The following is a 57671-nucleotide window of genomic DNA, read 5'->3' as shown; positions in this document are numbered from 1 at the left end:
CAGATGGATGGCGTAGGGCGGATCGCTATCCAGGCGAAAGATCCCCTGAAATTGCCCGGGCTCGCGTTGCACATCGAGCCTGTCGAGCAGCTCGTTGCACAGGTATTTGTCAGGTATGGGCGGTGGTGCAGCGCTCTCGGTCGGCGGCAACCAAGATGTTTCCAGCGGCGGCGCAATCACGTCTGGCTCGACCGCAACCTCGCTTTCCTGCGGTTCGACCAGCGGATCCGGCACCTCCACTGCTGCAGCCGGCTCGTTCAGTCCGGCCATTTCTACGGCCTCCACTGCATCCACCTCGACACCCACCTCTAGCATCGGGCCGGTGCCTTTGAGAAATGGAATGTTGAACAGTGCATCAATGCCGCTCAACACGGCACCCAGCACGCCGGCCTTGCGTTCGCTGGAGGTTTTGCCGTTGACCGCCTGATCGATGTTCAGCCCCATGCTGGCAATGCTGGCGCCAATCACCGGCAGCGCGAGCGGCCAGCCGACGGCGGCCATCGGGCCAAATACCTTGAGGCCGGCGCTCAAGTAACCGATCCACAGTTTTTTGCGCAGATCGCCATTGGACGTCAGCGTCAGGCTGGCTTCGGCAAACATGGCGCTGCGGGTCGAATCGCGCAGCCAACTGAAGGCATCGCCGCTGATTACGGCGTTGGTTTTATTGATCAGATGATGATCGGAGTGTCCCCACGTGCTGACCAACCGATTCATCAGATCGGTGATGTTCGTCGTCATGTGCTGACGGTCGGCGAGTGCAAAGTGACTGAAGAAAGCCTGGCGCCGGGGCTCCAGGTTCATCTGCTCAAGCACCCACCCATGCATGTCCGCCGCGGTTTCCTGTACGACGAACGCCACCGTTTCACCCGGCAGATAGACCATCTCCCGGCCTGTGGTACTGACGATGCGCAGAAGGTTGGTCGCCATATGCCCGTCGATATCGAAGGCGCGCACGCCACTGTCTGGTGTGTGGGTTGATTGCAGCGTGGCCAGCGTCACTGGCCAGGTAACAGGCCCCATAACGGCGCTGACGATCCACTGGAAATCCGTGCCGCTCAATTGCTCGAGTTCGAGTGCCTGCACGGCACGGCTGAGGAAGTTGCACCTGGCCAACGTGCGGAAATCATCCGTGTGGGTGTTCCAGAACGTAGTCAGTGTGTCGTTGTAGCGCGAGCTGAAATCGATGTCCCAGAAGGCGTTGAGCACTTCGTTGCCATGCAGGCGAACTTCATTGCTGTGGTCGAAATCTTCGGTCTCGGGCCCGTCCGAATAGAACCCAGCGTAAAGATCCAGCAGGTCGGCGTTGTCGACGTCGGTGGCGCGAAAGCGATGGATCACCAGTTGTGTGAGGGTCATCGATTCGTAGGGTTTTTCGCGGATATGTTCCCAGCCGGTAAACGACTGGCCGCTGCTCTGGGCTGCTCTGAATCGATGGAAGTAAACCCGGTCCGGATCGGTGTCTGGCAGGCCTTTGAGCTCAAGCAGCTCGCGGGCGACTTGATAGGCCGCGTCGTGCAGGCTGGGGCAGGTTTGCACGACCGTCGCGGCGATGAGCTTGAGGGCGGCGTTGTCCGCTGCGTTCGGCAGAGGATGTGTTTCGGGGGCGTTCATGCTTTCTCCATCCTTGAGAAACGAAAGCCGAGCATGGCTGATTCGCCCCGGGAGAGTGCACTACATGGATACCGCACATCGGCGGTCGAAACGTGCCGGGGTCAGCGCCGGGCTACGTCGGAGAAGTAGAACTTGTCGAGGGTGTGGCGCGATTCGGTGTACTCGAACTGCCGGCCGTCCTGCAGAAATGTCTGGTTGCTGACCACGATCACATGGCTCTGCCCGTCGAGGTCCAGGTGCAGCAGGTCATCCTTGCTGCGTGGCACGGCTTCGATGGTGCGTTGGGCATAGGCGATCTGCAGCAGCAGGGTTTGTTCGATGTAGGCGTAGATCGACTGCTCGGCGATGTCGCGAGACAGGTCGGGAATCACCGCGGTGACGAAGTGGTTGATGTCGAGAATCACCCGTTTGCCGTCGATTCGTCGCACGCGTTTGACGCGGGTGATCAGGCTGCCGGGCTCGGCATTAATGTGTTCGAGCAGGGTGCCTTCGAGCGGTATCTGGGCCAACTCGACGACTTCGGTGCTGACGTCATTGCCCAGCCGTGGATAGGTTTCCTGAAAACTGACGATGCCGCCGAGCTGGAATTCGATCGGGTTGGTCGAAAGAACGAACGTGCCTTTGCCATGAATCTTCTGCGCAAAACCACGCTCCTGAAGTAGCTCGATCGCCTTGCGCACGGTGCCCCGGCTGGCTTGATAGCTGTCCATCAGTTCGGTTTCGGACGGCAGTCGCGCGCCGCGTTCGAGGCGTTCAGTGGTGATACTGGCCAGCAGATCGCTATAGATCTGGTTGTATTTGCTCATGGATAGGCTCTGTGCCGGCTGTGCTCAAAGCCTCGAACCTTAAGGGCAGGGTAGGGCTTTGTCCATGTGGTGGATGGAAATCGCCTTAGGTTCGGGTAGGAAAATTCGCTGACGGTCTGGCGGCAATAGGCAAAAACAAACTCGTACAGACGAGTTATTGCATTAACTCGTCTGTACGAGTATTTTTTCGCTTCGGCATGCTGCCAATAACAACAATCCACAGTGGAAGAACAAGCATGAGCCACGACTATCCGAAGATCGCCAGCGAGCTGCTGCAAAGCCTCGGCGGCAGTGAAAATCTCGAACAGGCCGCCCATTGCGTCACGCGCTTGCGCCTGGCCCTGAAGAATCCCGGCCTGGTCGACAGCGCCACGCTCAACCAGATCGATCTGGTCAAAGGCTCGTTCTTCACCGGCGGTCTGTATCAGGTAGTGATCGGTCCGGGCGAGGTGGAAAAGGTCTACGCCGAACTGCGTCGCCAGACCGGTCTCGCCGCGTCGACCATCGCCGACGTCAAACAGAAAAGCGCCGAAAAGATCAACGCCATGCAGCGCCTGGTGCGGGTGTTTTCCGATGTGTTCATGCCCATCCTGCCGGCGCTGATCATTGCCGGCCTGCTGATGGGCATCAACAATCTGCTCGGTGCCAAGGGCATGTTCATCGAGGGCCAGACCCTGCTGGACGCCTACCCGAAACTCGACGGGCTCTGGAGCCTGATCAATCTGATGGCCAACACCTCCTTTGTGTTTCTGCCGGCACTGGTGGGCTGGTCGGCGGCCAAGCGTTTTGGCGGCAGCGAAATCCTTGGCATCGTGCTCGGCCTGATGCTGGTTCACCCGGATCTGCTCAACGCCTGGAACTACGGCAAGGCCGTGGCCGGGCTGGACGGGCAACACATGCCGTACTTCGACATCCTCGGCCTGTTTCAGGTGGAGAAAGTCGGTTATCAGGGGCAGATCCTGCCGATATTGCTGGCCGCGTACGTGATGAGCGTCATCGAGAAATGGCTGCGGGCGCGTGTGCCCAATGCGGTGCAATTGCTGGTGGTGCCGATCACCACCATCGTTGTCACGGGTGTGCTGGCACTGGCGGTGATCGGCCCGGTGACCCGTCATGTCGGCATCCTGATCACCGAAGGCGTGGTCATGCTGTTTGATCTGGCGCCGATGGTCGGCGGGGCGATTTTCGGACTGCTCTATGCACCGCTGGTGATCACCGGCATGCATCACATGTTTCTCGCGGTCGACCTGCAGTTGATCTCGACCCAGGGCGGCACATTCATCTGGCCGATGATTGTCATGTCCAACCTCGCCCAGGGCAGTGCAGCGCTTGCAGTGTTCTACATGACGCGCAATGCGCGGGACAAAAGCATGGCGTCGACTTCGGCGATTTCCGCGTATTTCGGTATCACCGAGCCTGCGATGTTCGGGGTCAACCTGCGCTACAAATTTCCGTTCTACGCCGCACTGGCCGGTTCGGCACTGGGCTGCATCTTCCTGTCGCTGAACAAGATCCAGGCTTCGGCGATCGGGGTTGGTGGCCTGCCCGGTTTCATCTCGATCATTCCGCAGTTCATTCCGATGTTCGTGATCGGAATGCTGATTGCCATGGTTGTGCCGTTTGTTCTGACCTGTGCGCTGAGCATGAAGATTGTCCGTCCCGGCTACCGGGTTGCCTGATTCCAGACCTGCAAAGGGCTACATATTCAAGAGGGAGATGCGCCATGCAAGACTGGCAGCGTTCGGTGATCTACCAGATCTACCCGAAGAGTTTTCACAGCCATGCCGGCAACCCGACCGGTGATCTGCTCGGGGTAGTAGCCAAGCTCGACTATCTGCAATGGCTGGGTGTCGATTGCCTGTGGATCACGCCGTTCCTGCGCTCGCCGCAACGTGACAACGGCTACGACATCAGCGATTACTACGCGATCGACCCGAGTTACGGCTGCATGGCCGACTGCGAACTGCTGATCGCCGAAGCCGGCAAGCGCGGGATCAAGCTGATGCTCGACATCGTGGTCAACCACACCTCGATCGAACACGTCTGGTTCCAGCAGGCGCGCAGCAGTCTCGACAATCCATATCGCGACTTCTATATCTGGCGCGATCAGCCGAACAACTGGGAATCCAAGTTCGGCGGCTCGGCCTGGGAGTATGAAGCCCAGACCGGGCAATATTACCTGCACCTGTTTGACCACACTCAGGCCGATCTGAATTGGGACAACCCCAAGGTGCGCGCCGAAGTGTTCAAGATGATGCGCTTCTGGCGTGACAAGGGAGTGGGTGGGTTCCGTCTCGATGTGATCAATCTGATCTCCAAGCCTGCAGACTTTCCCGAGGACAACAGTGACGGTCGACGCTTTTACACCGATGGCCCGAACGTCCATGAGTACTTGCAGCAGATGCACCGCGAAGTCTTCGCCGGGCATGACCTGATCAACGTCGGCGAAATGTCATCCACCAGCCTCGAACACTGCATTCGCTACTCGAATCCGCAGTCGCAAGAGCTGTCGATGACCTTCAACTTCCATCACCTGAAAGTCGATTATCCGAACCTGCAAAAGTGGGTACGCGCCGATTTCGATTTCCTCCAGCTCAAGCGGATTCTCTCCGACTGGCAGACCGGCATGCAGGCCGGAGGTGGCTGGAATGCGCTGTTCTGGTGTAACCACGATCAGCCGCGGGTGGTCTCGCGTTTTGGCCATGACGGCGAATATCGGGAGCTCTCGGCGAAGATGCTCGGCACTGCCCTGCACTTTTTACAGGGCACACCGTTCGTGTATCAGGGCGAAGAGCTGGGGATGACCAATCCGGGGTTTGAACACATTGATCAGTACCGCGATGTCGAAACCCTGAACATCTTCCGTCTCAAGCGAGAAGCGGGTAACAGCGACGCCGATAACATGGCGGCGATCATGCAGAAGTCCCGCGACAACGGACGTACGCCAATGCAGTGGAACGCTGAAGCGAACGCCGGCTTCAGCAGCGTTGAACCGTGGATCGGGGTGCCGGCGAATGCCGCGCAGATCAACGTCGATAACCAGCTCGACGATCCCGCATCGGTACTGCATCACTACCGTCGGCTGATCGCTTTGCGGCGCACCGAGACGTTGATGTCAGACGGCGTTTATCGGCAACTGCTGCCGGAGCACAAGCAAGTCTGGGCTTACCTGCGCGAAGGCACGGGCGAGCGCCTGCTGGTGGTGAACAATTTCTACGGCACCCCGTGCGAAGTCGAACTGCCCATGGAGATCGACGAGGCATTGAACCAGCGCTTGCTGATCAGCAATTACCCGGACTGTCCGCGACGCAATCGACAGGTGAGTTTGCGACCTTATGAGTCGTTCGTGCTGCACCTGATCGATCCCTGATTCCTAACAGGAAAACCAGCGTTTCAAAAAACACGCAGAGCCCTGCGCGGGGGAGTTTTGCGCCGAATTCATGCAAACACACAATAAAAATAATGGGGTGGCTTATGAAAACAACAATAAATCGCAGCCTTGCAGTGGCAGGTATATGCCTCGCATTACCACAGTCATCACATGCGCTGGAGTTCGGTGGCTACTTGCGCAGTGGTGTTGGCAATTCGCTCAAGGGCGGTGGCCAATCGTGTTTCCAGTTGCCAGGGGCGCAAACCAAATATCGCTTGGGCAACGAGTGCGAGCAGTACGGCGAGCTTGAATTGCGCCAGGATCTGTACACCCTCGACGACGGCTCGGTACTCAGCGTCGACGGCATGGCCTCGCTGTACAACCGCTATAACCGCCGCCCGACGTTCAACGAAGACAACGGTTCGATTCGCCTGCCGCAGGCCTACGCCCAGTGGTCGGCGATGCCCGCGCTCAATGGCGGCTCACTCTGGGCCGGCCGCCGTTACTACAAACGTAACGACATCCATATTTCCGATTTCTACTACTGGAACCAGAGCGCCACCGGTGGCGGGATCGAAGACGTGCTGATCGGCGATCTGAAATACAGCTACGCGTTCTCGCGCAAGGACAACCTCTACCAGAAGGATTACATCAACCGGCACGACTTCAACGTCGCCGGTTTCAATACCAACCCCGGTGGTGAACTTGAGTTCGGCCTCAGCTACATCGATAAGCCCGACAGCCGCGATGCTCACCGTGGCTGGGCGATCACCACGCAACATGTGCAAAGGGATTTTCTTGGCGGCAAGAACAAACTGGCCCTGCAATATGGCGAAGGGCCGGGCACCGGGCTGGGTTACACCGGTAACGTCAAACTCGACGACAGCAACAAGAGTTACCGGATCGTGGAGTTCTTCGACTGGCAGGTGACGCCGCGTTTCGGCGGGCAAGTCGAGGCGGTGTATCAGAAGGACATTCGCCCGGACGGGGCTGACCAGAACTGGATTTCCCTGGGTGTGCGCCCGACCTATGCGCTCACCGAGCAGTTCAAACTGGTCACCGAACTGGGCCACGATCAAGTCGAAGCCCCGGGAGGGACGCGCAAGCTGAGCAAGTTCACTTTCGCCCCGACCTGGTCACCCAAGGGTCCGGAATTCTGGGCGCGCCCCGAGGTGCGGCTGTATTACACCTATGCCACCTGGAACGAGGCGGCCAAACGTGCGGCCAACGAACTGGCCAAAGGCTCGGCACTGTCTGATACCGGCGCCTTCGGCACTGCGCGCCACGGTGCGAACGTCGGATTGCAGGTCGAATACTGGTGGAAATAAGCGATGCTGGTGGGGCGTCGCGCTCCACGGGCACTTCAGAGAACAAAACCGCAGGTGACGTCATGGCCACATCCCAACAATTGCAACTGCTGGCGCCTCTGTCCGGCGTGCTGATACCGCTGGATCAAGTGCCTGATCCGGTGTTTTCCAGGCGCGTGATCGGCGACGGTCTGTGCATCGATCCGACTTCGTCAACGCTGTGCGCGCCGCTGGCCGGGGTGGTCAGCAACGTGCAGGCCAGTGGGCATGCCATCAGTATCACCGCCGACACGGGCGTTCAGGTATTGATGCACATCGGTCTTGATACGGTGAACCTGGGGGGGCAGGGATTCACCCGGCAGGTCGAGGAAGGCCAGCGGGTTGAAGTCGGGCAGGCGCTGATCGAGTTCGATGCCGATTACGTCGCCCTGCACGCTCGCAGCCTGATGACCCTGATGCTGGTGGTCAGCGGTGAGCCATTCAGTTGGTGCGTCTCGCCAAGCGGTCTGGTCGAAACCGGCCAGGCACTGCTGAGCCTCGCCAGTGCCACGGCGAGCAGCGAGGAACCTTTGATTGCAGAGGGCCAAAGGCTGTTCTCGCAATCGCTGAAACTGCCTAACCCGAATGGCCTGCATGCGCGTCCGGCGGCGGTGTTCGCGCAAGCGGCCAAGGCTTTTTCAGCAAAGATTTATCTGCACAAACAGCAATCTGAAGCCAACGCCAAGTCATTGGTGGCGATCATGGCGTTGCAGACCGCTTTCGGTGACAGCGTGCAGGTCAGTGCGCTGGGCGACGATGCTGAAGACGCGGTCAATACGCTCACCCGATTATTGGCCGAAGGCTGCGGCGAAGCGGTGACGACAGTGATTGCTGTGGCGCCAGTCGAGCGCGCCGAGGCAGAGGCCCTGACGGTTTTGCGTGGGGTCTGTGCGTCACCCGGTTCGGCATTGGGCACGGCGGTGCAGATCACTGAGCCGACGCTCGAGGTGAAAGAGTTCGGCGCTGGCGCACACATCGAACGCGAAACTCTGGCTAACGCGTTGATCGAGGCCGATATGGCCTTGCAGCATCTGCGCGACATCGCCATCAGTGAAGCTCAGGCGGAAATTTTCAAGGCGCATCAGGAACTGCTCGAAGATCCGAGCCTGCTGGATCAGGCTCAGGCGTTGATCGTTGAGGGTAAAAGCGCGGCGTTTGCCTGGCGTGCGGCTACCGAGTCGACAGCGACACTGTTCCAGCAACTGGGCAGTGCGTTGCTGGCCGAGAGGGCGGCGGATCTGGCTGACGTGGGCGTACGTGTGCTGAAACTGATCCTCGGGGTTCGCGAGCGGGCGCTGGAACTGCCCGCCGGGACGATTCTGATCGCCGATCAACTGACGCCGTCGCAGACCGCCGGCCTCGACCCCGAAAAAGTGCTGGGTTTCGCCACGGTCGGTGGCGGTGCGACCAGTCACGTTGCGATTCTGGCCCGAGCCTGTGGTTTGCCGGCGATCTGCGGGATGCCTGGGCAAATGCTCGCGCTGGCCAATGGCGCCCAGGTATTGCTCGACGCCGACCGGGGCGAGTTGCACTTGCATCCGGATCCGGAGGCGATCAGCCAGTGGCAAGCCAGGCACGAGCAGCAACGCCAGCGCCATCAACACGAGCAGGCGCAGGCGACGCAAGCAGCCTGCACCCGCGACGGGCATCACATCGAAGTCACGGCCAACGTTGCCTCGCTGAGCGAAACCGAACGGGCGATGGCCGTGGGCAGCGCAGGCGTGGGGCTTTTGCGTTCGGAGTTTCTTTATCTGGATCGCAATCATGCGCCCACCCGTGATGAACAGGTGTCGACCTACAGCGCCATCGCCCGGGCGGTGGGGCCGTCGCACAATCTGGTGGTGCGTACGCTGGATGTCGGTGGCGACAAACCGCTGGCTTACGTGCCGATGGACAGCGAAACCAATCCGTTCCTCGGGCTGCGCGGAATTCGCCTGTGTCTGGCGCGGCCGGACCTGTTGCGTGAGCAGTTCCGCGCGATCCTCGGCAGTGCCGGCCTGACGCGTCTGCACATCATGTTGCCGATGGTCACTCAACTGGCGGAATTGCGTCTGGCCCGACAGATGCTGGAGGAGGAAGCGCTAGCGCTGAATCTGGGTCAACTGCCGAAACTGGGGATCATGATCGAAGTGCCGGCGGCGGCATTGATGGCCGACGTGTTTGCCCCGCACGTGGACTTCTTCTCGATCGGCACCAACGATCTGACCCAATACACCCTGGCCATGGATCGCGATCATCCGCGTCTGGCCAGTCAGGCGGACAGCTTTCATCCATCGGTACTGCGCCTGATTGCGCTGACCGTGAACGCCGCGCACGCCCATGGTAAATGGGTCGGTGTCTGTGGGGCGATGGCCTCCGAACGTCTGGCGGTGCCGCTGTTGCTGGGGCTGGGCGTGGACGAGTTGTCGGTGAGTGTGCCGCAGATTCCGGCGATCAAAGCGGCGGTACGCGAGGTGGATCTGCTCGACTGCAAGGCCATTGCCGAGCAGGTGCAGGGCCTGGAAAGCGCTGAAGAAGTGCGTGAGGCGCTGCGCCTGTATCAAGAAGCGACCGTCGATACCTTACCGGCTCTGGAGAACTGAACATGTTCGATAAATTGCAGCAGGCATTCTGGAAAGCCCTGACCCCGGATCTGGTGGTGGATGCACCGCCCGCGCAGGCCGAGCCTGCCGATGGATTGAGTGCCGAGATCGTCGCCGCGCTGGGTGGTGCGGATAACCTCAAATCGCAGCAACCGGTCGCGTTGACCCGCGTGCGCGTGGCGTTGGGCGATGTGTCGCTGATGGATCGCCAGGCGCTCAGCGAGGCCGGTGTCGCGGGCGTCATGCCCCTGGAGGGCGGGGTGGTGCACCTGATTACCGGCCTGCAAAGCTGAGCGCGGAGGGGATGTGCGGCCTCAGGTCACCCTTACTGTTTCTCAACCGCAGGTGTATCGTATTCGCCTTTTACGGGCCTTCAGGGTCTGTCGCTGATACGTGAGGTAGTTGAGTTCATGTCCTTTACCCGTCGCCAAATCCTCGGTGGCCTGGCCGGTCTTGTTGTCGTTGGCGTTGGAGTGGGGGGCGCGTCGCGTTACTGGCTGGGCAAGATGGCCGACGCCGAGGCGGGTCACGACTACGAGCTGATCGCCGCGCCACTGGACGTGGAACTGGTGCCCGGGCATAAGACCGAGGCGTGGGCGTTCGGCCCGTCGGCGCCAGGTACTGAATTGCGCGTGCGTCAGGGTGAATGGCTGCGGGTGCGGTTCATCAACCATCTGCCGGTCGCGACCACCATCCACTGGCACGGCATTCGCCTGCCGCTGGAAATGGACGGCGTGCCGTACGTCTCGCAACTGCCAGTGCTGCCGGGCGAATACTTCGACTACAAATTCCGCGTGCCGGACGCCGGCAGCTACTGGTATCACCCGCACGTCAGCAGCAGCGAAGAACTCGGTCGCGGACTGGTCGGGCCGCTGATCATCGAAGAGCGCGAGCCGACCGGTTTCAAGTATGAAAAGACCCTGAGCCTGAAAAACTGGCACATCGATGACGAAGGCAACTTCGTCGAATTCAGCATTCCGCGTGAAGCTGCGCGTGGCGGCACGGCGGGGCGTCTGTCGACCATCAACGGCGTACCGTTGCCAGTGATCGAATTGCCGGCCGGGCAGATCACCCGCGTGCGCCTGCTCAATCTCGATAACACCCTGACGTATCGCATCAACATTCCTGGCGTTGAGGCGAAGATCTACGCGCTGGATGGCAACCCGGTCGAACCTCGCCCGCTGGGCAAGGAATATTGGCTTGGCCCGGGCATGCGCATTTGTCTGGCGATCAAGGCGCCGGCCGAGGGTGAAGAACTCTCGCTGCGCAACGGCCCGGTCCGACTGGGTACCTTGCGTTCGGTGGCCAACACCGATGCGCCGACGGACTGGCCGAAAGCGCTGCCCGCCAATCCGGTGGCCGAGCCGGACCTGGCCAATGCCGAGAAACTCAACTTCAATTTCGAATGGGTCGGTTCGGTGTCGGTCAACGTCGACAACGGCAAGCCGCCAAGTCTGTGGCAGATCAACGGCAAGGCCTGGGACATCACCGACAAGACTTGTGCCGACCGGCCGATCGCCAGCCTGAAACTGGGTCAGAGCTATATTTTCGAACTGAAAAACATGACCCAGTATCAGCATCCGATCCACCTGCATGGCATGAGCTTCAAGGTGATTGCGTCGAACCGGCACAAGATCATTCCGTACTTCACCGACACCTATCTGCTGGGCAAGAACGAGCGCGCACAAGTGGCGCTGGTGGCGGATAACCCGGGGGTGTGGATGTTCCACTGTCATGTGATTGATCACATGGAAACCGGCCTGATGGCCGCCATCGAGGTGAAGTGATGCGCCAGATTCGCCCCGCGGCGATCATCGACCGCAGCCGTGATCGCGATTTCATGCGCGAAGCCCTGGCCCTTGCGGCGCAAGGCGCAGCCCTCGGCGAAGTGCCGGTCGGCGCGGTGCTGGTGCAGGATGGCGAGATCATCGGTCGCGGCTTCAATTGCCCGATCAGCGCCAGCGACCCCAGCGCCCACGCGGAAATGGTCGCGATCCGCGCCGCCGCGCAAGCCGTGAACAACTATCGCCTGCCGGGTAGCACGCTGTATGTGACGCTGGAACCGTGCAGCATGTGCGCCGGTTTGATCGTGCATTCGCGGGTGGCGCGGGTGGTGTATGGCGCCCTGGAGCCGAAGGCCGGGATCGTGCAGAGCCAGGGACAGTTTTTTACCCAGGGCTTTTTGAATCATCGGGTGTTGTATGAGGGCGGGGTGTTGGCGGAGGAGTGCGGGGCGGTGTTGACCGAGTTCTTCCGCGCTCGTCGCGCTAAACCCGCTATCTAAAAGACAACACAAAACCCTGTGGGAGCTGGCTTGCCAGCGATAGCATTGGTTCAGCCAACATCAATGTTTGATGTGCCGACGCCATCGCTGGCAAGCCAGCTCCCACAGGTTTGTTTGGTGGTTGTAAAAATTACTTCTTCGCGACAATCACCGCCCGCATCGGCGCCGGCAGCCCTTCGATCGTCTTGCTGTGATCTTCCGGATCAAGGAAGTCGCTCAGCGACTGATACTTCATCCACTCGGTACCACGTTGTTCCTCGACCGTCGTTGTGCTGACATCGACGCAACGAATATCGGTAAACCCGGCACGCCGCAACCACAGTTCCAGCGCCGGCACCGAGGGCAGGAACCACACGTTACGCATCTGCGCATAACGATCTTCCGGCACCAGCACTTGATGCTTGTCGCCCTCGACCACCAGCGTTTCCAGCACCAGTTCGCCGCCCTTGACCAGGCAATCCTTCAGCGCCAATAAATGCTCGATCGGCGAGCGACGGTGATAGAACACGCCCATGGAAAACACCGTGTCGAATCCTTCGAGGTTCGACGGCAGGTCTTCGAACGGGAACGGCAGATGCCAGGCGTTCGGCTCGGACAGATAACGCTGCACCGCCTGGAACTGGCAGAAGAACAGCCAGTTCGGATCGACACCGATCACACTGTCCGCGCCGGCACCGAGCATGCGCCACATGTAGTAGCCGTTGCCGCAACCGACATCGAGGATGCGCTTGCCCTGCAGGTCCAGATGCGGTGCAACCCGCGACCATTTCCAGTCGGAACGCCATTCGGTGTCGACGTGCACGCCAAACAGATCGAACGGCCCTTTGCGCCATGGCGACAGGCCCATCAGCGCGGTGCGCATTTGCGCACGGGTTTCATCGTCGCAATCGGTGTCGAGCTTCAAGCCGTTGAGCAGATCGATTTCACTCGGCTGGATCTTCGGCAAGGCATCCAGCGCACTTTGCCAGCGCTCCAGGTCGCCGTGACCTTTCTCCATTTTCTTGTCGAGTTGCGCTTGCAGGGTGTTGGCCCAGTCGGCCAGCGGGGTGCCAGCCAGGCGGCGGGCGAGGGGGGACAGATCAATCATGGCAAGGCAATCAACGAGGCAAAGTTAAGACACTGGAACCACGGCACGACTTTCGAGAACCCGGCGGCCAACAGGCGTTCGCGGTGTTCTTCGAGGCTGTCGGGCTTCATGACGTTTTCGATGGCACTGCGCTTCTGGGCGATTTCCAGTTCGCTGTAGCCGTTGGCGCGTTTGAACGCGACATGCAGGTCGGTGAGCAACTCATGTTCTTCGGCATCGTTGAAGCGCAGCTTCTCCGAGAGAATCAAGGCGCCGCCGGGCAGCAACGATTGGCGGATGCGCGAGAGCAACGCGGTGCGTTGATCCGGGGCGATGAATTGCAGCGTGAAGTTCAGTGCCACCACCGACGCGGGTTTGAAGTCCAGCGCGAGGATATCGCCCTCGATCACTTCAACCGGCAGTAACTCCTGGAACATTGAATCCTGACCGTTGAGGTACTCGCGGCAACGCTCGACCATCGCCGCCGAGTTGTCCACCGCGATCACCCGGCAGCCGTCAGTGCGCACATGGCGACGCAATGCCTGAGTCACCGCACCCAGCGACGAGCCGAGATCGTAGAGCACGCTGTTTGGCTGGGCGAACTGCGCCGCGAGCACGCCAAGGTTCTCGACGATGGTCGGGTAACCCGGCACCGAGCGCTTGATCATGTCCGGGAACACCCGCACCACGTCTTCGTTGAAGGCGAAGTCAGGCACCTTGTCCAGGGGCTGGGCGAAAATGCGATCGGGTTCTTTGCTCACGGCGGTGTCCGGCGGTGTCGGTGGAAAAGGCCGGCATTTTAGCCAAACTGGCGCGGGGATGCTTGGGTTGTCCGACGTGGCGAGGGGATTTATCCCCGATGGGCTGCGCAGCAGCCCCAAAACCTGTGCCTGCGGTCTGTCTGACACACCTGATTGACCGGTTTCGGGGCCGCTGCGCAGCCCATCGGGGATGAATCCCCTCACCACAGGGTTAGCGTTTAGTCTGGGAAAAGGCAGAGGCCGCAATGCCCCACTGTCCCAGCCAGTAGCTGAGGATGATGACGTACGGCGCAGCCTGGAACGGCGACACAAAACGATCGATACCGATCACGCTGTCCGAGAACACAAACGCCAGCGCACCGCCAGCCGCCAGCAGCGCCGAGCGCTTGGGGACGTCAGTGCCAAGACGGGCAAGGGCGCGCCAGAGCATGGCGCTTATAGCTGTGCCGTAGACAATCACTGGCACCAGCAATGGCCCAAGCCCGTTGGAAATCAGAATGCCCAACAGCGCCGCGCCGACCACGACTGCGAGCACCAGCGGCAACAGCGCCAGACGTTTGCAGTCACTCAGATAGGCCTTCAGATACGCCAGATGCGCAACCAGAAACGCACCCAGGCCAAACACGAACAAATCCCCCGGCCACGCCAGCAGCACATCGCCGAGCAGAGAGAAAATCAGACCCAGGCTGATCCAGCGCCGATAGTCGCTGGGCGGCGCATCATGCAGCCAGCCGAGCAACGCCAGCACCGGCAGCGGTTTGACCAACAGGCAGAGCAGCGCTGCATGTGTGCTTACACCGTAGAGAAACGTCACCGCGCCCATCAGCGCCAGAATCAGCCAACCCACGATCAGTTCACCGAAATCGCGCAGTCAAAGGTTTCCACCGGCAACACCTCGGGTGCCCACGGTTGTTGCGAGGTCAGGCGCAGACGTCCGGTGCCGGGGGCGAAGGCCTGGAAGCGCCAGGTCGAAAGCCCGGCAGCGCCAACCACGCCGGCATCTTCGGGATTGCTGTAAACCTCAGGGCTGAGCGCGCGCAACACGCCACCGGCCGAGTCCTGAATGGCCCAGCGATAACCCGTGGTCGGGTTGCTCGGCAGCATGATGATGAGGTTCTGCCCCGTGGTGAGCCGCACCGGGCATTCGCTTTGTTTTTCCACGGTCACGTTGTGTTTCGGCTGCGTGGCGCAAGCGGCCAGCAAGGCAAGGGCGAGGGGGAGAAACAGGCGAGTGGGGGACATAAGGTCAGCGGCTCCAGCGTTGGCGACGAACGGCGAGCATAACTGAAGATGAGACAAAGTGTGACGGTCGGGGCTGGCGTCGTCAGTCCGGGCCCCATCGCTGGCAAGCCAGCTCCCACAGGTTTCTCGGTTGAACACAGGATTTGTGATCACCAACGAACATTGTGGGAGCTGGCTTGCCAGCGATAGCGGTATATCAGGCACGACATGATTGTCAGAAGAGCACCTTTGCCACATCCGCAAACCGCTTGGATTCAGGTCCATAAGGTGAACGGGCGACTAACTCACAGTTAGATCGAAGCTGCCGAGAATGTCGACCTTTTCTATTACGTATTGGGCGACAACATGGAATGACATTTTGTAGTGTTTTTTAGTCTCATCGAAATCAAAAGTAAATGTCCCATCTTCTGCCTCATAGAATTTTTGTTTTTCACCCTGCTTGTCGAGATAGCCAAATTGGGCGAGTTTAAAACCGCTCACGTCTTTTTTTACAATTATGTAAATCCCTCGATAGTTTTTAAGCGGATGGGGATCACCTTCTGTGCCGTAAAAATGGAAATGGTCACTCCCTTCGGAGACGGTAAATCGGGTGGCCGCGAAGTCAGGCTGCTTTTCAATCTTGGCTGTAAATGTACCGGTGATGGTATTTGTTACGACAGTTTTAGCGGTCATCGTGAATGATTCCATGAAGGGGTGGAGTTTTATGGTCAGCTAATTGTGTAAGCGACGAAACTGTAATAGTTGACAGGTTGTAAGAATGATTTGGAATTAAGGGCGAGTGATATAGAACGTGATCGTATTAAATATCCGAATAGCTGCAAAGCCCTTCCATTCTAGAAAATACCTACGCCACATCCGCAACCCGTTTGGCGAAATGCACGGTAATGCCGTCCTTAAAGAAGTTCGGTAGTTCCTCGAATCATTACCCAATCAAAAAACCGAAAGTGCCGCTAGCGCTGATCTCTTCACCTACCTTGTTATTGAACCTGGCACTGAATGAACCTGAGTAAACGGTCTTTTGAGTATTTACAAAAATATTCAAATCACCCGAGTGAGCGAAGTAAGTGAAATATTGATGCGTTGAGTGTTGCTGCGGGACATATTCGGTAAAGGCTATTTCGAGACCGGCAGCCAGCGGGTAGATTCCAGTTTCTATCTTGACGGGAAAGTAAAAATCAAACGACCGATCTTCCGGGGTGTATTTTTCACCGGCCTTGAAAATAGCCATGATTTCCCGGGTGCCAGCGCTGGCGAAAATTTCTGTCGCCTCAAACTCATCATCGTTGACGTGTGCATTCAGGTATTCAGTCGCGGAATTCTTGCGAAAGACCAAGCCTATTGCGGGCACAGAGTGAAACGGTTTTCTACCTTCATGAATACTCAAGATACGAACTCCTTTTGCGCGGTAATGGGTTAACGCCACAGCGGTTAACCTATCGGCAAGTTCATGGAGAGGGAACTGTAAGAGTTGACAGGTAGGCTAGATTTTTTGGTTATAAGATTTTGCGAAAACGAAACTAATCAAGCGAAAAATGGCCAGCGAAGGAGCGCTGGCCATTTTAACTACTCTCGTATTAGTTGCTCAGAACAACACCTTCGCCACATCCGCAAAACGCTTGGCGAAATGCACGGTAATGCCTTCCTTCAGATAATCCGGCAGTTCCTCGAAGTTACCCCGATTCGGCTCCGGCAAAATCAGCTCGAAAATCTTCTGTCTTCTTGCCGCAATCACCTTCTCGCGCACCCCGCCAATCGGCAGTACATGCCCGGTCAGCGTCAGTTCGCCGGTCATCGCCACACCTTTTTTCGGCGCCTGATTACGGGCGAGGGAGAGCAGGGCGCTGGCCATGGTCACGCCGGCGCTTGGGCCGTCTTTTGGTGTGGCACCTTCCGGCACGTGCAGGTGGACGAAGGCTTCGTCGAAGAACTTCGGATCGCCGCCAAACGACTTCAGGTGCGAGCTGACGTAGCTGTAAGCGATCTCCGCCGACTCCTTCATTACGTCACCCAGTTGCCCGGTAAGTTTGAAACCGCGATTGAGTGTGTGAATTCGCGTGGCTTCGATCGGCAGGGTCGCGCCGCCCATGCTGGTCCAGGCCAGGCCGGTAATCACGCCGGTACCGGACAACACTTGCTCGTTGCGGAACACCGGATGACCCAGTGAGGCCTCAAGATCTTTCGGCCCGAGTTTGATCACCGCTTTCGGATCGTCGATCAGCTTCATCACCGCTTTGCGCACCAGTTTGCCCATTTGCTTTTCGAGCTGACGCACGCCGGCTTCACGGGCGTAACCGTCGATCAAGGCTTTGAGCGCGCTGTCGCTGATGCTCAGGCTGCCTTTCGACACGCCAGCCTTCTCCAGCAGTTTTGGCCACAGGTGACGCTTGGCGATGGCGACTTTTTCTTCGGTGATGTAGCCCGACAGGCGAATCACTTCCATCCGGTCGAGCAACGGGCCGGGGATCGAATCGAGGGTGTTGGCCGTGCAGACGAACAGCACTTTCGACAGGTCCATGCGCAGGTCTAGGTAGTGATCGAGGAATTCGACGTTCTGCTCAGGATCGAGGGTTTCCAAAAGCGCCGAGGCCGGGTCGCCCTGGTAGCTCTGGCCCATTTTGTCGATCTCGTCGAGCATGATCACCGGGTTCATCACTTCGACGTCTTTCAACGCCTGCACCAGTTTGCCCGGCTGCGCGCCGATGTAGGTGCGGCGGTGGCCCTTGATCTCGGCTTCGTCGCGCATACCGCCGAGGCTGAAGCGGTAGAACGGCCTGCCGAGAGACTCGGCGATGGATTTGCCGACGCTGGTTTTACCCACGCCCGGTGGGCCGACCAGCAACACGATGGAGCCGCTGATCTCACCTTTATAGGCACCGACGGCGAGGAATTCGAGGATGCGGTCCTTGATGTCGTCGAGGCCGGCGTGGTGTTTGTCGAGCACCTTGCGCGCGTGCTTGAGGTCGAGTTTGTCCTTGCCATACACACCCCACGGCACCGAAGTCGCCCAGTCGAGGTAGTTGCGGGTGACCGCGTATTCCGGCGAACCGGTTTCAAGGATCGACAGTTTGTGCATTTCTTCTTCGAGGCGCTTCTGCACCTGCGCCGGCAGGACTTTGCCTTCCAGGCGTTGTTCGAACTGTTCGAGGTCGGCGCTGCGGTCGTCCTTGGTCAGGCCAAGTTCCTGCTGGATGACTTTCAGCTGTTCCTTGAGGAAGAACTCGCGCTGATGCTCGCCGATCTTGCGGTTAACTTCCGCCGAGATCTCTTTTTGCAGGCGCGCGACTTCGACTTCCTTGCGCAGCATCGGCAGAACTTTTTCCATGCGCTTGAGCATCGGCACGCAGTCGAGCACTTCTTGCAGCTCGGGGCCGGTGGCGGAGGTCAGGGCGGCGGCGAAGTCAGTCAGCGGCGATGGGTCGTTGGGGCTGAAGCGGTTGAGGTAGTTCTTCAGCTCTTCGCTGTACAGCGGGTTGAGCGGCAGCAGTTCCTTGATCGCGTTGATCAGCGCCATGCCGTAGGCCTTGACCTCGTCGGTCGGCTCGGTGGGCTGGTGCGGGTATTCGACTTCGACCAGGTACGGCGGGCGATGGTGTTTCAGCCAGGTTTTGATGCGTACGCGGCTAAGGCCTTGGGCGACGAACTGCAGTTTGCCGTTTTCGCGGCTGGCGTGGTGGACTTTGACCAGGGTGCCGTATTGCGGCAGGGCGTCGGTGTTGAAGTGGCGCGGGTCTTCCTGGGGGGTGTCCATGAAGAACAGGGCCAGGGAGTGGTGATCGGATTTGCTGACCAGTTCGAGGGTTTCGGCCCAGGGTTCTTCGTTGACGATGACCGGCAGGACCTGGGCCGGGAAGAACGGGCGGTTGTGGATCGGGATGATGTAGACCTTGTCCGGCAGGTTCTGGCCGGGCAGGGCGAGGCCTTTGCCGGAGGAGGTGTGTTCGATGTGTTCGGCTTCGGTTTCGGTGTAGTCGTCTGGGTTTTCCGGGAATTCTTGCTGGTCGCTCATGGGGCACCTGCGCAATGGAGTATGGGTCTTAGATGGGGCAGGCTGGTGGTGGTTTCAATGGTGGGGGTGTGTTTCTGTTTGTATGTTCAGGGTTTTGACAGGGTTCGCGCTTTGGGCTTGGCGGCCTTTGGGCCGACCATGTTCTTGGGGTTGGGGTGTATATCCGTTTTTTGAGTGATGGCGGCTTAGGGTTCCGCCCTTACGGCGGGTCACTTTTTCCAGACGCCGAAAAAGTAACCAAAAAGGCTTGCTCCTGCGTGCGGCCCGCTCGCTGGGGCTCGGGGTTCCTTCGCTGCGGGATTGATCCGGGGGGCATCGCCTCCGGTTTGCTTCGCTGCACCTCCTCTCGATGTGTTTGGCTGCGCCAAACGGTCGCTACGCTCCCCCCCGGATCAACCCCTCCACTCAGCCTTCCGACGTCGCCCGTGGATCAAGATCAAGAGCTGCAGCCGAGCTAACGCTCATCCTGTTGAGTGGGGCGGCATGCGCCGCGTGCGGGGGTGTTCTCAATTTCTTGTGGGAGCTGGCTTGCCAGCGATGGCGGCCTGATTGCTAAACAAGTCCTGGAGCCGTGGGTTTAGGTCTGCTGGCTTCCGCCCGTTTTCTGACTGGATGCGTTTAAATCTTGCTGACGGACGCGATCCGTCACTCTTCAATATGTTCGAGGTCCGAGACGTCGATATTACCTACCACTTGATGTCGGCGATTGGTATCGAAATCCGTAAAGGTAAAATTGAACGAGGCCTTGAAGGTTCCTTCGTTTATATCGAATTCTGATATTTCAAGATGACCGGCGCCTTTATCACTGTTGTAGCCTTTGGTGTGTCCACCTTCTGTATACGAGAAGGAGGGCGGAACAGGAAGATTGTTTGGGTGGAATTCATACCGGCCTTGTTTGATGTTCGCTGAAAAATTGAGCTGTATGCAAAAGGAAACGGTAGAGGAGTGCGGGTAAGTTGCATATAACGCAACCTCTTTTCCATTAGTGGTAAATATAGTGGGTTGCCCTTCGAAGTTGCTGATGATGTAGTTGTTGTTAATCGCAGCAGTCAGATCGCCAGTTCCCGGTTTCCTTGCACTGTTCAATTGCAAGTCGTTAATTGACATGTTTTTGTCCTTCATTGAGTGAGATGAGCCAGTTAGTGTCCGTTTGGCCGGGCAGAAAATGCAGGATTGACCCGACTACAAATCTGATCCGTATGTCAGACAGGCCACGTCAGTTCCTGCAGCAAAAAGAACCCGCTACCCGTGAGTTCACGCGTTTCTTCACCGTGGAGTGCCTTCCCGGATAGTTTGAATCCATCGAGCGAGTATCGGTAAAGGTTGGAGTTGAGTTGGGTCACCGCAATGGCCGAAACGGATGTCAGGTCATACTGATAAACCTGAATACCGCGTTCGGTAACGACGCTTTCAGAGTAGCCAGAGATATTCGGGGTCAGCAGCTTGCGAAGTGAGATCGAGACAGTTCTTTTGCTCGACAAAGTCCAGTTTTCTTGAAAAGAAAAATCGTACCCACCCAACGGGTTGAAAGACACAGAGGTGGCTGTTGTCGTGTAACTGGCCAGATTGACCGGCGTACCGCCAATGGTGCCTTTTACTTCAATCGTGAGAGAGCCATTTGCGAAGACTGCTGGCGATGCCTTTGGATTTGTCATGGGTGCTTCCTTTCAGTGATTCAGTTGGAGAAGGAAGTCTGAAAGAAAGGGTAAAAACAGTGAACTGTCATATCTGACAGTTTTTTATACCCTTTTGCGATGGTTGTTCTTGAGAGGGGTTATATAGGGGCATGATGATCAAGCCTGGGCATGCCTGCTCGCGAAATCGCTGTGTCAGGCACCATAACTGCTGGATGGGCTGACGCCTTCGCGAGCAGGCTCGCTCCCACTAGGGGTTAGATGTGTGCTGGGGGCTGGGGAATTTCATGGTTGTCCAGCACGCGGTTTACCGCCAGTTCGGCCAACATGATGATCTGCTGGATCGCCATGATCGTCCGCCGCTGCGGCAGGTCGATGTAGGCGGCGATGTCGCTGGTCATGAGGCTGGCTTGGGCCAGTGATTCGCAGGCGTGGACCAGCAGGCTTTCGCTGTCCTGATCGGGCGCGATCTGGAACATGGTGCTGGGTTTGTGGAAGCGCAGGGTCAGGGCGTTGGGTTTAAGGTAGTGGTCGAGGGCGCGTTCGGCGGCTTCGTGGAATTTCTTCGAATCGGGGGATTCGTAGGGCGAGGTGTCGTTGTTTTCGGGCGGATTGGGTGTTGGCTTTTTCATGGTGAATACTCAGTTGGTGAAAGTGGAGCTGCCTTCGATTGCCGCGACGCAATCTGAGGTGGCAGCTGTACGCGGGTTCGCGGACCGATAACTGAGAAATCGGCATACCTCCAAGAAGGTATCCCGCGCACAGCCGCCATGACACAGACAAACAGCACCGAGGTGCCGTCAGGTTGGCGATTATGCATCAGTTATCGGGCCGCGACGCCCGTTCGCTGAATTTGCAGCGACCCCCCGAGCCTATCCACCCGACTTCCGACGCACAACCGACACAACTTGTCGGAAATCTCCGCGCAATCCCCAGTATCTGTAGGACAAGCACAATTCCTACAACACGGTATTGCTCGCGGTCGTGCTGGCACAGCAGGCCGAGTTGCAGCCAACACAAATCGTGACTGATACCGACGCCTACGGTGATGGGGTGTTCGGGGTGTTCCGTCTGCTCGTTTATCACTTCTATTCACGTCTGGCCGATGTTGGCGGTACCAGGTTCTGGCACACACGTCCGGACGCGGTTTACGGCAAGCTCAACGGACTTGCCCGCCAGACGGTCAAGTTCGAACTGATCACTGAGCGGCCAGTGCGTAATCCAGACGCTGGCTATGAGGTTGACCAAGACACAGTTTTGAAAAAAAACTTTATGGGTATTGATTCAGTGGGAGTTCAATTTCTTGAAAACAACCACTTAACTTTTCGCTTAACCGGCAGTGAAAATGAATGCATGAGTATGCAAGAAAACGCAATCCAGCCAATAAATGGGTGTTCTGCAATTATTTCTGGTCTATGCCCTAAAAGCAGAAAGTCATTGTTTTCAATGATGTCTATATAAGGCACAACAAAGAGGCCATTGAATATCAGGCAGAATAAAAACTTAATACTATTTAAGTTATTTCCCGAGAGGCGTATTTTTAAAAGGTACGCGAAAAAAATACCGCAAACAGCCAAGATCGGAAAAATGCACACAATCATTTCGTGCACTTATTGCCAATAGAATCTTGGGTTGAACAACCCGCCGAAATCAATCCTTGAGCCTTACCGGTGATGGTCATGTAACCATGGTTAGCCATAAGTGACACTCCTTGTAGTCAGTGGAACATCCTATTACAAGGGTTTCAGGTGCGCTGTAGGGCGTTTCTGAAAAGCCATACGAAATATTCTGAGCCCGGAATCGACGGCAACTCCGGGAGAATGTCTCGTAAGTTTGCAGGTAGGTCGGGAAACCAGGTGAGGCGAGATTGATCTGGCGTGCCATTACCACCACTGCCCACCGCTATCGCTGGCAAGGCGAATTGTCGCACCGCAGCACCCACAGGTTTCTCCATTGGATTCAAAGTTGGCGTGCACAAAAAAGGCGATGCCCCTTTCGGGACATCGCCTTCATTTTTACCGCCGCTAAATCTTATTCCGGCAGTTTGTACGCAATCACATAGTCACCCATCTTGGTGCCCAGCGAGCCGTGACCGCCGACAACCAGCAGCACGTATTGCTTGCCGTCCTTGCCGGTGTAGGTCATCGGGGTCGCTTGGCCACCTGCTGGCAGACGCGATTTCCACAACTCTTTACCAGAGTTCACGTCGTACGCGCGCAGGTACTGGTCGAGGGTGCCGCTGAGGAAGCCGACGCCGCCTGCAGTCACCATCGAGCCGCCCATGCTTGGCACGCCCAGGGTGAAGCCGATCGGGATTGGCGAGCTGTCGCGGCTGGTGCCGTTTTTGCGTTTCCACACTACTTTGCTGGTAGTCAGGTCGATACCGGCGACGTAGCCCCAGGCCGGGGCCTGGCACGGTACACCGAAGGGCGACATGAACGGGTGCATGATCACCGCGTATGGCGCGCCGGTGTTCGGTTGCACGCCAGCGGTTTCGCTTTCGCGTTTGCTGCCGGCGGCGACTTGCTCGCGTGGCACCATTTTCGAAACGAAGGCCATGTAGTTCGGGCTGGTGAACAGCATCTGGCGAACCGGGTCGACCGAGACGCCGCCCCAGTTGAACACGCCGACGTTACCCGGGTAGATCAGGCTGCCCTGTTCCGAAGGAGGGGTGTACTGGCCTTCGTAACGCAGTTCCTTGAACTGGATGCGGCACAGCATCTGGTCGAACGGGCTCGCGCCCCACATGGCTTTTTCGGTCAGTTCCGGGGCCAGCAGGTTGAGGTCCGAACGGGCCTGGGTCGGTGCGGTGTGGTCGCCTTTCACGGCGCCTTGCGGGACCGGGATTTCCTTGATCGGGATGATCGGCGTGCCGTCACGACGGTCGAGGACGTACAGGCTGCCCTGTTTGGTCGGGGCGATCAGCGCCGGTTTCACGCCGTCGGCGGTTTTCATGTCGAGCAGGGTTGGCTGGCTGCCAACGTCCATATCCCACAGGTCGTGGTGGGTGAACTGGTAGTTCCAGCGCACTTTACCGGTGGCCAGGTCCAGGGCTACAACACCGGCGCTGAATTTCTCGGCGCCCGGGGTGCGGTCAGCGCCCCACTGGTCTGGCGTCTGGTTGCCCAGTGGCAGGTAAACCATGCCGAGTTTTTCGTCGACGCTGGCCAGCGACCACATGTTGGCCGAGTTGCGGCTGTAGGTTTCGCCCGGTGCCAAAGGCTCGGTGGCGTCTGGCTTGTCGCTGTCCCAGTTCCACACGAGATGGCCGTCGCGCACGTCGTAGGCGCGGATCACGCCCGATGGCTCGTTGGTCGATTCGTTGTCGGTAACGTGACCGCCCATGATCACCAGATCACGGGTAATCGCCGCTGGCGAGGTGGAGTAGTAACCACCGGCAGTGAACGGGCCGATGCCTTGGGTCAGGTCGACCACACCGTTTTTGCCGAAGCCTTCGCAGATCTTGCCGGTGTCGGCGTTCAGAGCGATCAGACGGGCATCAGCGGTTGGCAGGTACAGACGGCGCGGGCAAGCCTGAGCAACGGCTTTGCCGGCTTCCGAAATCACCGCCGAGGCAGCGTTTTCAGTTTTGGCGTACGCAGCTTCGTCGTAGTACGACACGCCACGGCAGGTCATGTGCGCGAAGCCTTTGAAGCCGACCGGGCTCTTGATCTGCGGGTCGAAGCGCCACAGTTCTTTGCCGGTGTCCGGGTCCAGGGCCAGCACTTTGCTGTGCGCGGTGCAGGCGTAGATCATGCCGTTGGCTTTGAGCGGGGTGTTTTCGTTGGTCAGTTCGACCGGGTCATCGGCAGTCGGCAGGTCGCCGGTCTGGATGCGCCAGGCTTCTTGCAGCTTGCCGACGTTGGCCGGGGTGATCTGCTTCAGCGGCGAGTAGCGGTCACCGAACTCGGTGCGGCCATAGGCCTGCCAGTCGCCATCCGGCATGGCTGGCGCGGTGCTGGTGGTGTCCGCAGTGTCGCGGCCCAGCTCGCCGAAGGTTTCGCCCGGGTGGGTGAACAGGCTGGCCAGTGCGGTGAGGCCGGCCAGGATCACGGCCACGGTCAAACCGCCGGTGCCCATTGGCGCAGGGCCTGCGAGCAGCAGCGGACGACGGAACCACGGCAGCAACATCACGAAGCCGAGGACGAACCACAGGGCCAGACGTGGCACCAGTTGCCACCAGTCCAGACCGACTTCCCACAGCGCCCAAACGGTGCTGGCGAACAGGACGATGGCGTACAGGCCCAGCGCCGCGCGACGGCGCATCAGCATCAGAATGCCGCTCAGCGCGATGCCGATACCGGCCAGCAGGTAGTACAGCGAGCCGCCGAGCATGCTCAGCTTGACCCCTCCGGCCAGCATGGCCAGGCCCATCAATAGAAGCAGAATGCCGAGCAGGCTCGGTAGCAGACGGCCCCGACTCGAAGCACTTTCGGTGCTCATAGTGTGATTCTCCGTGACGTTTATGTAGTCCCGCGCTGTAGTCACTTTAGATGACGATTTGGCACAGGCATGGTTCAGATAAAAACTTGTGTAGCTAACGAATTTTCTTCGATCCCTGTGGGAGCTGCGGTGCGACGATTCGACTTGCCAGCGATGGCGGCGTGTCAGCCGACGAAGATGTCGACTGTGAAATCGCATCGCTGGCAAGCCAGCTCCCACAGGTTTTTGTGGTGTCGGTTAGAACGAGGACTGGATCTTCAGTCCTGCGATCAGGGCGTCGTCGACCTTGTCCACGCCACCGGGGTGGCGGATGTATTGCAGGTTCGGGCGCACGGTCAGCCAGTTCGTCACGTGCACGCCGTAATACAGTTCGGCGCTGTATTCGGTGTCTTGTGGCGGCAGGAACGAGGGATCGTCGTAGTCGTAAACGGCGTTGGCGCGGTTGCTCGCTTCGGCGTTTTTGCGGAAGGCCGGGTTGACGTGCACGCGGGCCAGGGCGAAACCGATGTCATCCTTGGCGCGAGCGTCGAACGGGCCTTTGTAGGTGATGCCGGCCTGCACGTAGTTGTCGATGGCGTTGGTTTTCTTGTCGTGCATCGTGCCGTTGGCGAATACGCTCAGGCCGCGCGAGTGGTCGCTGGCGACGCTGGTGATTTGCTGCTGAATGCCCAGCCACACGCCGTGTTTGCTTGACGCGCTGCGATAGGCTTCACCGCTCAACGCTGCCGGTTGGCCATTGTTGTCTTTATAGACGTCGCTGGCCTTGGCGTTGCTGTAGTAATAGCCGGCGCGGTATTCGCCCGGCAGGCCGTTGAGCTTCGGCGTCCACACCAGTTCGATTGGCAGGATTGCGCCTTGGGTGCCGCTGCCGCTGAGTTTGAAACCGTTGCCGCGATCAAGGTTCGACGGGTTCTGCTCATACGCGCCGACCTGGGCGTACAACTCCGGCGTCAGATGGTATTTGACGCGCATCGCCCACTGGCTGACCGGCCAGTTGTACCAGATGCCGCCGACCCAGTTGCCGACCTGCGAGCCGCAGAACGCCAGGTTCTGGAAGTCGCACGGGAAGCTGTTGAAGTCTTCGCCTTCGCCGAAGCGGCCGACCTTGATGTCGAGTTTCTGATCGAAGAATTTCTGCTGGTACCACATCTGCGTCAAGCGCGTGGTCTGGCCACGGCCCCAGACTTCCTGGGCCGAGGTGAAACCGCCGACGCGTGGATCGTTGATGCGGTCGTTGCTGATGTTGTTGCCGCTGCGTTTGGTAATGGTCAGTTGAAACTCGGCATCGTCCCAGCCGAGGATCTTTTGCAGGTCCAGGTGCGTACCGAGGCCGAACTGATCGCTGTAGCGCGCGGTGCGATCGTGGTCATAGCCACCGTGCAGGTTGCTGCCCATTTCGCCGGTGTAATCGAGTTTGAAGTCGTAGCCTTTTTCCGAGAGTTGGGTGCGCGTGCCGTTCCAGTCACCGAGCATGTACGGTGATTCACTGTCGAACGCGGGAGCCGCTTGAACGCAGGTGGCGAGACCCAGAACGGTGCAGCCGCCAAGGGTGCGCAGGGTCGAGATAGCGCTGTCTCGGGAGAAGGAAAAATCAGGCATGGAGAAGTCTTTTTTGGGTGTTTTCGGGGTGCGGACCGAGCGCTTCAAAATGTCGCAGGCAGTGAAGCGTTTCAGCCGAAGGGCGGCAGGATAATGATCTGTAACAAAAAGACAAAGGGGTTTTGCTGACATGCAGCCTTTCGGATTCGGTAACAGTGCGGCAAACGGGCGCATTGTCGGGCCGCGCGCAGGCTGCGATCTTCTCGGGTTGGCCTACATTTAAAGGAAGGCCTTCCACCCGACCACCCCCTCGGCTAAGGTGCGCGGCTTCTGCATTTTCACTTCGCCCAAAGGCCAGGCATGAACGAACAATCCCCCGATCCGTTGCACGGCGTGACCCTCGAACAGATCCTCACCGCGCTGGTGGCCCACTACGAATGGTCGGGGCTGGCCGAACGCATCGACATCCGTTGCTTCAAGAGCGATCCGAGCATCAAGTCGAGCCTGACGTTTTTGCGTAAAACCCCGTGGGCGCGGGAGAAGGTCGAACGTCTGTACGTGAAATTGATGCGCACCAAGCGCCCGGTCTGAAATGGACGCCGTGTGGCGCCGACGCCTGATCACTTGCGCAGCCGTACTGGGCTGGGCGGGGTTGGGTATTCAGCTTTACCTGATCTTCTTTGCGCGCTTGAGTGTTGGCGCCAGCCTGTTGGTCGGGGTGGTGAGCTTCTTCAGTTACTTCACGATTCTGACGAATACGCTGGTGGCGACGGTGTTGACCTGTGCCGTGACGGAGCGTGAATCCGCCGCCCGGCGCTGGTTTTTACAGCCGTGGGTGAGCAGTGGCATTGCCGTGAGCATTGTGGTGGTCGGCCTCGCCTACAGCATTTTGTTGCGGCACTTGTGGCATCCCCAAGGTTGGCAATTTATCGCCGATGAACTGCTGCACGATGTGATGCCGTTGCTGTTTCTGGGCTATTGGTGGTTTTGCGTGCCGAAAGGCACTTTGCGCCTGGGCCATCTGCCGTTGTGGCTGACTTATCCGTTGGTGTATTTCATCTATGCCTTGCTGCGCGGGCATTTGCTCGGCGCGTATGCGTATCCGTTCATTGATGTGGCGGTGCTCGGTTATCCGCAGGTGTTGATCAATGCCGGGGGGATATTGGTGGGGTTTGTGCTGATTGCGCTGGCGCTGATCGGCCTCGACCGATTGCGCGGATCGCAGTCCTGAATGCATGCAAACCTGTGGCGAGGGGATTTATCCCCGATGGGGCGCGGAGCGGCCCTGAAACCTGCCTCCGCAGATTACCTGGCTCACCGTGGTGCAGGTTCTGGGGCCGCTGCGCAGCCCATCGGGGATAAATCCCCTCGCCACAATTGAGTTCACCCCTCAAGTGGAGGGTGAATAGCAAAAAGTCACTCCTCTTCGGAAGTGCCCTCGGCGCGCCAGTAGCCGACGGCTTTGACAAGCTTTTCATCGAGCCCATGCTCATCCAGCAGCACCCGGCGAATCTGCCGTGAAACCTTGGTCTCGGTCGCCACCCACGCATACAGATTGCCTTTCGGTACCTGCAACTGCTTCACGGTGGTCAGCAGGTTGTCCTTGCCGCCCTCACGCAAGACCCAGATCACATTGACCTGCGCCGCGCTCTCCAGCACTTGTTGCTCGCGCCCGTTTTCCACTTCGATCACCACCAGCGCCTTGCGATTGGCGGCCAGGCCTTCGAGGCGGCGGGCGATGGCGGGGAGGGCGGTTTCGTCACCGATCAGCAGGTAGCTGTCGAAGATGTCCGGCACGATCATCGAACCGCGCGGCCCGCCGATGTGCAGGAATTGCCCGGGTTTGGCCTGTTCCGCCCAAGTCGAGGCAGGGCCGTCGCCGTGGAGGACGAAGTCGATGTCCAGTTCAAGCTTTTCGAGGTCGTAGCGACGCGGGGTGTAGTCGCGCATTTCGGGCATCGGGCCGTCGTTCTTGCCGCCGAGTACCATGGTTTCCAGGGCGGCGGTTTGTTCAGCGTTCTGCGGGAACAGCAATTTCACATGATCATCGGTGCCGAGGCTGATAAACCCGGCCAGCTCCGGCCCACCGAGGGTGATGCGACGCATGCGCGGGGTCAGGTCGACCACGCGCAGCACTTCGAGGCGACGGCGTTTGATTTCGTGCATCACGCGGTGAATGGTTTGGCTATCGACTGCGGTCATTCGGCTTTCTCCGGGGCAGGTTGAACGGCGGGGCCGTCGACGATGGCTTTGGCGGTGTCGTTGAGCAGGTCACGCACGCGCAGGATTTCTTCCGGGCTCCAGCGCCCGTGGTGCAGTTGCAGGGCATGGCGCAAGTTGTGCACCGCCTCGTGGATTTCCGGCGGCCGGTCATGGCCGCGCAACGAACGCTTGCTGACGTCGATGCGCATGCGCACGCCATCGAGGGCCACGGCCTGTTCACTCAAGGACAAACGGCCTGCTTCGGTGACGCTGTAGCGTTTTTTGCCGCCCTCGGCGTCGCCGCTGATCAGTTCGCTTTCTTCCAGGAAGGTCAGGGTCGGATAAATCACGCCGGGGCTCGGGCTGTACGCGCCATCGAACATGCCTTCGATCTGGCGGATCAGGTCGTAGCCGTGGCACGGCTGTTCGGCGACCAGTGCCAGCAGTAGCAATTTCAGGTCACCGGGGGCGAATACTCGCGGGCCACGGCCGCCGCGCTCACGCCCGGGGCGCTTCTCGAAGCCGTCGCGGCCATCACCGTGTTCGCGGTGGGGGGAATGATGGTCTCTCATTTCTGTCTTCTCTCGTCATGTTTAGATACAACTTAAGATATATCTTAAGGCTGGCGCAAGAGGTTTTTTCCCCATCCTCAGGGCCGCTGACGAGCGGCGACCTCCTGAGAAAATGCAACAGGTCAATTTTCGCGAAGGTGTCTTGATGGATAACCTTAAAGTTAAAGTCATCACTCTATTTAATCGAGCAAGTATTCTAAAGTTTTAACTAAGTACTGCTATGTCTGGGCCAGGTTGCTGTATGGTTTTTTAACTGAATCTGTATGTAGGGCATAACTTACAGTCACTGTTTTGAATATCGTTTTTTTGTTCTTTTTTCTTGCGGGTCATGAGGTTGTTTAACTACGAGGTTATCGGAAGTTACTTGCTTACTTTCCAGAGACAACAGTCGATGATGCCCCGGCATTGAAAGTTCAAGTTGACCTGGCTCAACTCCCCTGAGGGTTTTCCTGAACTTTCAATTCTTCCTTCTCATCAAGAAAACAAGGTACTGAACGATGTTCAAGAAAATCGCAATCGCTGCTCCGTTGGCTCTTCTGGCACTGGGTTCCTCGGGAGCGTTCGCCGCTGGTGAAGCCGCTCACTCCATCAACATCGTCGCCCATGTGCCGACCAACGGCTTTTACGTGGTGCCGACCGATCCTGAACTGGTCAACAAGGATCAGGACATGAGCTTCCAGCCGGGCAGCGGCAAGATGCGTGAAGTCAACGGCTTCTTCGATGTGCGCAACAACAACGGTTCGGTTCATGCCAGCCTCGACAGCGCACCAAAACTCATTTCGGGTTCAAACAGCATCGACCTGAAAGTCGAGATCAATAACAAGACCCTGACCTTGACCCCACAGGAAGTTGTCGGTGAGGAGGAGTCGAACGTCAACTTCCGTGCGCCGCTGAAGATCAGCGTTATCGGTTCGACTTTCAACCCGGGTGATTACACCGGCGTTGTCGCCATGACGTTCGACGCTGTTCCGCCGGTCGGCACGCCTTGATCGGCTGATCAGGCATTACGCGCCCATTGTTCAACGGGCGCTGCCCGCCGGGACAGGCAGCTACTGCCTGGCTCGGCGGACTTCCATTGTTCGTAATCAGAGTAAGAGTTCATGTTCCCGATGACACCCATCGCGGCTGCGCTTGCGCTGTTGTTTTGTGCCAGCGCAGCCGTGGCTTCCAACTCCGCCGGCACCACGCCGCGAAGTCTGTTGGCCCAGGCCAAAGGCCTGCCGGCGGATTTCGAGGAGCATTTCTTTGATGTGCCTCTGGCGGTTCGGGTCGAGCTCGATCATCAGCCTCTGGGCGAGGCGCTGGTGGTGTTGTCCCGCGATGATCGCATCACCCTGCTCGAGTTCACCGACACCAGCGAAAACCGCTTCGGCCCCGCCGAACGGGAAAAGTGGGCGGCCTATCTGAAGCCGGGTGTGGCCTTGGGCAACTGCACCGGTTCCTGCCCGGATCAAGTGCTGGCGGTGCACTACAACCTGGAAAACTCACAGGTGTCGATCCTCACCGAAAACGCCGAACGCGACGTTGAAGCCAAGCGTTACTACGAACAGCCCGAAGGCGGCAGCAACGGCTTGATGGTGCGCAATCAGCTCAACCTCAACGGCGGTCAGGATCAGGACCTGGGTGGCCGTTTCGGCCTCGAAGCCAGCAGCAGTCTGGGTAACTGGAGTCAGACGCTCAACCTGCAACTGTCACGTCTCGGTGGCCCGGACGACAAGCTTTACCACGCGGTACATGAATTGCACACCCAGCGCGAACTGCAAGGCAGTTTTTTCCGCCTGGGCTATTTCACCCCCAATTCCGAAGGTCTGACCCGCCAGCCGCGCACGTTCGGCACCAGCCCCGACACGGCGGTCGGCGTGATGTACGGCAGTTCCGACAGCCTCGCGATCAATAACCCCAAGCCCAGCGTGTACCCGATCTACGTCACCGCCAATCGGCAGGGCTCGGTGGAGATTTACCGCGATGGCCTGTTGATCAACACCCAATCGGTGCCCGCCGGTCTGCAGACCCTCGATACTCGACCGTTACCCGGCGGCATCTATGAAGTGGAAGTGCGCCTGATCGAAGACGGCCAGATCACCTCCACCACTCAGGAACTGGTCTACAAGCCGAACAACTGGCGCAACCTCGACGAGCGCTGGCGCTACAACGTGTTTGCCGGCGAAGAAAGCAAATTGCTGAGCAACTGGGACACGCAGTCCAGCGGCAGCCCCACGGCCGGTGCGTCGGTCAATTACTTGATGCACCCGCGCGTGATTCTCGGCCTGTCGGCGCGGCAGGTCCGCGAAAAGCTGCAATACGGCACGTCCGTCGACTGGACGCTGGCCAATCACCTCAGCCTGTTCGCCAACGTCTACAAGACCGAGGATTACGGCACCGGCCTGGACCTGCAAAGTCTTTACAACTATGGATCCGGCAGCCTGGTGATCAGCCACAACCGCAGTTGGCTCGACACCACCAACACCTACGACACCTTGCCCGACGGCACGCGTATTCGCCCGCGCAACGTGTTTATCGGCCAGACCAGTAATTCGTCGCTGGCGCTCAACCACCGGCTCAGCAGCAAGAATTCGCTCAACGCCCGGGTGTCGCACAGCGAGGGCAACGTTGAAGGTGCCGGCCTGGATCTGGGCTGGACGCAGCGCACGGTGTTGTTCGGCAGTGATGCCAGTTGGCGCTTGTCGGTGTTTGATCGGCCGGGCAGTTACAGCAGCGGCGATGCGCGCAATCGCGGGGTTGACCTGAGCGTCAATCTGGCGCTCGGTGCGCCCGGCCAGCAGATCACCGGCAGCATCGGCTCGCGCACGGCGCGCGATGGAAAACGCGACAACAACGGTTCGATCGGCTGGCGCAAGGATCTCAAGGATCATGTGCTGCAAAGCGTTTCGGTCACGGCGCTGACCGACACCTACGGCCTCGGCATGTCCAGCCTGGCGAACTTCCGTACCGATACGGTGAATGGCGACGGCTTCGTTCAGCGCTCCTCCTACAACGGTAATTTCACCGGTGGCCTCAACGTCGACAGCACCCTGGTAATCGGGGGCCAGCAGATGCTGCTGACCAGTCAGAACGAGATGCGCGGTGCCGGGTTGATTGTCGACGTCGAGTCGGACATCGAAAACATCGCCTTGCGTGCCGATGACTTCAGCGGTGGCAGCGCCGCTTTGAAACCGGGGCGCAATTTCATCCCGATCACCGCTTACCAGAACAGCTCGGTGAGTTTCGATTTCGAGGGTAACCACGTCCCGGCGGCGACCATTGCCCCGGCGCGTACCCGTTATCACTTGAACAAGGGCGGGGTCGAGTACCGCAAGATTCGCGTGATGAAAACCCTCACCGTGCTCGGTCGTCTGGTTGACGCGCAAGGCCGGCCGCTCAAGGGCCATCACGTGATCAACCACGCCAGCCGTGGCGTGACCGAGGTCGACGGCTTCTTCTCGATGGAAATGAACGCGGGCTCGCCGACCCTCGAAGTGCGCCGGGATAACCAGCTGCTCTGCCAGTTCCGCCTTGTGGAGAACCAGCACCGCAGTGAAAACAACGTGCTGATGATCGGCGATCTGCGCTGCACGCCAGATACCCTGGCCGATGTCACCTCCACCGAACAGAAGGCGGGCTGATCAGATGAAAAGATTCACATGTGGTCTTGGCCTGTGCCTGGTGATGGCCACGCCGGCAATCGAAGCCGCCAGTCGCGAGATTCGCGCGTTGTTTCAGCCGGATTCGTCGCAACCGAACAAGAACGTGTTCGTCAACCAGACGCCGAACAGCGGCTACTGTGCCAACTACCCGTCCGAGTGCAGGGACAACAATATGTTCAGCATCCAGTTGCCGGTGCGCTTCGATTCCTTGCGGGCGTTAATGCCCAACGACAGCATTGATGTGCGGGTACCGGCCAATTGGCGACCGTTGACCGTGACCAATGCCGAAACCGGGGAAGCCGAAACGGTGGAAGTGCGGATCATCGGCATCGGCTCCAATTTCGTCCTGAGTCATCCAGCGGCCAATTTGGTGGGCGTCACCGACATACTTGAAGGGCATCAGAAACTCTGGACCGGCAGCAGTTGGGTATATGCGCCTGCGCCATGTCAGTACAGCGGCGTCGGCGCCTTCAATCCGTCAGCTTATTGGTTTTTCTGGAAAGCGCCGGTTGAGGCGGCGTGTAGCAAAGTCGCCGCGTACACCATTCCATCGATGTACTTCGACACCCTCGATTTCGCCTATGAACTGCGCACGCCCAATCCGCTGAGCATGTCTTCCGGTCTGTACACCGGTTCGATGACATATTCCCTGGGACCCAGCGGTGACTTCAGTCTGGGCCCGTTGATGGTGCCCAATGACGGCGTTCTGAATCTGGATTTCGTGCTCGACGTGCAGCACACCCTCAAAGTCGATCTGCCGCCGGGCGGCGATCGCGTCACGCTGGAGCCCGAAGGCGGCTGGATGCGCTGGATCGCCAGCGGCCAGAAGCCGACCAAGATCTACCGTGACCAACCGTTCTACCTGTCTGCCTCGTCGCGTTTCAAGGTCATGATCCTGTGCAACTCGACCGGCGGTCCGCGCTGCAAGATGATCAGCCCGAAAGGCAACTCCACCGAAGTCATAACCCAACTCACGCTGCCCCCCGGAATCACCGGTCCGGGCGGTGGCGACGTGAAGTTGCTCCAGTTGCAATACAACCACTGGAGCGGTCCCTTCCAGCCAAGCATCTATGTAGACCGCAAGGTCGGTTCGCTGCGTTTCGAAATGCCCAAAGACGCGATCGACTTTGTTCTCCGCCCGGGGCTCAGCGACACGTTCACCGGCAATATCACGGTTATCTGGGATTCCGAAGTGTGACCGCTCCGGGCTGGACCTATTGATTTTTCATGGAGTTGAAGACGATGAAACGTGGTTTTTTGCTGGGCGTGCTCAGTGTGTTTGGCCTGACGGCGCAGGCTGGTCCGCAGATCAATGTGGGGACGGTGTACGACTATCTGGACGCCGATAAAAGTACGTATTTGAAACGGATATTCAACAGCGGTGACGCGACGGCGTTCGTCAAGGTCAATGTCCTCGAAATCGTCTATGGCGCCGATGGCACACCGCAGGAAATTGCCGTCGAGAACGCCGCTGACGGCGCCTCACGCAACGGCATCATGGCCAGTCCGGCGCGGTTGATCGTGCCGTCCCAAGGCATGCAGGGCACGCGTTTGCTGTACATGGGGGAGCGTGATCGCGAGCGCTATTTCCGCGTGCGTTTCGTGCCGGTGGTGCCGGAAAAGGAAGACGAGTTTGCGGTTAACAACGAGGAGCGCGAGGACTATAAAAAGGCCCTGAGCGCCGGGGTTAACGTGATGACCGGGTTCGGCACGATCTTTTTCGTGCGGCCCCGGGATGCGCGTTTTGCCACCGCGATCAATGAAACCGACAGCCGCTACGAATTGCGCAACAACGGCAACACCGTGGTGATCATTGACGAGTTCAAAAGCTGCGCGTTGAGCAATGAAGCCGACTGCGGCGCAACGACCAAACACCATGTACTGGCCGGCAAGTCCTTCGCCTTCGATAAAGAGAAGGGCCGTCAGTATCGCTTCTTTCTGATCGAGGGCGCCGAGAAGAAGGTCCTGAAGGTCAGCAGTCGCTAGACCTGTTCTCCATTGACGCAACGGGTAACCCACATGATCAAGCAATGCACCGTCGCCGCTGTGATGGTCGCGGCGGCCCTGACGGCCACCGCGACCTGGGCGGCCCGCGAAGAGCACACCTTCGAGGTCTCGCTGACCGTGCCCAGTCGGCCGTTTTACGTCATTCCGGCGGAGCCCGACTGGATTCACCGGCCACAGCGGCTCGACTGGAATTACGTCACCTCAAGCCTGGGCAGCGTGCACAAGAATTTCGACGTACGTCACGACACCAGTGCGATCGAAGCGCGCCTGGAAGCCGTGCCCTACCTGTCCAACGGCAGGGCTGGTGAGGATATCGAATTGCGCGTCGCCTTCAATGGCGTGCCATTGAGCGCAGAGATGCCGCCGCGCCAGGTGGTTTCCCAAGAGGAAGCGGCGGCGGGCAAACGCGTGCTGCTGGAAATCGATCCGGTCAAACCCGCCGGGGGTTATCGCCCCGGCGAGTACAGCGGCAATGTGCTGTTGTTGTTCAATGCCAGGGCGCCCGGTGCGTGAGTCGTATTTTTCAGCGCTTGTTGTCGCGCACTTTTCTGGAGAACAAACGTGAATTTCATAAGCATTCGCCGGCCATGGAGCGGCTTGCTGCTGATGCTGTTTGCCGGTGCTGCACCGGCTGAAGTGCATAACATCGAAGCGACCTTCGAACCGGACTTTGCCAACCCGCAAAGAAATCAGTTCACGAACCGCACGCCGTCGGAAGGTTTCTGTCGACAAGCGCCTTGGGCGTGTGAGCCGTCAGGTTTGTTCAGCCTGGTCGCACGGATTCCTTTCACGGCCAATGCGCCGATCCTGGCCAACCACAGCGATCCTCGCCAGGGCGGGATGGCCAGAATTCCCTCCGACTGGCGCGACGTTACCGTGACTCATGCGTCCGGCAATACGCAGATCCTCCAGTTGAGGATTGCCGGTATCGGTCATGAAACGCGATTGCCACAGACGATTGAAGAGTTGACCGGTGGTGGCGGCTGGGATGATTTGTGGGCGGGTGGTGCATGGATGTACGCTCCGCCGCCCTGTCAGGGCATCGGTACTTTTTCGGCTGGATCGTTCGGCTACAACAGCTTCTGGAAGGTGCCGACCGGGGCCGGCGCCTGCAGCAAACAGGCAAAGTTCGACATTCCGGCGTCCATGCGCTACGTATTTTTCGTCTACGCCTACGAATTGCGTACGCCCAATCCACTGCAAATGGATGCAGGCAACTACACCGGTTCAATCAGCTACACCGTTGGCCCCAACCAGGATTTCGACATGGGCGACGTGATGATTCCATCCGACTCGTTGCTGACTTTGAATTTCCTCCTCACGGTCACCCACACGCTGAAAGTCGACCTCCCCCCGGGTGGTAACCGTGTGGTGCTGGAACCCGTCGGTGGCTGGCATTCGTGGCTCGATCAGGGGCGCAAACCGGCACGGCTGATGCGTGATCAGACGTTTCACATTTCCGCTTCAAGCCGTTTCAAGATGAACCTGACGTGCGAGTACGCCAGCGACAACAATTGTGCACTGTGGGAACCCACCGCTGGCCACGCCGTGCCACTGGAAGTCAGTGTCACGCTGCCCACCGGGCTGACCGACGCAGCGGGACGTCCGGTAAATCGCCGCCGACTGTTGCGCGACGGCAGTGGCAGCGAAATGTTCCAGCCGGGTTTCTACCTCGACCGCAAGCCCGGGATCCTGCATTTCGAGGTGGCCCGGGATGCGGTAGATGAAATGCTGCAGGAAGGTTACGCGCGCAGCTACTCAGGCAACGTCACGGTTGTCTGGGATTCGGAGTTGGGCTAGACGGTTTGGGTTTCTCCTCAAGACCGGCAGTCTGCAGCGCCTTGTGGGTCAGTTGTCTGGCCAGGTCATTGCGTGTGTACGCCAGGTCGCTCAACAGCCGGCTGTAGTAGGCATCGCTCATGACTTCGCCGCTGAAGATTTCAGCTTCGCGTGCGTTCAACTGTCTGGCCAGAGCCTCCATGCGGCGGGCCAGTGGATTCAGTCGCGTGGGGTCTGTGGTGTTGACCCACTGTGTCTGTAATTCACGCAACTCTTCCAGTCGCCGATGCTGTTCTTCGAACACCTGGTCATTGGCTTCAAATTGCGTGGGATGGGTTCTGCGCAAATGGCGCTCCCAGAAGCCGTCGACATACAAGTCGAGCATGCCGTTGGCCAGCCCCTCGCCACGTTCGCGCTCGATGATCGTGTCGTAGGCCCGGTCGATCATGCCTTGGTCTACGCCTGAGCGCAGTTGATACATCATGCCGTCGGACTGCCATGGCAGGCCCAGACGCTCGGCCAGTCCCGTTTCGAAGGCCAGGTGCACTTCAAATTGATCCGGTGGCAGATTGACTGAAGGGTTGATCAGGTTCCGTTGTTGCTGGCGGCTGACTTCTTCGCGGGCGATATCACCCACTCTTTCCAGGCGCGCAGCACTGCGGGCCAGCCGCACCAGGTTATCGTCCAGTGTTCTGGCCGAGGTCCGCTCGGCGTAGGCTTTGGACACCAGCACCTTCAGCCCCATGGAGTTGAACAGTTGAGCGTTGCCGTCCTGGCAGGTTTCCGGCGCACGGGCCTGTTCGAACAATTGTTCACGCAGGTCGGTGTCAAGGGCGGCGGCCTCGATCAGTTCCCAGACGCGTCGGGTGAGTCTCTTGCGTGATCGCTCGGAGCGGTAATCCTCGCTCTCTCTTTGTTCGCGGATAATCCTGAACAAATCCTCGGAGCCGGGCTCGGCCATCACGTCCTGCCAGGATTCTTCGCGCTGTCGCCTGAGCGACTGTGATGCGCTGAACGTCGTTGGCTCATCCGATGACAGCCAATGGCTGACTTCGTTTTCCACCGCTGGGGAATACGCTTGCTGGCGGCTGAACCCCGCCGACTCGCGATAGTTGCCGTAATGAATGCGGTCGCCATCAACCAGCCGCTGGGTATCGAAGCGCGCGCGGGAGAGGATGAACGCTTCATCGGAGCCGGGCGTGACCTCAGGGACGGTGGTGATCGGGGATCGGCGCATGTCCAAGGCAAAACTGCGCGGGCGATGGCGCGGTGCATTGGCGACCCGGAACAGACCGCGCGGCCAGTCGCGGATATCGCTGTTGGCCAGACTCAATTCATTCAAGCGATACATGCGCCCGACGTCCGGCGCCTGACCCAACGGGTTGCCGGTCAAGCGCAGCGATTGCAGGCGGGTGAGGCCGCTCAGACGTGCGGCCGATTCGTCATTGAGCCTGATGCGGTTATCGGTCAGGTCGAGGGTCTGCAGATCACGCATTTCGCCGATGGCTGATGGCACGTTGTTAAGGCCGCACTGGCGGGCGCTCAACTGGCGCAGTTGCGGCAGGTCATTGAGCAATTGGCTGTCCGGGGAGAAGCGTCCATTGTCGATTTTCAGTGCGGTGATCTGATCGAGGTATTTTTTCATGCCGGGTTGCCGGCGCATTTCGTTCCACCAACGGTCGTGATCCGGGCGGGAAAGGTCGGAGGATAAATCCAGCGTGTAGCCTTGATCTGGATGCTGATCGCGCTCGGCGAACGCCTCGTTCTTGCGTTCAAAGCAATCGAGCAGGCGCTCCTCCAGGTGCAGTCCGCCAGTGCGCAGGAACTCGGCCGAAACGCCATGAATCGGTTCGCCGGCACTGTCCAGTCCCACCGGCTGACTGTTGCGCCAGCGTGCCAGTGTGCTGCGCAGTTCCTTGAGTTGGTCCTTGAGCTGTTGCAGCGCCGCTTCGGGATCCGGTTTGGCGCGCAAGGCTTCGGCAAAGTTGTTCACCTGACGCTCGTTCAGTTTTGGAAACAACTGTTTGATGCGCTCCTCGAAGGTTTTTTCGCCGAACGGCCATGGCCAGCCACGCACCAGCTCGACGGTTTCAATGCTCGCCACCGGGCGCACGGGCGGCTCGGCGAGGAGTACCCGACGTTCGGCCGGTGCCGCGGTTTTGTCCATGATCCAGAGTTTCAGCAAGCGTCCCTGACCTTTCTGATAACCGATCTGCTGACGCTTGTCCTCCGGCAGGGCCTGCAGCAGCGCTTCGTAAAAGTCGGCGGGGGCGTGCAGGGTACGGTTGTCGCCGTCGAGCACTTCGTAGCGGCCGTGTTCATCGCGGATCAGGCGTCTGACGCTGGCAGGTTCGTCCGGACCGACGCTGCAACGCAACGGGCCGTCGTAAGTGCCGTCACGCACTTCCAGGCGCATCTCGCCAAAACTGTCGCTAAAAGTGCGCAGGGTGTTGAGCGCAAGCCGTTCGGTGTCCGGCACCACCCGTTCGTCATGGTAGAAACCGTCGTAGGCGCGGGCCGTGGTGGCTTCGAAGTTGGCCTCGCGGGCCTGCGTCTTGATGCGCAGGGGCAGGCGGTTTTCGCTGACAATCCGCTCCAGCTCGGCCGGTCGGGCCTGGGCCAGTGTTTTTTCGGCGAGGCTCAGAGGCATGTCCGGGAAGGTCTGGGTCATGACCCGTACGTCGGCCTTGTTGGAGCGTTCCGTACCCTGATAAATGCGCGAAGCCAAATCACCCTGAAGGTCATCTACCGCATCGGCGAGCAGATTGCGCATGGCCTGGGGACGCTGTGCTGCCGGGACTTCACGACCGGCCAAGGCGCGCATTTCGCTGTCGGTGAGAAACACCGCCGCTCGCTCGGGCAGTCGGCCGGCGGTCAGATCCGGCAGGCCGATGCTCAGGGTATCGGCCTCGGTGGCGGCCGGATTGCCGTACTGGCGCGAGTGGCCGCTGAGGTCAGCGTTTTCACACACGCGCAATGCCCGCTCGGTTGGCCAGCCGGGCAGTCGGGTGATGATCGGTTCAAACCACACCGATTGCGCGTCGATCGGCCGCCCGGCGCGAATATCGGCGATGGTGGTGTCTGCATCGTCATAGGCCTTGTAACGCTTGATCGTGTCGGCCAGTACCGGTGGCGGCGGGCTGTTGTCGATGTGCATGCGTCGCAACTCTTCAGCGTCGGTGCCGCTGGCGACGCGGATCTGCTCCAGCTCCAGCGGCGAGAAGCGTTCGACGCTGTGGCCGAGCCGGCGCATCAGGGTCGGGCCTGACCAATCCTCGGGGTTTTCCGCTTCGTGCAGCCAGGCGCCGTGATCGTTGTGCTCAAGGGTCGGCTGATAGGCGTTGGCGCGTGAGGGGTGTTCGATGCGGTGGGTCTTGTGCGCCGGTTCGGTCGTGGCTTTCTGCACCTTGTACAGCTTGCCGTCGAGCGGCAGCAGCAGGTCGTTGCCATGACGGTGGAGGCCCAGTCGGTCGGGTTTCGAAGCCACCGACAGCGCCAGATTCTTCTGTTCGTAAGGGCCAAGATCCGGATGCCAGAGGCTGGCTTTGCCACTGGGCAAACGCACGGGTTTCATGTCGTCGACCAACTTGGAAAACTTGACGCGCAAAGTCGAGCCGATGGCGGTTCCGGCACTGAAGGCCGCCAGCTGAATCACGTCGGTGACCACGCTGATCACATGCTCTGCGGCTTCCTGCCCCAGTCCCTCGGCCAGATCGACAATGCCTTCGATGACGTCGCTGGTCAGTTGGTACACGGTGTAGGCCATCATCAACTCGCCGAGAAACGGCACGAACGGCGTGGCGATCAGCAGGGCGGCATTGAAGATGTCCGAGACGATTTTCTTGAAGTTGTCCCACCATGCCCAGCGCGTGTTGCTGTCGGTATCGGCAGTGGACACGGCGATCTCGCGGCCATCGTTGAGGATCTTGTTGAGCTTTTGCTGGTAGACGTGTCGCCAGTAATCGGCGGGCACCGCGATGGTATCGATTTGCAGGCGTGGTCGCGGCACCGGCTCTTTGCGCCATGTCGGGCGTTGATCCGTCGGATCCCCGGGCGGATGCCATTGCAGCTTGAACAGGCGTTGCTCGAGGCTGGCGAAAAAATGCCCGCGCTGTTGTTGATCGACAAACTGGCTGAAGAATTGTCGATAGGTCATTTGTGAGGATGCAGCGAGTTTATCCTCACGCAACTGCCGCGCCAGTTCCTCGATAAACGCATCGACCGAGGCGTACTCCTTGAGCGGGTGGTCGGGGTCGTGGGGCAGGTACACGATCAACCGATTGATGCCACGGGTGTCGGGTCTGGCGGGGATCAGCAGGGTGATGCCGGTCAGGCGGTTGTCCATCATCGAAAGATCGCAGCACTGCATTCTGCGGCCATTGAGCACCAGCCGGGGTTTGTCCTTGGTCAATTCCAGCATCAGTTTGTAGACGTCGTACTGAATGTCGCCGGTGATCAACGCCAACTGTGCCGCCACCGTGAGTGCGTCTTTCTGGCTCTCGACGACTTTGTGCTTGAGCACCGCATCGGCGACGGCGTCGCCGGACAAAAGATAGCTTTCCAGATGTTTTTTGTACTGCGCGCCAATGTCCAGTTCCCGGCACAGCGTCTGGAACTCGCTGATGCTCAGATTGGCCAGCGTAAGCACCTCGAAGTGGCCCAGCGCATCGGGTTTGCTGATGAACGCCGAGGCGGCATCGACCTGTTCGTCTTTGGCGAAATTGTGCAGTGCGGCATCCAGCAACGACACCGTGCGGGCCGTGGCCCCCCCGAGATGTCGATGGCCCACCAGGGTTTGTCCTTGGGCATGTACAAACGCAGCCAGGTGGTTTTGACGTCGATGTCGACGCCGCAGCGCTCCTTGAGTTTGGCTTGCAACAGCGGAGCGGCAAACGTGTAGATATCGAGTTTGGCCAGCAGTACGTCGACCTTGTTCTGCGAAGCCCAGGCCTTGAGATTGGCGGCTTTGAGTTTGTCGTGCTGGAGGGTGTGCGAGGTGGCGTACCACGCTTCGGGTTTCAGCGTCGCGGCACTGAGTGCCAGTCCTCGGTTGAGGGTGGCGGACTTGAACGTGCCGTGGAGCGTGTTTTTGATGAATTCGTGGTGCCGACCCTTGTGCAGATCGTCGGCGGAGGAGGGGGACGCAGGCATGGCAATCATCCTTGAGTGCTTGGTAGGGATGATCACCTTATCGGTGAAGGCTCAAAACAAAAGACTAAAAACCCACGTGTTTAAACCGGGGTTTTCGCGGCCGACCGGTCGAAAATTCGAATCGAAAAAAATAACTCTGTACCACCCGGTGCGCCGGGTTATCTCAACCTTCCTGACGCCGAACGCTGTTCAAAGACGCTCGACGGCAGGTGCTGTGACCAGGGTGACCTGGGTGTTTTCCGCAGGCCGGCATTGCGAGTCACTACCCGGTTGCAAGTACGGTGTGAGAATCGGTGCCATGCCCTTGAGCACCTGTACCGGCAGGGCTGAGGTGAATTTGAAGTTCTCCGCAGAACGCCCCGGAACGAACGCGGTGAGGGTGCCGAAATGGTGATCGCCGATGTAGAAAACGAAGGTCGCCGTGCGGTTGATCGACTTCGAGCTGAGGATCCTTCCGCCTGAGCCGATGGCCTCGATCCGGTTGTCGCCGGTACCGGTTTTGCCACCCATGGCCAGCGGGCTGCCATCAGCCAGTTTGAAACTGCCGGAAACACGTTTTGCCGTGCCTGCGTCCACCACCTGCGACAAGGCTTCACGCATGGCTGTCGCAACTTCCGACGGCATCACCCGTTTGCCGACATGCGGGTCATTGACCAGTCGGGTTTCATAGGGGGTTCCGGCGGCGAAGTGCAGGCTGTCGATGCGTAGGGTCGGCATGCGCACGCCGTCGTTGAGGATGGTGCCGATCAGCTCGGCCAGGGCGGCCGGGCGGTCGCCGGAGCTGCCGATGGCGGTTGCCAGCGACGGCACCAGATGATCGAACGGGTAGCCGACTTTCTGCCAGCGCTGATGGATTTCCAGGAACGCTTCGATCTCGAGCATGGTGCGGATGCGGCTGTCGCGCGCGCCCTTGTGCTTGCTCTTGAACAGCCAGCTGTAGACTTCCTGACGCTCGAACTGGCTGGCCTTGACCATCTGGCTAAACGTCGCGTCGGGGTTGTTCAACAGGTAACCCATCAGCCACAGGTCGAGCGGGTGCACCTTGGCGATGAAGCCTTGATCCGGCAGGTCGTAACTGCCCGGGCCATAGGAATCGTAGAGCCTGATCAGGCGATCATCGGTGAGTTTCTCGGTGAGCTTGGCGCCCTTGAGGTGCGAGCGCACGAAGCTGTTGAAATCTTCCTGACTGGCGTTCGGCAACAGGTAACGGTGCACGGCGGCCATGCGGATCGGGGTCGGGCGCATGCTGTCGAGGAAGGTGTCGAGGCGCGCCTGGGTGTCCTTGTTTTTGTACTTTTTCCAGAACTTGAGCAGGAACGAAGTGCCTTCGCGGTCGGCGAAATTGGCCAGGTATTCCTGACGTCGCGGGTCGCGGTCGTCCTTGAGCAGTTCGGCGCTGCTGTTGGGACCGGAGTAGGTGACGTAGCGCACCACATCGCGCATCAGGCGAATGAACGGCAGGTTGATCGACTCACGCAACGCATCACGCAGGGTCGGCATGCGCCCGTTGTCTTCCTTGCGAAAGTTGTGGAACACGTGCAGCCCGCCACCGGTGAAAAACGCCTCGCCGGGGCTGGCCGAGTATTTGCGATCGAGGGCGGCGCCGAGCATCTTCGACAGGTCGTGATCCTTGTTCTGGATCAGATAGTCGATGACCCATTGGCTGAGGCGATCCTGATCCGGCACTTCGACTTTCTTCAGTTCCGGCACGCTCATGGCGCCGTATTTGTCGTGCAACTCGGCGATGATTTGCAGGTAGGTGGTGAGCACGCGCATCTTCGCCGTCGAGCCGAGTTCGAGTTTGCTGCCCTCGTTGATGTCGAACGGCTGGTCGGTGCTGTCGGTCTGCACCCGCACCCGCGAGCCGTCCGGGGTCAGTTCGAACAGGGTGAAGCTGTAGCGCACTTGAGTGGTGCTGGTGGGGGTCAACAGGCGTTCGCCGAGCAGGCCGATTTCGCCGGCGTAGGCCGGGTCGGCGAGTTTCTTCAGATAGGCGGTGGCCTGGGTTTGCAGGTCGCCCTGCAGAGTGCTGGTGGCCGAGAGGTCGAGACGGTCGAGGTCGTACAGCGGACGATTGAGCATGCTCGCCAAACGGCTGCGGGCGACGCTGATGCCTTTGTTGGTTTCAATCGGCTGAATGGTCGGCTGGGTCTGCCAGTCGCGGTAGGTGACGGTGCTGGCCAGTGCCGCGTCGGCGAGGGCGCTGTCGATCACGCCGCTCTGCTTGAGCAGGCGCAAGTGGCTGTCGGTAAGGTCGGCGAGTTCTTCGTGGCCCTTGGTCAGGTAATGCGACGGGCGCCGCTGGGCAATCATCAGCGAGAGCATTTCACGCAAGGCCAGGCCTTTTTCGGCCATGGTTTTCGGATCGGTCGCAGGGCTGTTCAACTGTTCGTTGGCCTTGTTGAAATCCGTGCCGTACCAGACCCGCAGCCCTTCGGCCATGCCGTGCACCTCGCCATGGCCGGGCACGGCGGACAGCGGCACGCTGTTGAGGTAGTCGCGAATGATGTTCTGCCGCGCGCCGAGGGTTTCCGGGCCGGGCTGATAGGCGCGCACGCTGGCGGAAATCATCTGGCGAATCTTCTCGGCGCCGGACACCGTCAGGCCATCGGGCGAGTGCCGGTATTTCTCCAGTTGCGTCGCCAGGGTACTGCCCCCGGCAGATTGCCCGGGCAGGTGCAGCAACTTCGCCACCTGTGACCACGCGGCCATGCCGAACCGTGGCCAGTCCACAGCCGGGTTGGCCAGGGGTTGCTTGGGGTCGAGCAGGAAGCGGTTTTCAATGAACAGCAGGCTGTTGACCACCACTGGTGGAATCGCCGCGAAGCTCGCATACAGTTGCTGCGGATAGTTGTACTTGTACAGCGGTGCGGCGCGGCAATCGGTGATCGACAGCCCGGCCTGGATTTTCTCGGAGTAGGGCACAAACAGGCCTTTGTCGGTGTAGCTCAGCAGGGCCGGTGAAAAACGCGTCTGCTCGGTGACGACATAGTTGCGCTTGAGCAGGCGCGGCAGAAATTCATCGAGGGAGCTGTAACCCAGCCGCAGGTCGAACGGACCGTTGCCCGGATAACGAATGGCTTCACTGGGGCCCGGCTCCAGTTTGTAGGTCAGCGAGGCGGCATATTGGCTGAGTTCCCGGGATTGAAAACGCGAGGTGCGCATTTCCTTGGAGGCAGCCAGACCCACCACCACCGCGATAATCAGCAGCAACAACCAGAAAGCCTTCCACCCGTGCCGGCTGCGGCGGGGTTTTTCAGGGACAGGCGCTTGATCATCCACACGTTCAGTCGGAACCACGGCTTTACTCGAATCGGTCTGCCACAAAGCGCCCATAGTCGATTGATCCATTCACGCAGATTGATCGGACTTGTCTGAAGCTTAGACGGTGGTTGGCGCTGGTGAAAAAATTGTGAAGGGGTGGGGGGAGGGAATATCTGAATAAAACTGGGGCGAACTTTTGCCCCTGTGGCGAGGGGGCTTGCCCCCGCTGGACTGCGCAGCAGGCCCAAGTCCGTTAATCGCGATCTGTTTGAACCCCACATGCACAGTTTTTGCGATTGCTGCGCAACCGAGCGGGATGGTGCGAAGCTTCGACAAGCTCCCTCGCCACAGTTTGAATCAGAGCCAGCAGGCATCCCAGAGTGGATAGTCGCCTATCTTTTCTACCAGTCCGGCCCGTAGTGGGTTGGCGATGATGTAGCGGGCATAGGGGCGCAAGTCTTCTCCGTCGCGGATGGCGCGGTCGTGGTAGCCGGTTTGCCAGAGAGGCCCTTGTCGTCCGGTCACTTGGTTGATTTTTAGAGTACAGCGCGATTTTACAGCGCCGACGACTTTTCCCAGACTGGTATCTTTCAGTTGAAGCAGCCAATGAAGGTGATCAGGCATTACTACCCAAGCAATGGAATCAACGAGACCTTGGTCATGAGCACGTCGCAATTCTGCCACCAGTAGTCTTCCCAATTTCCAGTCGGAAAAAATGCGTTGCCGAGAATGAACGACAGTCGTGATCAAGTAGGCCCGATCAACTTCGGAATATCGACCTGTGCGTAAAAGATGCGAGTTTGGTTTTAAGGGCACTCCATTGTTTCCTTTTTAGATCATTAATGATCTTTTCAAGGCTAGAGCGCAGGTGCCGACAGTGGGTCTGATTAGGTTGAGAGACGTTTCCGAGCTCTGCGAAGGACCAATTACTCCGCCTTAGACACTACTGAATCCTGTTGCGAGGGGGCTTGTCGAGTCGTCGCACCGCCGTACCGCACCGCCCCGTTCGGCGGCGCCCTCGTCGTAAATCATGCAACCTCGGTTCAACCGACTGATTTATGGGGCTGCTTCGCAACCCAACGGGGGCAAGCCCCCTCGCCACAAAGTTATCAGTAGCCCAAACCTGCCAATTAGAGCGCTCTGCGGGGCAATACCACCTAAGCAGGGGCATGACGATGCACCAATGCTGTGCAATACTCGGCGCCTTTTTCGGCGGTGAAAATTCCTACGTAATGCAGGTAATGCCTCTCCGTAAACCGGGCTTTTGCCGAGAGTTGTCGCTGAATGTTGTGTTTTATAGAGTGAAAATACCTGCCCAGCGCTTTTTATACTGCACGCCCCGCTGATCTTGCAGGTTTTGTCCTACAAGACGCGTTTGCCCACGAAGCAGGCGCGGTTTTCTACAAGCCAACGCCTATCGGTCGAGGCTTCGACACTCGGTGGTCCTATCCAATAACAAGACGAGGTTGCACCCCTATGCCAGTTGGCAATCACCTGCCCCACGGCGAAACCGCTCAGGGCGGTCCGCTCAAACGCGAACTCGGCGAACGGCATATTCGCCTGATGGCGCTCGGCGCCTGTATCGGCGTCGGCCTGTTTCTAGGTTCGGCCAAAGCCATCGAAATGGCCGGCCCGGCGATCATGCTTTCCTACATTCTTGGCGGTCTGGCGATCCTGGTGATCATGCGCGCCCTCGGCGAAATGGCCGTGCACAACCCGGTGGCCGGTTCGTTCAGCCGCTACGCGCAAGACTATCTCGGGCCTTTGGCGGGTTTCCTCACAGGCTGGAACTACTGGTTCCTGTGGCTGGTGACGTGCGTCGCGGAAATCACCGCCGTCGCCGTGTACATGGGCATCTGGTTCCCCGATGTGCCGCGCTGGATCTGGGCCCTCGCGGCGCTGGTCAGCATGGGCTCGATCAACCTGATCGCGGTGAAGGCCTTCGGTGAATTCGAATTCTGGTTCGCCCTGATCAAGATCGTCACCATCATCGCCATGGTGATCGGCGGCGTTGGCATCATCGCTTTCGGTTTCGGCAACGACGGCGTGGCCCTGGGAATTTCCAACCTCTGGGCGCACGGCGGTTTCATGCCCAATGGCGTGACCGGTGTGCTGATGTCGCTGCAAATGGTCATGTTCGCCTACCTCGGTGTCGAGATGATCGGCCTGACCGCCGGTGAAGCGAAGAACCCGCAGAAGACCATCCCTAACGCCATCGGCTCGGTGTTCTGGCGGATTCTGCTGTTCTACGTCGGTGCACTGTTCGTGATCCTGTCGATCTACCCATGGAATGAAATCGGCACGCAGGGCAGCCCGTTCGTGATGACCTTCGAACGTCTGGGCATCAAGACGGCGGCCGGCATCATCAACTTCGTGGTGATCACTGCGGCCCTGTCTTCCTGCAACGGCGGCATCTTCAGCACCGGGCGCATGCTCTACAGCCTGGCGCAGAATGGTCAGGCCCCGGCCGGTTTCGCCAAGACCTCCAACGGCGTGCCACGCCGGGCGTTGCTGCTGTCGATTTTTGCCTTGCTGATCGGCGTGTTGCTCAACTACCTGGTGCCGGAAAAAGTCTTCGTCTGGGTGACCTCGATTGCCACCTTCGGCGCGATCTGGACCTGGGTGATGATCCTGCTGGCGCAACTGAAATTCCGCAAAGGCCTGAGCGCCAGCGAGCGTGCGGGTCTGAAATACAAGATGTGGCTGTATCCGCTCAGTTCGTACTGTGCGCTGGCGTTTCTGGTGCTGGTGGTCGGCTTGATGGCGTACTTCCCGGACACGCGCATCGCGCTGTACGTAGGGCCGGTATTCCTGGTGCTGCTGACCGTGTTGTTTTACGTGTTCAAGTTGCAACCGACCCAAGTGACACAAGGTGCGGCGCGTTCGGCTTCGTAATTTGTAAAGCGCGATAGGCGAAAACAAGAGATCGCCGCCTCCAGTAGTCCCTGAAAATTATTCAAGGTGCTACCGGGGGCGGCGATCTTTTTGCGTTTTACCGTCGGCATCCAGTCCCGTTCAGTAATGTCTTCATGCATCTTTTCGAAAAGCATGTCTGCCAATATCAATAGAAAACTCATGTTGTTCATTGAATAAGATGATGAGGGGTTTTGCACAGGTTTTAATTTGAAAGAATACATAGCCAGTAATATGCAATTGGTAATGCGTGTGTGGGTTTATGTATGTAATGGCTTGTGTAGTATTTGAAGTCGTCAAATTTGCAATGGATATTGGCTTCTTGTTTTTCCGGTTTGGTTATTTACTTTTGATTCTCTTTAATTCGTCAAGGATGATCGAATGTCAGTATCTAATGGTTCCTCTGTCAATGCAGCTTCTACCTCTGATAATACTCAGGCTGACAAAATTTCAACTCACCTGAAAGTCGATAATATCGTGCCGCACAAGTTTGGAGACTTCGGTGGTGCATTGTCCTGGCCGGTACCGCTCAGTGTCGCTGAACAGAAACTGGCACGGGCCCACATCAGTAAATATGTAGAGAGTGGTATCAAACCGGGGTTTGGGATACTGGATTATTTGAACAGCGACCAGCCGCTTTCAACTGAATCATTACAGGACCCGGCTGCGGCACTGGAAGCTCTCATCACCGGTGCTCGCGGCCAGGCATTGGGGCTGGTGGTACAGACACACCTGAACGGGATCTCTACCGATGTCAGCATCAGCGAATATGCATTGGCTGCCGTCCATTGGCTGCTGGATCCAGCGTCCATGGAAAATACTCTGCGCAACCAGGTTGCCGGATTCGATCTGGCCAGCGAGAAACACTGGGGAAAATGCGCGTCGGTGGTATTCGATGATCTGCGGGCGCACTTGATTGCAGAAAGCCTGATCAGTCCAGCAATGGCCGGGCTGGCGACGTACGCATTGTTGCTGAGAAAGGCTGCTGTTTTCCTGATCAAAGATATCCCCGACAGTGTGAAATATGGCACCACTGCCTGGTTCAACCTCGCGGTTGCTGCGGCGACGATCGATGCCCAATCACCGGGAAAGCTCGCGAATATGACATTTGCCCAAGTCATGGTCAGTGCGCAAAGTGCCGCCCTGCTTGATCCGGTAGTTACCCGGCAAGCCCATGCATCAGCGTTGGTGGATTGGGGCGTCGTCAACGGTGTGCTGGAAAGGGCCGCTGATGAGCGGTACTCCAACGAAAAACTGGACTATGCGAAAACCGCATTCAATCAGCAACTCGCCGATCGTCTAGAGACGTCGACCCTGTTGAACAGTCAGATACCCAGTCGTAAAGAAATCGCCCTGGCCAAGCTAAGAGAAAAGTTTGGCGATAACGTACCCTTTGAAGAGCGAGTCTTTGAACTCGCCGACCCTCTGCAAACCATCGCTTATTCGCTCTTTTTAGGTACGGGGCCCGTCAGTAAATATTCGCTGTTGGACATGGCCATGATCGGAGGTCCGCCTTATTACCAATGGAAAACCGACGATCCACGGCTAAAGCCGCTTATCGGTGCAGTCAACGCCACTCTCGAATTCGGCGTGCCCGACACCTTCAAGACCGAGTTCGGTAGTGCTGTCCGTAACCTCAAGAAAGTTGCCGATGGCAGCGTAAGGCATCTGATATCCCAGTTGCCATTGAAGGATAGAGAAAACCTGGAATACGGAAAGGTCGATTTCTATCAGCAAAAGACCTACCGGCTCAGTACGGGCTTTGTTGGCAAAAACCACCTGTCCACCAGCCCTGCACTGATTCTGCGAGTCGAGCGAGGCGTCGAGAAAAAACTGTCGATATATCGGATGGACTTAAGCCGCAGCATGATCGACAAAACCGATATCGACCCTGCAACAGCGCAAGACGAGTACGACCTGAACATTCCGAGTATCCAGTACACCACTGAGCCTTTTCATGTCGCCGAAACGACGGCAGCGGCGCAACTCAAGCAAAAACAATCACCGAACGAACTGCCCCCGCAAAGCTACCGAAGCAGGAGAACCACAGCGATTGCCAGCGCGTTTGTGGAGCATCTTGATCTCGACAGTCAGAACATCTTGAAGGCTGCCGAAGGCATAACCACAAAAGATCGCGAGGACGCAGCCGTGGAAGCCGCCAGGGATTTTGTGCTCAATCTGATTCCGTTCAAGTCCTCTATTACTAATTTTGTGAACGGTAACCACGTTGACGGCGCAGTGGATCTGTTCCTCGATCTATTGGGATTTGTCACCGCCGGTGCAGGTGCCGTGACGAAGTTGGCGCAGATCGGTGCCAAGACCGCTTTGGCTGTCGGCAAGGCACTGAAGGCGGCGAAGATAATCGGCGCAGTGATTATTGGTGAACTCAATCCGTTGAGTGGATTGGATGATTTGGCAGTGGGAGGAGCCCGACTGCTGGGCAGGGGGCTGAAGTTTACAGGCGCCAAAGGCCTGCAGCAGATCAACAAGTTGCGTGGCGCGGCGGGCAGCTACGACTTGTTGCAGGCCCTGAGTAAAGAACACGGGCCGACGCTGATCGGTACCTGGAAGCTGGGCGAGCAAAGTGTCGAAAGCCTGGGCGTGTTGATCAACGACAAGTGGTATCACTACAACCCTGTGAACAATCGGCTTTATGGTACGCCTGGCGACTTCAGGCCAACACCTGGCCGCTTCGGACTTAATGGATTCGATAACAAGGAATTGGGTCGCCTGGCTGTCAAGTCAGCGCAAATCTCCGGTCTGCAAGCCAATGCCAAAGGTATTTTTCGAAGTGTCGACGGCCAGCGCTGCTTCATTCGCAATATTGATGCAACCGGCAAATCGAAGGTGTATCTGATCAGGGACGATTTCAACGTGAACCTTGATATCACGGACGTCGCCATCGTCGACCCCGCGACCAATCGCGTGCAGGGCACCAGGCTTCGCCAAGTGGCGCCGGATCAATGGCAATCGTTGTCCGTGAAAGGCGGTGACATCACCGACGGGGTTGATGGCGCGCATTCCAGTGCATTCCCGAGGCAGAGACCTGCCCCGGCCAAACCTGTTTATACCCCGCCACCCTTTAAGCGCGAGGGTTTGCCAAACGGTCTGGAGGAGCCCGCCATTCAAGTCGTGTTGCTCAAGGACGTCCGCCATTTGTCCTACGATTGGGGCAAGTTTCAATTTGTGCCTTACGCGACCACTCCGACCAATATCCACCAGGCGTTGTCGGGCGCGGAGTTTGCCAGGCTGCCGATTATCGGCGACCTGTTCAACGCCAAGCATTGGTCAAATCCAAGCAAGGTGGATCCGCAGCTCACAAACCGGGAAGGTGGCGGAGCGATGATTTTTTCCATGCAGCGAATGACGACCTCCGGTGCAGTGAAAACCGAGTTCAATGCCTTGAAGGTGGTGGAAGTGAAGGCCGGAGAGCGGCCTGGTCAACTCGACTCGGTCCATGCTTATTGGGCGCCTCAGGGCGGGTACGTGGATATACCTGTTCATCCAGGATGGGCAGAGCCTGATCACGTATTCACACCGAATTTCAGTGGGTGTTCATTCACGGTCGATCAGATGGGGGAAAAGACTTTGCGTGTGCGGCACGTTGAAGCGGGCATGGAAGCCGCTCAATACAACGACCTTCCCGTTCATGAGCATGGCTGGGGACAAAGTGCTGCCATGGAGTTTCCGGATTATGGTTTGCGAATGGATCGGAACGGCAATGCCGACATGATCCTGACCGGGTTTTCCTTCATGAAATATGACCGGACAGCGGGCCAGTGGACAATGCACTACCAGTCTCATCACGGTGGGCCAATGATTGATCGTTTCTCCAAAAACGATCCTGGCTGGTTTGACGAACCCACACGGATTGTCAAAGCGTTTACCGAAGCTCATATCGTGAAGACCGGGGCCAAACCGGTGAAAACGGTCGCCAGCGCCACGCAGCAAAGCGGCAGCCACGCGGCCATCCCGGCCTGAGTTGTCAAACATAACAAGCCTAAGAACAGCTGCCGGTTATGCGCTACCTGCTCAACATCGACTACTACATGCTTGCCGAAAACCTGCCGAGTGCGGGCATTACCAACGTGGTCGCCGAACGCGAACGGCGCAACGCTACTCGCGTGGGGTACATGGGTTATCCCGCTTTGGTCGACAGCCTGTATTACCGGACCTACCTGTTGGGCGATTACGCTTTCATCGTCATCAAAGAGCCGCCGCATGGCAGGCTGCTGCAATGGTAACGGGCTCAGACTGTGGTTACGCTGCGACCACTTCCTGCGGCTCAAAACTGTCCGCCCGCGCCATCTGCCACATCCGCGAATAAAACTCGCCGTTCACTTCGCCAGTGAGCAGTTCGCCGGGTTTGAGGAACACATGCAACTGCGAGAACAATTTGATCTCGGTCGCGGACATGCGTCGTACCAAGTGCTTGGCCGACAATTGTGATGGATGTTCGAGCCCGGCTGCGGCGAGCATTTCCGCCAGCGCCTTCAACGTGTTGCGATGGAAGTTGAATACTCGTTGCGCCTTGTCCGGCACGACCAGCGCACGCTGGCGCAGGGCATCCTGAGTGGCGACCCCGGTCGGGCATTTGTTGGTGTGGCAGCTTTGCGACTGGATGCAGCCGATGGCGAACATGAAGCCGCGCGCCGAGTTGGCCCAGTCGGCGCCGATGGCCAGCACGCTGGCGATGTCGAACGCGCTGACGATCTTGCCGCTGGCGCCGAGTTTGATCTTGTCGCGCAGATTCAGGCCGACCAGCGTGTTGTGCACGAACAGCAGGCCTTCACGCATCGGCACGCCGATGTGGTCGGTGAATTCCACGGGCGCAGCGCCGGTGCCACCTTCCTTGCCGTCGACGACGATGAAGTCCGGGAGGATGCCGGTTTCCAGCATGGCTTTGGCGATGCCCATGAATTCCCATGGGTGGCCGAGGCAGAATTTGAAACCCACCGGTTTGCCGCCGGACAGTTCACGCAGTTGCTGGATGAAATGCATCATCTCGATCGGCGTCGAAAAGGCGCTGTGGCGTGATGGCGACACACAGTCTTCACCCATCATGATGCCGCGGGTTTCGGCGATTTCCTTGGTGACCTTGTGCTTGGGCAGGATGCCGCCATGGCCGGGTTTGGCACCCTGGCTCATCTTGATTTCGATCATCCGTACTTGCGGATTCTGCGCCTGGGCGGCGAAGCGTTCCGGGTCGAAACGGCCGTCGCTGGTGCGGCAGCCGAAGTAGCCGCTGCCCAGCTCCCAGGTCAGGTCGCCGCCGTGCTCGCGGTGATAGGGGCTGATGCTGCCTTCGCCGGTGTCGTGGGCGAAGTTGCCGAGTTTCGCGCCCTGGTTCAGTGCGCGAATCGCGTTGGCGCTCAGCGAGCCGAAGCTCATCGCCGAGATGTTGAACACCGACGCCGAGTACGGCTGGCTGCACTGCGGGCCGCCGACGGTAACGCGAAAGCTGCTCGGGTCACTCAGCGGTGCCGGGCGCATCGAGTGGCCGATGAATTCGAAACCCGATTGATAGACATCGATCAGCGTGCCGAAGGGTTTGTCGGCGGTTTCGTTTTTTGCCCGCGAATACACCAGCGAGCGCTGGGCGCGAGAGAAGGGCAGGGCATCGCTGTCGGATTCGAGCAGGTACTGGCGAATCTCCGGGCGAATGCCTTCGACCAGGTAGCGGATGTTGCCGAGGATCGGGTAGTTGCGGCGCACCGCGTGCGGGCTCTGCAGCAGATCGAACAGGCCGATCAGGCTTAATACGCCAGTGACGGCAGTGAACGGCCACAGCCAGTCATGTTCGAGAAAAGGCAGGCTGGCGAGGGTGAAAATCACGCAGACGGCAAAGAAGGCGTAGCGGCTCAGAAGTGACAGGCTCATACGGTTTCCTTGGTTCGGACTCAATGGGTTGCAAGCCTATGGCAGCAGGCGGGCCTGTTGATGAGATCTATTGTGGTGAGGGGATAAATCCCCTCGCCACAGGGGATATCAAGCCACTGCGTGCGTTGGCTGTTCAGGCGTTCTGCGCCTGAAGAAATATCGAAAACAGCTCCGACTGGGATTTGATCCCCAGCTTGCTGTACATGTGTTTCTTATGGACTTTCACGGTTTCTACGGAGATTTCCAGCTTACGGGCGATTTCTTTACTGGAGCAACCGCTGAGCATCAAACGGCCGACGTCCAGTTCGCGGGCGGTCAGTTGCGCGCCCTTGAGTTGTTGCACCGAGGCTTCCAGTTGCACCCGCCAATCCACCGCAGCGGGTGAGGTGGCAAGGGCCACGGTTTCGTTGATTTCGTAAGGCAGACGCTGGCGCAACAGGCCCAGCACCCATGGCTGGATCAATGACAGCAAAGCGATCTGCTCGCCAGTGAAACGTTTTTTACTGCCCAGCGACAGGCACAACGTGCGCTCGCCTTCGAGCTGACAATTGAACTGGATTTCGTCGGCGACCACATTCAGACGAAAGTATCGCTGGTAATACTCGGTCAGCTCGAAATGCTCCGGCGCCACCTCCGAGAGGCGATACAAACCGGTACGCGATTGCTCGCGGCAGGCGATGTAGAACGGGTCGAGGAGGTACAGACCGCGCAGATAGTCCTGAAACAGTTGATCCGGACTGCCGTCCACGCCGGGGCATTCAGCGAACACCTGCGGGTGTTGATCGGCGCTGAACAACAGCGCAACCCAGCTATCGAACGCCACGTACTGGTCGAGCAAACGCACCAGTTGCGCCCAGAAATTCGGCTTGTCCAGCGCATCGATCAGCTGCCCGACGGCGCGGTGCCAGGTGATGTCGTCAAACGAAAGTGTCATCGATCTACCCCTATCGGGTTACCCCGGCCGCGTGATTCCCAGGCCGGTTGCTTGCTGCGCATACTGGCTCACAGACAGCCACCGGGCAATCTTTCAGCGCCCGGCACTCAGAACAAGGATTACCGATGAAAGTCGAACTCGCGCAACTGGCGGGCCGTGACAATGGCACCGCCTACAACCTCGAACGGGCCCTTGCCGCGATTGCCGCGTGTGCGGCCGACACGCAACTGATCGTGTTCCCGGAAACGCACCTGATGGGCTTCCCGACTGCCGCGACTGTTGCGCAAACATCCGAGCCAGTGGATGGCCCGACCGTGAACGCAGTGCTGGCCGCCGCCCGCGAACGCAACATGGCGGTGGTGATCGGCATGGCCGAGAACGACAACGGTCGCTTCTTCAACACCACGCTGCTGATCACCCCCGAAGGCATTGCCTTGAAATATCGCAAGACGCATTTGTGGGCTTCCGATCGCGGTGTATTCGAGGCGGGTGATCGCTATGCGACCTGCGTGTGGAACGGCCTGCGCATCGGTCTGCTGATCTGCTACGACATCGAGTTTCCGGAAACCGCCCGTGCCTTGGCGCAACTGGGCGCCGAGTTGCTGATCGTGACCAACGGCAACATGGACCCCTATGGCCCGACCCATCGCACCGCGATCATGGCGCGGGCTCAGGAAAATCAGGCGTTCGCGCTGATGGTCAACCGCGTGGACGCGGGGGATGACGGCTTGATGTTTGCCGGTGGCAGTGCGCTGGTTGATCCGCTGGGGGCGCTGTTGTTCGAGGCGGGGCGCGAAGAAGGGACGTTCAGCGTTGAGCTGGATTTCGCCCAATTGAAGATCGCGCGCAAGGATTACCGCTATCTGGATGATCAGCGCTTGAAGTTGCCGGGGGAGGTGGTGGAGCACGCTTGCGGGCGGCGCGAGTTGCTGATCCCTTGACCCGTTGTACCCGATCGTTCCCACGCTCTGCGTGGGAATGCAGCCCGGGACGCTCCGCGTCCCAAGAGCAGACGCAGAGCGTCCATTGAGGCATTCCCACGCAGAGCGTGGGAACGATCAGCCACACCCGAAACATTCGCCGAACTCGGCTCTGCCATAAAACCAATAATTCGGAGTAAGTCGCCCATGGCTCGTTTGCAACGCACCCTTTCGCTAGGGTCGGTGGTGCTGTTCGGCATCGCCTACATGACGCCGATCATTGTCCTCGGCACCTTCGGCATCCTCGCCCAATCCACCGCTGGCATGGTGCCCGCCGCTTATCTGGCCGCACTGATTGCGATGTTTTTCACCGCGATGAGTTACGGGCGTATGGCTGCTGCGTTCCCCGTCGCCGGCTCCGCCTACAGCTACGTACGCAAGGCGATCAGCCCGAAACTCGGGTTCATTGCCGGTTGGGCGGTGCTGCTCGACTATCTGTTCCTGCCGATGGCGATCTGGCTGATCGGCGCCGCTTACCTGGCCTCGGCCTTCCCGTCAATTGCGCAATGGATCTGGGTCCTTGGGTTCATCGGCATCACCAGTGCGATCAACATCATCGGCCTGAAACTGGCCAACGGCATCAACGCCTTGCTGATGCTGGTGCAGTTTCTTGTGCTGATCGCCTTCGTCGCGCTGTGCGTGCACTACATCGGAGGCGATGCGAGCACACCGCTGTGGTCGATCAAACCGTTCTTCAATGGCGACATGCAGATGCCGCTGATCATGAGCGGTGCGGCCATCGCCTGTTATTCGTTTCTGGGCTTTGACGCGGTCAGCACGTTGACCGAAGAAACCCGCGATCCACGTCGAACCATTCCTCGGGCGATCATGTTGATCACCCTGATCGGCGGGCTGATTTTCGTCGGTGTTTCGTACTTCGTGCAGATCGCCCACCCGTCGTTCCAGTTCGACAGCGTCGACTCGGCAGCCTACGAAATCGCGCGCAACATTGGCGGCGACCTGTTCGTCTCGATCTTCCTCATCGGCCTGATCGTCGGTCAGTTTGCTTCCGGGCTTTCGGCGCAGGCCAGTGGCTCGCGACTGTTGTTCGCGATGGGTCGCGACGGCGTGCTGCCGAAGTCGTTCTTCGGCACCTTGCACGCGCGCTTCGGCACACCGGTCAACAGCATTCTGCTCTGCGCGGTCGTGGCATTGCTGGCGCTGAAACTCGACGTGACCACCTCGACCTCGTTCATCAATTTCGGCGCGTTCCTGGCGTTCAGCCTGGTGAACCTGTCGGTGATCTTTCATTACTGGATCGGCGGCGAAAAGAAGGGGCTGCGCGAGCTGGTGCTGTTCCTGATTTTCCCGTTCATCGGCCTGGTGGCGGATTTGTGGCTGATGGTCAGCCTCGATCACCTGGCGGTGTATCTGGGCCTGAGCTGGCTGGCAATCGGTGTGGTGTATCTCGCGGTGCTCACCGGTGGCTTCCGTCGCCAGCCGCCGGAGATGGATTTTCAGGAAGCCACCTGAGGCGTCCTCACGCGCCGGGCCGGCTCTGGCGCAGCGGCAGTTCGACGCGAAAAGTCGTGCCCACGCCTGGCTCGCTGCGCACTGAAATGTCTCCACCGTGTTTTTTCACGATGCCGTAGGACAGGGACAAGCCCAGCCCTGTCCCCTGGCCGACCGGTTTGGTGGTGAAGAAAGGGTCGAAG

General features: G+C 58.8%; 41 protein-coding genes and 3 pseudogenes (2 of these 44 only partly in view). 21 read left to right on the top strand and 23 right to left on the bottom strand.

The window, feature by feature from the left end:
• Both KI231_RS23795 and treR read right to left on the bottom strand, forming a co-directional pair.
• Positions 1 to 1611, bottom strand: the 5' portion of a protein-coding gene (locus KI231_RS23795; RefSeq protein WP_213026507.1) for a membrane-targeted effector domain-containing toxin. The gene continues 1485 nt to the left of window position 1, outside the view; the window shows 1611 of its 3096 coding nt (coding positions 1-1611); the start codon lies at positions 1609 to 1611; its stop codon lies beyond the left edge, outside the window.
• 101 nt (positions 1612 to 1712) lie between these two features.
• Positions 1713 to 2417, bottom strand: a complete 705-nt coding sequence (gene treR / locus KI231_RS23790) for a trehalose operon repressor (RefSeq protein ID WP_213026506.1) — start codon at positions 2415 to 2417, stop codon at positions 1713 to 1715.
• A gap of 236 nt (positions 2418 to 2653) precedes the next feature.
• Here treR and treP point away from each other — a divergent pair, with 236 nt between their 5' ends.
• The 7 genes from treP (at position 2654) to tadA (ending at position 11999) form a co-directional block, all read left to right on the top strand.
• Positions 2654 to 4096, top strand: a complete 1443-nt coding sequence (treP, locus tag KI231_RS23785; RefSeq protein ID WP_213026505.1) for a PTS system trehalose-specific EIIBC component — start codon at positions 2654 to 2656, stop codon at positions 4094 to 4096.
• Between the two features lie 44 nt (positions 4097 to 4140).
• The gene (gene treC / locus KI231_RS23780; RefSeq protein ID WP_213026504.1) at positions 4141 to 5787 is read left to right on the top strand and encodes an alpha,alpha-phosphotrehalase; all 1647 of its coding nucleotides are present in this window, start codon (positions 4141 to 4143) and stop codon (positions 5785 to 5787) included.
• A 104-nt stretch (positions 5788 to 5891) separates the two neighbouring features.
• Positions 5892 to 7115 (top strand): maltoporin, encoded by a 1224-nt coding sequence (locus tag KI231_RS23775; protein ID WP_213026503.1) that lies wholly within the window; start codon positions 5892 to 5894, stop codon positions 7113 to 7115.
• 62 nt (positions 7116 to 7177) lie between these two features.
• Positions 7178 to 9715 carry a phosphoenolpyruvate--protein phosphotransferase gene (ptsP, locus tag KI231_RS23770; protein ID WP_213026502.1) on the top strand — a complete coding sequence of 846 codons (2538 nt, stop codon included), beginning with the start codon at positions 7178 to 7180 and terminating at the stop codon, positions 9713 to 9715.
• A 2-nt stretch (positions 9716 to 9717) separates the two neighbouring features.
• Positions 9718 to 10008 carry a PTS sugar transporter subunit IIB gene (locus KI231_RS23765; protein ID WP_103304563.1) on the top strand — a complete coding sequence of 97 codons (291 nt, stop codon included), beginning with the start codon at positions 9718 to 9720 and terminating at the stop codon, positions 10006 to 10008.
• 117 nt (positions 10009 to 10125) lie between these two features.
• Positions 10126 to 11502, top strand: a complete 1377-nt coding sequence (locus tag KI231_RS23760; protein ID WP_213026501.1) for a multicopper oxidase family protein — start codon at positions 10126 to 10128, stop codon at positions 11500 to 11502.
• The gene (gene tadA / locus KI231_RS23755; RefSeq protein WP_213026500.1) at positions 11502 to 11999 is read left to right on the top strand and encodes a tRNA adenosine(34) deaminase TadA; all 498 of its coding nucleotides are present in this window, start codon (positions 11502 to 11504) and stop codon (positions 11997 to 11999) included. Before KI231_RS23760 ends, tadA begins: the two co-directional genes overlap by 1 nt.
• 130 nt (positions 12000 to 12129) lie before the next feature.
• Here the strand turns inward: tadA and cmoB are convergent, their stop codons facing one another.
• The 10 genes from cmoB to KI231_RS23705 form a co-directional block, all read right to left on the bottom strand.
• A complete protein-coding gene (cmoB, locus tag KI231_RS23750) occupies positions 12130 to 13086 on the bottom strand; it encodes a tRNA 5-methoxyuridine(34)/uridine 5-oxyacetic acid(34) synthase CmoB (protein WP_213026499.1) in 957 nt (318 codons plus the stop codon).
• On the bottom strand, positions 13083 to 13826 hold the full coding sequence (gene cmoA, locus KI231_RS23745; protein ID WP_103304567.1) for a carboxy-S-adenosyl-L-methionine synthase CmoA: 744 nt from the start codon (positions 13824 to 13826) through the stop codon (positions 13083 to 13085). The genes cmoB and cmoA overlap by 4 nt, the downstream gene beginning before the upstream one ends.
• Before the next feature lie 211 nt (positions 13827 to 14037).
• Positions 14038 to 14673 (bottom strand): lysoplasmalogenase, encoded by a 636-nt coding sequence (locus KI231_RS23740; protein WP_213026498.1) that lies wholly within the window; start codon positions 14671 to 14673, stop codon positions 14038 to 14040.
• 2 nt (positions 14674 to 14675) lie between these two features.
• Complete coding sequence (locus tag KI231_RS23735) at positions 14676 to 15068, bottom strand: protease inhibitor I42 family protein (RefSeq protein ID WP_103304570.1); 393 nt, start codon at positions 15066 to 15068, stop codon at positions 14676 to 14678.
• Between the two features lie 279 nt (positions 15069 to 15347).
• Entirely contained in the window at positions 15348 to 15740 is a 393-nt protein-coding gene (locus KI231_RS23730; protein WP_213026497.1) for a hypothetical protein, read from the bottom strand.
• A 250-nt stretch (positions 15741 to 15990) separates the two neighbouring features.
• Positions 15991 to 16452, bottom strand: a complete 462-nt coding sequence (locus tag KI231_RS23725) for a hypothetical protein (protein WP_213026496.1) — start codon at positions 16450 to 16452, stop codon at positions 15991 to 15993.
• Between the two features lie 198 nt (positions 16453 to 16650).
• Positions 16651 to 19074, bottom strand: a complete 2424-nt coding sequence (gene lon, locus KI231_RS23720; RefSeq protein WP_249412070.1) for an endopeptidase La — start codon at positions 19072 to 19074, stop codon at positions 16651 to 16653.
• A gap of 645 nt (positions 19075 to 19719) precedes the next feature.
• Positions 19720 to 20181 carry a hypothetical protein gene (locus KI231_RS23715; RefSeq protein WP_103304573.1) on the bottom strand — a complete coding sequence of 154 codons (462 nt, stop codon included), beginning with the start codon at positions 20179 to 20181 and terminating at the stop codon, positions 19720 to 19722.
• Positions 20182 to 20276: 95 nt separating this feature from the next.
• Entirely contained in the window at positions 20277 to 20729 is a 453-nt protein-coding gene (locus KI231_RS23710; protein WP_213026495.1) for a hypothetical protein, read from the bottom strand.
• 236 nt (positions 20730 to 20965) lie between these two features.
• Complete coding sequence (locus KI231_RS23705; RefSeq protein WP_213026494.1) at positions 20966 to 21340, bottom strand: DUF6124 family protein; 375 nt, start codon at positions 21338 to 21340, stop codon at positions 20966 to 20968.
• Positions 21341 to 21677: 337 nt separating this feature from the next.
• Between KI231_RS23705 and KI231_RS23700 the strand changes: the two are divergent.
• Positions 21678 to 21911 (top strand): annotated as a pseudogene (locus tag KI231_RS23700) (Tn3 family transposase); the annotation flags it as partial.
• A gap of 403 nt (positions 21912 to 22314) precedes the next feature.
• Here KI231_RS23700 and KI231_RS30115 read toward each other — a convergent pair.
• The 3 genes and pseudogenes from KI231_RS30115 to KI231_RS23690 form a co-directional block, all read right to left on the bottom strand.
• Positions 22315 to 22407 (bottom strand): annotated as a pseudogene (locus KI231_RS30115) (type VI secretion system tube protein Hcp); the annotation flags it as partial.
• 332 nt (positions 22408 to 22739) lie between these two features.
• Positions 22740 to 25151 carry a glucose/quinate/shikimate family membrane-bound PQQ-dependent dehydrogenase gene (locus tag KI231_RS23695; RefSeq protein WP_213026493.1) on the bottom strand — a complete coding sequence of 804 codons (2412 nt, stop codon included), beginning with the start codon at positions 25149 to 25151 and terminating at the stop codon, positions 22740 to 22742.
• Positions 25152 to 25388: 237 nt separating this feature from the next.
• Complete coding sequence (locus KI231_RS23690) at positions 25389 to 26750, bottom strand: carbohydrate porin (RefSeq protein ID WP_213026492.1); 1362 nt, start codon at positions 26748 to 26750, stop codon at positions 25389 to 25391.
• A gap of 300 nt (positions 26751 to 27050) precedes the next feature.
• Here KI231_RS23690 and KI231_RS23685 point away from each other — a divergent pair, with 300 nt between their 5' ends.
• Both KI231_RS23685 and KI231_RS23680 read left to right on the top strand, forming a co-directional pair.
• Positions 27051 to 27281 carry a VF530 family protein gene (locus tag KI231_RS23685; RefSeq protein ID WP_103304578.1) on the top strand — a complete coding sequence of 77 codons (231 nt, stop codon included), beginning with the start codon at positions 27051 to 27053 and terminating at the stop codon, positions 27279 to 27281.
• 1 nt (position 27282) lies between these two features.
• Complete coding sequence (locus tag KI231_RS23680; protein ID WP_213026491.1) at positions 27283 to 27921, top strand: Pr6Pr family membrane protein; 639 nt, start codon at positions 27283 to 27285, stop codon at positions 27919 to 27921.
• A gap of 185 nt (positions 27922 to 28106) precedes the next feature.
• Here the strand turns inward: KI231_RS23680 and KI231_RS23675 are convergent, their stop codons facing one another.
• Entirely contained in the window at positions 28107 to 28892 is a 786-nt protein-coding gene (locus KI231_RS23675; protein WP_213026490.1) for a siderophore-interacting protein, read from the bottom strand.
• Positions 28889 to 29464 (bottom strand): PadR family transcriptional regulator, encoded by a 576-nt coding sequence (locus KI231_RS23670; protein ID WP_103304581.1) that lies wholly within the window; start codon positions 29462 to 29464, stop codon positions 28889 to 28891. Before KI231_RS23670 ends, KI231_RS23675 begins: the two co-directional genes overlap by 4 nt.
• A gap of 497 nt (positions 29465 to 29961) precedes the next feature.
• Here KI231_RS23670 and KI231_RS23665 point away from each other — a divergent pair, with 497 nt between their 5' ends.
• The 6 genes from KI231_RS23665 (at position 29962) to KI231_RS23640 (ending at position 36915) form a co-directional block, all read left to right on the top strand.
• The gene (locus KI231_RS23665; RefSeq protein WP_103304582.1) at positions 29962 to 30453 is read left to right on the top strand and encodes a CS1 type fimbrial major subunit; all 492 of its coding nucleotides are present in this window, start codon (positions 29962 to 29964) and stop codon (positions 30451 to 30453) included.
• A gap of 111 nt (positions 30454 to 30564) precedes the next feature.
• Positions 30565 to 33087 (top strand): TcfC E-set like domain-containing protein, encoded by a 2523-nt coding sequence (locus tag KI231_RS23660; protein ID WP_213026489.1) that lies wholly within the window; start codon positions 30565 to 30567, stop codon positions 33085 to 33087.
• Between the two features lie 4 nt (positions 33088 to 33091).
• Positions 33092 to 34306: a hypothetical protein gene (locus KI231_RS23655; protein WP_213026488.1), complete on the top strand. Its 1215-nt coding sequence runs from the start codon at positions 33092 to 33094 to the stop codon at positions 34304 to 34306.
• Positions 34307 to 34350: 44 nt separating this feature from the next.
• On the top strand, positions 34351 to 35094 hold the full coding sequence (locus KI231_RS23650) for a molecular chaperone (RefSeq protein WP_213026487.1): 744 nt from the start codon (positions 34351 to 34353) through the stop codon (positions 35092 to 35094).
• Positions 35095 to 35127: 33 nt separating this feature from the next.
• A complete protein-coding gene (locus KI231_RS23645) occupies positions 35128 to 35628 on the top strand; it encodes a CS1 type fimbrial major subunit (protein ID WP_146041242.1) in 501 nt (166 codons plus the stop codon).
• Between the two features lie 93 nt (positions 35629 to 35721).
• Entirely contained in the window at positions 35722 to 36915 is a 1194-nt protein-coding gene (locus KI231_RS23640) for a hypothetical protein (protein WP_249412165.1), read from the top strand.
• Here KI231_RS23640 and KI231_RS23635 read toward each other — a convergent pair.
• The 3 genes from KI231_RS23635 to KI231_RS23625 all read right to left on the bottom strand — a co-directional run bounded on the left by KI231_RS23635 (position 36884) and on the right by KI231_RS23625 (position 46125).
• Complete coding sequence (locus tag KI231_RS23635) at positions 36884 to 41902, bottom strand: NEL-type E3 ubiquitin ligase domain-containing protein (protein WP_349306211.1); 5019 nt, start codon at positions 41900 to 41902, stop codon at positions 36884 to 36886. The two genes, KI231_RS23640 and KI231_RS23635, sit on opposite strands and share 32 nt — an antisense overlap.
• Positions 41903 to 42234: 332 nt before the next feature.
• On the bottom strand, positions 42235 to 45381 hold the full coding sequence (locus KI231_RS23630) for a transglycosylase domain-containing protein (RefSeq protein ID WP_213026486.1): 3147 nt from the start codon (positions 45379 to 45381) through the stop codon (positions 42235 to 42237).
• A 285-nt stretch (positions 45382 to 45666) separates the two neighbouring features.
• On the bottom strand, positions 45667 to 46125 hold the full coding sequence (locus KI231_RS23625) for an REP-associated tyrosine transposase (protein WP_103304589.1): 459 nt from the start codon (positions 46123 to 46125) through the stop codon (positions 45667 to 45669).
• 660 nt (positions 46126 to 46785) lie between these two features.
• Between KI231_RS23625 and KI231_RS23620 the strand changes: the two genes are divergently transcribed.
• The 3 genes and pseudogenes from KI231_RS23620 to KI231_RS23610 form a co-directional block, all read left to right on the top strand.
• A complete protein-coding gene (locus KI231_RS23620) occupies positions 46786 to 48204 on the top strand; it encodes an amino acid permease (RefSeq protein ID WP_213026485.1) in 1419 nt (472 codons plus the stop codon).
• Between the two features lie 399 nt (positions 48205 to 48603).
• Entirely contained in the window at positions 48604 to 52203 is a 3600-nt protein-coding gene (locus KI231_RS23615) for a hypothetical protein (protein ID WP_213026484.1), read from the top strand.
• Between the two features lie 23 nt (positions 52204 to 52226).
• Positions 52227 to 52466, top strand: a pseudogene (locus tag KI231_RS23610) (glucosyltransferase domain-containing protein); the annotation flags it as partial.
• A gap of 16 nt (positions 52467 to 52482) precedes the next feature.
• On the opposite strand, the gene KI231_RS23605 reads toward KI231_RS23610, so the two are convergent.
• Both KI231_RS23605 and KI231_RS23600 read right to left on the bottom strand, forming a co-directional pair.
• On the bottom strand, positions 52483 to 54102 hold the full coding sequence (locus KI231_RS23605) for an FMN-binding glutamate synthase family protein (protein WP_103304593.1): 1620 nt from the start codon (positions 54100 to 54102) through the stop codon (positions 52483 to 52485).
• Positions 54103 to 54235: 133 nt separating this feature from the next.
• Positions 54236 to 55036, bottom strand: a complete 801-nt coding sequence (locus tag KI231_RS23600) for a helix-turn-helix transcriptional regulator (RefSeq protein WP_103304594.1) — start codon at positions 55034 to 55036, stop codon at positions 54236 to 54238.
• Between the two features lie 125 nt (positions 55037 to 55161).
• Between KI231_RS23600 and KI231_RS23595 the strand changes: the two genes are divergently transcribed.
• On the top strand, positions 55162 to 55977 hold the full coding sequence (locus KI231_RS23595; RefSeq protein WP_213026483.1) for a carbon-nitrogen hydrolase family protein: 816 nt from the start codon (positions 55162 to 55164) through the stop codon (positions 55975 to 55977).
• A gap of 186 nt (positions 55978 to 56163) precedes the next feature.
• Complete coding sequence (locus KI231_RS23590; RefSeq protein WP_213026482.1) at positions 56164 to 57489, top strand: APC family permease; 1326 nt, start codon at positions 56164 to 56166, stop codon at positions 57487 to 57489.
• A gap of 7 nt (positions 57490 to 57496) precedes the next feature.
• On the opposite strand, the gene KI231_RS23585 is transcribed toward KI231_RS23590, so the two are convergent.
• Positions 57497 to 57671 carry the end of an ATP-binding protein gene (locus KI231_RS23585; RefSeq protein WP_213026481.1) on the bottom strand. 1229 nt of this gene lie beyond the right edge of the window, so 175 of the gene's 1404 nt are visible here — the last part of the coding sequence; its start codon lies beyond the right edge, outside the window; it ends in the stop codon at positions 57497 to 57499.

The sequence above is a fragment of the Pseudomonas sp. Seg1 genome (assembly GCF_018326005.1).
Taxonomy (GTDB): domain Bacteria; phylum Pseudomonadota; class Gammaproteobacteria; order Pseudomonadales; family Pseudomonadaceae; genus Aquipseudomonas.
Note: the sequence above shows the minus strand (reverse complement) of the source record. Positions and strands in the feature narration are given on the sequence as shown.

Bases quoted from the DNA above. Each gene is read 5' to 3' on its own strand.
- treR (WP_213026506.1), bottom strand. From the start codon at position 2,417: ATGAGCAAATACAACCAGATCTATAGCGATCTGCTGGCCAGTATCACC.
- treP (WP_213026505.1), top strand. From the start codon at position 2,654: ATGAGCCACGACTATCCGAAGATCGCCAGCGAGCTGCTGCAAAGCCTC.
- treC (WP_213026504.1), top strand. From the start codon at position 4,141: ATGCAAGACTGGCAGCGTTCGGTGATCTACCAGATCTACCCGAAGAGT.
- KI231_RS23775 (WP_213026503.1), top strand. From the start codon at position 5,892: ATGAAAACAACAATAAATCGCAGCCTTGCAGTGGCAGGTATATGCCTC.
- ptsP (WP_213026502.1), top strand. From the start codon at position 7,178: ATGGCCACATCCCAACAATTGCAACTGCTGGCGCCTCTGTCCGGCGTG.
- KI231_RS23765 (WP_103304563.1), top strand. From the start codon at position 9,718: ATGTTCGATAAATTGCAGCAGGCATTCTGGAAAGCCCTGACCCCGGAT.
- KI231_RS23760 (WP_213026501.1), top strand. From the start codon at position 10,126: ATGTCCTTTACCCGTCGCCAAATCCTCGGTGGCCTGGCCGGTCTTGTT.
- tadA (WP_213026500.1), top strand. From the start codon at position 11,502: ATGCGCCAGATTCGCCCCGCGGCGATCATCGACCGCAGCCGTGATCGC.
- cmoB (WP_213026499.1), bottom strand. From the start codon at position 13,086: ATGATTGATCTGTCCCCCCTCGCCCGCCGCCTGGCTGGCACCCCGCTG.
- KI231_RS23735 (WP_103304570.1), bottom strand. From the start codon at position 15,068: ATGTCCCCCACTCGCCTGTTTCTCCCCCTCGCCCTTGCCTTGCTGGCC.
- KI231_RS23730 (WP_213026497.1), bottom strand. From the start codon at position 15,740: ATGACCGCTAAAACTGTCGTAACAAATACCATCACCGGTACATTTACA.
- lon (WP_249412070.1), bottom strand. From the start codon at position 19,074: ATGAGCGACCAGCAAGAATTCCCGGAAAACCCAGACGACTACACCGAA.
- KI231_RS23715 (WP_103304573.1), bottom strand. From the start codon at position 20,181: ATGTCAATTAACGACTTGCAATTGAACAGTGCAAGGAAACCGGGAACT.
- KI231_RS23710 (WP_213026495.1), bottom strand. From the start codon at position 20,729: ATGACAAATCCAAAGGCATCGCCAGCAGTCTTCGCAAATGGCTCTCTC.
- KI231_RS23705 (WP_213026494.1), bottom strand. From the start codon at position 21,340: ATGAAAAAGCCAACACCCAATCCGCCCGAAAACAACGACACCTCGCCC.
- KI231_RS23695 (WP_213026493.1), bottom strand. From the start codon at position 25,151: ATGAGCACCGAAAGTGCTTCGAGTCGGGGCCGTCTGCTACCGAGCCTG.
- KI231_RS23690 (WP_213026492.1), bottom strand. From the start codon at position 26,750: ATGCCTGATTTTTCCTTCTCCCGAGACAGCGCTATCTCGACCCTGCGC.
- KI231_RS23685 (WP_103304578.1), top strand. From the start codon at position 27,051: ATGAACGAACAATCCCCCGATCCGTTGCACGGCGTGACCCTCGAACAG.
- KI231_RS23680 (WP_213026491.1), top strand. From the start codon at position 27,283: ATGGACGCCGTGTGGCGCCGACGCCTGATCACTTGCGCAGCCGTACTG.
- KI231_RS23675 (WP_213026490.1), bottom strand. From the start codon at position 28,892: ATGACCGCAGTCGATAGCCAAACCATTCACCGCGTGATGCACGAAATC.
- KI231_RS23670 (WP_103304581.1), bottom strand. From the start codon at position 29,464: ATGAGAGACCATCATTCCCCCCACCGCGAACACGGTGATGGCCGCGAC.
- KI231_RS23665 (WP_103304582.1), top strand. From the start codon at position 29,962: ATGTTCAAGAAAATCGCAATCGCTGCTCCGTTGGCTCTTCTGGCACTG.
- KI231_RS23660 (WP_213026489.1), top strand. From the start codon at position 30,565: ATGTTCCCGATGACACCCATCGCGGCTGCGCTTGCGCTGTTGTTTTGT.
- KI231_RS23655 (WP_213026488.1), top strand. From the start codon at position 33,092: ATGAAAAGATTCACATGTGGTCTTGGCCTGTGCCTGGTGATGGCCACG.
- KI231_RS23650 (WP_213026487.1), top strand. From the start codon at position 34,351: ATGAAACGTGGTTTTTTGCTGGGCGTGCTCAGTGTGTTTGGCCTGACG.
- KI231_RS23645 (WP_146041242.1), top strand. From the start codon at position 35,128: ATGATCAAGCAATGCACCGTCGCCGCTGTGATGGTCGCGGCGGCCCTG.
- KI231_RS23640 (WP_249412165.1), top strand. From the start codon at position 35,722: ATGCTGTTTGCCGGTGCTGCACCGGCTGAAGTGCATAACATCGAAGCG.
- KI231_RS23630 (WP_213026486.1), bottom strand. From the start codon at position 45,381: ATGGGCGCTTTGTGGCAGACCGATTCGAGTAAAGCCGTGGTTCCGACT.
- KI231_RS23620 (WP_213026485.1), top strand. From the start codon at position 46,786: ATGCCAGTTGGCAATCACCTGCCCCACGGCGAAACCGCTCAGGGCGGT.
- KI231_RS23615 (WP_213026484.1), top strand. From the start codon at position 48,604: ATGTCAGTATCTAATGGTTCCTCTGTCAATGCAGCTTCTACCTCTGAT.
- KI231_RS23605 (WP_103304593.1), bottom strand. From the start codon at position 54,102: ATGAGCCTGTCACTTCTGAGCCGCTACGCCTTCTTTGCCGTCTGCGTG.
- KI231_RS23600 (WP_103304594.1), bottom strand. From the start codon at position 55,036: ATGACACTTTCGTTTGACGACATCACCTGGCACCGCGCCGTCGGGCAG.
- KI231_RS23595 (WP_213026483.1), top strand. From the start codon at position 55,162: ATGAAAGTCGAACTCGCGCAACTGGCGGGCCGTGACAATGGCACCGCC.
- KI231_RS23590 (WP_213026482.1), top strand. From the start codon at position 56,164: ATGGCTCGTTTGCAACGCACCCTTTCGCTAGGGTCGGTGGTGCTGTTC.